Origin of the sequence: Flavobacterium flabelliforme (assembly GCF_017948675.1) — a bacterium.
Classification (GTDB): domain Bacteria; phylum Bacteroidota; class Bacteroidia; order Flavobacteriales; family Flavobacteriaceae; genus Flavobacterium; species Flavobacterium pygoscelis.
On sequence record NZ_JAGFBU010000006.1, the window covers coordinates 1 to 57,671 of the forward strand.

Sequence of the window (57,671 nt, forward strand, 5' to 3'; positions counted from 1 at the left end):
CTTGACGAGGACTTGAAGCGAATAGCCCGACCCATTCTAAAAAAGAGGCTATAACCGAACTCGGATATAGCCTCTTTTTTAGGATGGGAAACGCCAAAAGGAAAATCAATCGAAACGAATGGCTTTTACAGGCGAAATTTTAGTTATTATGTAAGAAGGGATTAGTAATACCAAGAAGCATACACCAATAGTTAAAAAGTTTAGTGCTATTATATATCCCCAATTAAGATATACTGGCGCTTGATCAACATAATAGTTTTCAGGATTTAATTTAATTATTCCAAAATGCTGTTGAATCAATAAAAGTGAAATTCCAATCAAATTCCCCCAAAAAAGCCCTCTTATTATAAGATAAAAAGCATTGTACAAAAATATTTTTCTAACAGACCAATTATCTGCTCCCAGTGCTTTTAATATCCCTATCATTTGGGTTCGCTCGAGTATTAACACCAATAGTGCAACTACCATATTAATGGTGGCCACTAAAATCATAACTACTAAAATAACGATAATATTAAAGTCGAATAATTGAAGCCATTCGAATATATAACTGTATTTTTCGATAATCGTTTTTGTGTCTAATGTAGAGCCTGTTTGTTCATAAACTTGCTCGCCTTTTACTTTTATGTCATTAAAATTATCTAAAAAAACTTCGAATGCTCCAACTTCATCAGCGTTCCATTTATTTATACGTTGAAGATGTCTAATATCTCCAATTATATAAGTAGCATCGAATTCTTGAAACCCAGAATTAAAAATACCTGTAATTTTGAACCTTCTACTGATTGGAAGTTTGTTTTGCTCTTCTTTTATAAAGAAGGTATTAAATGAATCACCAACTTTTAGATTTAATCTATTAGCAAGAAACTGTGATATTACAACTTCTTCATTGAGGTTTTTAGAAAAATCAGGAATTCTACCAGAAACTAAGTATTCTTTTATATTATTCCAATTGTAATCTTTCCCTACTCCTTTAAGAACAATTCCTTCGAAAGCATTCTCAGTTCTAATAATTCCCGCTTTGGTAGCAATAGCTTGTATGTGATTTATCCCACTAACTGAATTAAATTTGGGATAAAAATCCTGTTTTTTAGAAATAGGAACAAGTGTAACTTCGGATAGATTATTATCATAATTTGAAATAATAATATGCCCATTGAAAGCAGAGATTTTCTCTCGAATTTTTTGTTGCAATCCGATTCCAGTTGCTACTGAAATTATCATCATGATCATGCCAATTGCAATTGCTGAAATTGCAATTTTTATAATTGGCGCTGATATACTGCTTTTATAATCTTTGGCAGTAATAAGTCTTTTGGCTATAAAATATTCTAAATTCAAATTGATACTATTTCTAATTATAATTGCTAATTTTTATTTATGGGTTTAATCAAAAATACAGCTAAAACCCGGATTTGGCTATTTGCTGCCAAAAAAACCCATAAGAATAAAACTTAAAAAAAGATTCTTTATAAAGGTAATTTTTTTTTCATGTTTTCGACTATATTAAAAGCGGCTGGACAGATAGCAACATTTTTCAAAGTAAGATCTGTGATTTGCTGAAATTTCTTTCTATCTGTATGTGGAAATTCACGACAGGCTTTCGGTCGTACGTCATAAATAAAGCAAGTATTGTCTTGATCTAAAAAATTACATGGTACACTTTGTAAAACATAATCTTGATCTTCATCAATTCTTAAATATTGCTCAATAAACTGTTGTGGTTTTTGTTTTAAATACTTAGCAACGCGTTCGATATCTGCAGAGGTAAATAAGGGCCCAGTTGTTTTACAGCAGTTAGCACATTTTAAACAGTCTGTTTTTTTGAATTCAGTATCATGTAAATCTTTCATTACATAATCTAAATTTTTTGGTGTCTTTTTTTTGAGCTTATCAAAATACTTTTTGTTTTCGATATGCTTATCTTTGGCTTCTTTAGGAAGTTCGTTTAAAGTAGGTTTCAATATAAAAGTTTAAATTTTCTACAAAAATAACACTTTTTAAATCAGGATAATAGATTAATGAATTTTGAATTAAAAATAATGAAAGACCTTTTTGGCAAAGCCATACTTGATTATCAAACTAATAATTCTCCCGAGGATTTAATTACTGAAACTACCATCTCTGAAGAAGATGAAATGTCTGTTGCATATTTATTTCGTTCTTATAAAGAAATGCCGTTTTTAGAACAAAAAGCGATGCAACTTACTCATGGAAAAACATTAGATGTAGGATGTGGTGCAGGAAGTCACAGTTTGTATTTACAAAATGAAAAAAAACTCAATGTTCACTCGATTGATATTTCTCCAAATGCGATAAAAGCTTGTCAACTTAGAGGTGTAAAAAACGCACTGATTCAAAACGTTCTCGAAATAGACTCTTCCAATCCTGAAAATAAATTTGACACTATATTATTATTAATGAATGGTACTGGTATATTTGGAAGCTTAAAAAATACATCTCAATATTTGCTTGGCCTAAAAAAATTATTAAAACCAAATGGACAAATCCTGATTGACAGTTCTGATATCATTTACATGTTTGATGAGGATGAAGAAGGAGCTTTTGCGATTCCCGCAAATGGTTATTACGGAGAATTGGAATTTAGTGTAACTTATAAAGGCGAAAAAGAAGACACATTCCCTTGGCTATATTTAGATTATAATACGTTACAGAAGGCTGCATTTGCTAATGGATTGCAATGCGAAATGAAATTAGAGGGAGAACATTATGATTACTTAGCGAGATTATTCATTTAATAAAAAAAATAAAATATTTTAATATCTTTAAATACCAAACTTAAAACATACAGCTTGTATGTTTGTATAACCTAAAAAATGTATGTAATTTAAAATAAAAAAGCCCAAATCTTAGATTTGGGCTTTTTTATTTTAAATTATAAATTATTGCATATATTTCATCATTATGGTTTGTAAATCTCCACCCCATTCTTGACCAGCAGCTGTTGATTTTTTATATATTACACCAGATGAACTAGAAATTTTCTTTCCTAAAGGTGACTGATAAAATTTCAACATTTCTTTAACCTCCTCTTGTGTATAGGTCTCCATGTAAATTTTAGCAAGTTTTTCATACAATGAGGGCAAGCTAGCATCAAATTCTTTTGAAAATTCCTCTTTTTTTAATTCTGGAATATTTTGCATTATTTGTTCCTTTGCCATCTGCATTGGACCGGCTGCACCAGACATTTGTATGACTTTTAACGCTTCTGCTTTAAAAGAATCTTGAGCCGAAACTATATTTACTACTAAAACTAATACGGATGTTATAAATATTTTTTTCATATTGTGTGTTTTTTCACACCAAATATAAACTTTTTTATGGAATATTTAAATATTTATGTGTTTGTAATGATACGCGCCATTTAGGATTTTTCATTACATAGTCAACAATTAACGGTGTCATTTTATCATTTTTGCTCCACTCGGGTTGCAGAAATAAAATAGCGTTTGAATTAACCTTTTCAGCTTGTTCTTCTGCAAAAATAAAATCATGTTTGTTATGAATAATGACTTTTAATTCATTTGCATTATCATATACCGTTTCTGTAGGTAATTTATTTTTTTTGGGCGAAAGACAAATCCAGTCCCAAGTGCCAGACAAAGGATAAGCACCAGATGTTTCTATATGAACTTTTAAATCTTGCTCTTTCAGTTTTTGCGTTAGCAAAGTCATATCCCACATTAATGGTTCACCTCCAGTTACTACAACAGTTTTAGAATACTTACTAGCATTAGAAACTATTAGATCAATACTTGTAGGCGGATGCAATTCTGCATTCCAACTTTCTTTAACATCACACCAGTGACAACCAACATCACAACCACCTATCCTAATAAAATATGCTGCAGTCCCTGTATGAAATCCTTCCCCTTGAATTGTGTAAAACTCCTCCATCAAGGGCAACATCATTCCTTTATTTACTTCTAATTGTACTTCTTTTGATAACATTTACTTAATTTAAAACGCAAAGATAGTTAATTTGAGAAGGAGTCAATTTGAAAACAAGTAGTAATGTACCAAAATTTAACAGTACCAAAAATGTTGTTTATAAAATTATAATAGAAGCCTTATAAAAAAACACAGATCTAATTTTTAAAAAAATAAACATAAAAAAACCGATGGCTAAATTACCATCGGTTTAAAATTAAACAGATTAATCGTTTACTATTTTAATATTTTTATAGACTCTGTAGCATAACTATTAGTAGGATCTATTGCAAGCGTTTTCTTAAAATATTCAATCGCTTTTGGTTTATCAGTGTTAGCAAAACTAGCTGCCATATTGTTGTAGCATTCAATAATTTTAGTTTTAACAGCTGGCTTAGCTAACTCATCTGGACCTAATTCAGTAGTTTTAGCAACATAATCTTCATAATTCTTCACCATGACATCATCTTTATCAAGCAATCTATTTGTTCTTGCTCTATAAAGATAAGCTTCTAGGTAAGTTGGAGAAGCTACTAATACTTTTTCAAAAGCTGCGTCGGCTTTTTGTAAAGCAACAGTATCAACTTTTACATCTTTACCTTTATTAATATTAGCATAATAGTTAGCTAAACCATAATAAACGTTGTCATCAAGGAAACTTGCAGATTCTTTAGTATTAGCACCAAATTCAAAAATAGCTGCAGCTTCATTGTAAAGCTTTTGTGTAAACAATTTTTTACCAACTTCAGTTAAGTCCTGAACAGCCAAAGGTTCCATTTCAATAGCTTTTTTGACATCTACTAAACCAGCTTGAAATGCTGCTGGATCTATAGCTGTACCATCAGCACTTGTTCCTTTTTTTATCTTAGTCAACCCTAAATATAAATAATCTAATGCAATTGGTTTATTACCTGGAGCATTAATAAAATTTTCTAATGATTTGATAGCTACATCTACGTTTCCATTTTTATAAGCAGCATATCCTAAATAACGATAAATTCTAGGATTAACTTTATCCAATTCACTCATCTTGTTAGCTTCGGCTTCAAGAGCAACATAATCTTCAACTAATATTAAGAAATCCGCACGACGCATTCTAGAGTGAATAGAATAATCCGTTAATGACATGTATTTATCATAATATCCTATAGCCGTTTTATAATTCGCTGCTGCTTGAGAAGGTTTATTACGAGCAATTTTATAATAAGTTTCTGCTAACTCTCTATAAACTGGTCCGTAATTAGGATTGATAGCAATTACTTCATTGTATGCTTTAAGTGCTTCATCATAAGATTTAGCTCCTTTTAATAAAACACCCAATTGCATTTTAGCTCTCAATAAAGAATTATCAGCTTGAAAAGCACTTCTATATGCTACGTAGGCTTCATTTTGTTTTCCATCACCATAATATGCATCACCTAATGCCAATTGTAATTGTGCATCTTGTGCATTAACAGCAACTGCTTTATTTAAAATAGTTAAAGCATTTTTATAATCAGGCTTATCTGCATTCATATAAGCTCTTGCTATATAAATATATTCCTGAATATCTTTCTTTTTAACATCTTTAGTTGCTAAAGCAAATTTAGCTTGAGCGGCAGAAACATCATTTTTGTCTAAATCTATTTGACCTAAACCAATATTATTAAGTTTACCGTTATCAGATGCGCTTAATCCCTTTTCAAAAAATATTTTAGCAGAATCTTGAACGTTCTGATTTAGATAAATAGTACCTAAAGTAAAGTAAGCATTACCATTAGAAGGTTTATCTTTTATAATAGATTTTAATATAGATTTAGCACTTTCAAATTGCTCTGCATCAACAGCTTTCTTGGCTTGATTGATATCTTGTGCTTGAACTGAATAAGTTGAAGCTAATATGGCAACACTAAACGTTGCAAATTTATTTATGCTCATTGTAGTTAATTTAATTTTCATCATTTTGGCTTTTAGTTATTATAAAGTTCCTCGTAGGAATTCTTATGGGTAGCAACCCTGATTTTAAAATTATTCTTTGTCCAATGTCTCCACCAACAAATGAGGCAAATCCCATTCCTAATCCAGAATATCCTTGACAATTTATAATATACAAATCACGTGCCAAAGGATACTTTTTTTCTGCTATATCGTTTTGGGTTGGTAAATAAGATTGACTTCCTTTAAGATCTTTAACCCTCAAAGTATTTACATTATCAATATATTTTTTCATTGATGGCTTAGGTTGTGAAAGCCAATTTACGCCAATTACTCCAATAATACCATCATTTTCTGAAACATACTTTATCACTTCATCGTTTGTCTTGAAAGAAAAAACTCCTTTCTCCGGAACAGATTTAATACCAGCGATTTCATTAATATATCTGACTGTACTAGAATTCAAATTATCAAAAACCAGACCCTTAATAGATGGTGTAGCCTTACCTTGCATAAAACTTATTACATCTTTTAATTCTACAATTGAATCCTTAGTATTCTTGTTAGAAATAAAAGCAATAGCATCGGTAGCAAAAGGAGTTACTTTTGGATTGATATTGCGCTGTTTAAAAACCTTAAGCTCTTCACTGGTCAAATCTCTTGATAAAATAGCAATACTCCCTTTTTGTTTAAACAATGAATTAACAGTTTCTGACTCCGATTTTGATACAAGTTTAATTTTCGCATCATAATTACTCTCAAAAACTGCTACTTGATCTTCAATAATAGGAGTTAACGTTTCATCAACATAAATTATTGCAGAACCTTTTAAAATTGTTTCTTGGTTCTTCGAACTGTCTTTTTGATTGCATCCTAACACAACTAAAAAAACTATAAAACATAAAAGCTTACTAATATTTCTCATTAACTAGTCTTTATTATCATTAATTATACGAAAAAATCTAAAGGAAGCATATGCAATAAGTATAATTCCAAATGCAATCCTAGCAGTAAGATTCATTGCTAAAGGAAAATTATTCATAAATATAACAAATAGACCTAAAACAAAATAAACCAAAAAAAACAAAATTCCTAAAACAAGAAGAAATCGCTCTTTAAGCGATTTCTTCTTAATATTATTAAATATGTTATCTAACATTATTGTGCAGATTGTATAGTAATAGGTAATGAATAAAGTACTCTTACTTTTTTACCGTTTTGCTCTCCAGGAGTCCATTTAGGACATTTCTTTAAAACACGGATAGCTTCTTTTCCTGTACCATAACCAATATCTCTAATTACTTTGATATCTGTTAATGAACCATCTTTCTCAACTACAAAAGTTACATATACTTTTCCTTTCAAACCTTCTTCTTCTGGAGTTTGATAGTTATTACCAACAAATTTGTAGAACTTATCAATACCACCTGGGAAATCAGGTTTAACCTCAATACCTGCTGTATTATAGATTGAATTATCTACTTCCTCAACAACGGCTGCAGTTCCAGTACCAACTGGTTCTACTGTTAAGATAGCATCAGGATCTCCTTTAATAGTTTCAGCTCCTAATTTTTTTTCTTTTAATTCAACCGTCTTAGGTGGTTCTTCTGTTACTTCGTCTGCTTTTGCTACTATTGGCTTAACAAATTTTACTTGGTCAACCTTAGGTGGCGGTGGCGGTGGCGGAGGAACATTTTCTTTTATTATCTCTTTCTTAGGCGGCAACTTAATACTAACAATTTTAGTATCTAGAGTAACATCTTTATCAGCTGAATTAGGCAACCAACTTAAAATAAGCGGTAAGCTAACCAATATGATAAAAACAATTGCACCAAAGATAAGCGCTCTAACGGCAGTCTTGTTATTTGATTTCCTTAGTTCGTAAGCGCCATAAGCTTTATTACGACCTTCGAAAACAATATCAAGCCATTGGTTTGTGAATATATCTAATTTCATTTTTCTTGATTATTAGGTTATAGAGTAATAAGCAAATCTTATTTATTACCTTCTAACAATTTTAATTCCTCTGGTGAAAAATCATTAACAATTGCGTTTGAAGGTACTCCAACAATTGCCATCTCATCTAATATATCTACTAAATTACGATAATTTGATTTTTTACTTGGTTTAATAATTACAATTAAACCTTTGTCTTTGTTCCCGGTATATTGTACTACTGACTCTTTTCTTTTCAATAATATTTCACGAATACCATCTTTACCATAAGATACATCTGTTGGACCAGCAATTGGAGTTGCAAGAAGACCCATGTAATATACCAATTTATTATTTTCGCCTAACAAAACTGTTAACGTACGATTCTCATCAACTTTGATTGGCTTTTCTTTAGTTTTGTCGTCTTCTTTGTCAGGCAAACCCAAAGGCATCGATTGTGGTTTTGACAACGTGGTAGTAAGCATAAAGAAAGTAATCAACAAGAAAGCTAAATCAACCATTGCAGTTAAATCTACTTTAGAGTTTGACTTTTTACTTCTTACTTTTCCACCTTTTTTGCCTCCACCGTCGCCAGTATTTAATTCAGCCATTTTAGTGTATTTTTTTTAGTTTTTAGTTTTTTGCTCTTAAACCAGTAACTAGATTGAAGCTATTGATTTTTTGATCTTGTAAAATATCCATTACGCTTTTTATTGCAGGATATTGCTCTTTAGCATCTCCTTTAATAGCAATTTGTAATTCTTTATTATTTACTTTGATATTTGCAATACGAGAATTATAAACCCATTCTTTTAATTGATTATCAAGAGAATCTTTAGGTATACCTGGCTGTAAACCTGGTTTACTTCTATCAGCAGTTTTCATACCGATTAGTTGCTTAAGACTTGTGATTGGAACCCCAATATCTTCCATCAAAGCAAACTTTTGAGATTCTTCAGGAGTAAATTCAACACCGTATTTTTGTCCCATCAAATCAAGAGCCATTTTTCTAACTTCTCTTCCTTTAAGATCGTAGAAAATCTTTCCTTTTCCAACGGTAATGGTAGCTAAATTATCTTCTGGCAACTTTGACTGAACTGTTGACGCAGGAGTATCAACTGGCAATGCTTCAGGTATCTTTGCTGTTGCTGTCATTACAAAGAACGACAACAAAAGAAAAGCCACATCACACATAGCAGTCATATCAGTAGACCCTGCTTTCTTTTTCATTTTTATAGCCATTAATATATTTTTTAATATTTACAAAAAAGTAGTGTTAGTTATCTAACTACTACTTTTTTGCAAATTAAATTATTAATTATTTTTTTGTACTTCTGTAATGTCTGTAAGTATTAACGATTGTATTACCTGCCTCATCAATAGAGTAAGTTAAATCATCAATTTTAGAAGTAAAAAAGTTATAAGAGATAATCGCTAAAGCAGAAGTAGAAATACCAGTAGCAGTATTAATCAATGCCTCAGAAATACCATTTGCAAGAGCAGCTTGATCTGGAGTACCAGCAGCAGATAAAGCACTAAATGCTTTAATCATCCCTGTTACTGTTCCTAATAAACCTGCAAGAGTACCTAAAGATACCATAGTTGAAAGCACAGTCATGTGTTTTTCTAACATTGGCATTTCTAATGAAGTAACCTCTTCTATTTCTTTGTGAATAGTTTCAGCAGCAGCTTCACTATCTAATCCTTCATTTTTAACTTCTTGATATTTCAATAAAGCTGATTTTATTGGATTTGCAACAGAACCTTTTTGTTTATCACAAGCAGCGATAGCTGATTCAATATTACCACTTTTAATATCATTTTGTACAGTTTTCATAAAAGTATCAAGGTTTCCTTTTCCTGCAGCTTTAGAAATTACTGCATAACGCTCAAATGAGAAAACGATAACAACTAATAACAAACCTAATAAAACAGGTACAATTGGACCTCCTTTATAAACCATTGCCAACATATTACCTGGTAATGGATGACCAGTATTAACACCACCTTCAAAATTAGCACCATTACCCATTATGAAATTCCAAATCAACCATCCAACAAAAACACATGCTACAATAATGATTCCAGAAATCATTCCTCCACCGTTTGCGCTTTTTTCTTTTTTAACGTTTGCCATTTTTTTTAATTTTAATAGTTTTAAATAAATTATCTTAGTTATATTAAACTTGTAGTGGAGCAAATTTATATTTTTAGTTCAAATAAAAAAACTTTTTTTTATTTTATTGTCATTAAATTTATTTTAAAAACATATCTACACAACTATTTATTGCATTTATATCAGTATATGCAATTAAATTAAATGTTTCATGAGAAATAATTTACGTTTTTATGAATATTTAAAGTAATATTTCAAGATATCACTAGTCAAGCTATAAAGTAATATTTTACGATATTAACAATATAAAAGCAGGAAAACTGCATTATACACTAAAATTGTTACTTCTAGAAAAATATAATATCTTGCGGATGATATTAATTTAAACTATTATGGGTAGAAAAGAGGATTTTGTAAAACATATTTCAGAAGGATACAACTTCAAAGGAGAAAGTATCATATTAGGCGGAGCCATACTTGATGGAGAAGCACTCGCAGATGCACCTATTAAAATTCCATTAAAAACTTTAAATCGTCATGGTTTAATCGCGGGAGCTACAGGAACTGGTAAAACCAAAACAATTCAGGTATTATCAGAACAGTTGTCTAGTTATGGAATCCCAGTTTTAATGATGGACATTAAGGGGGATTTTAGCGGAATAGCAAAAGAAGGCGAAGAGAAATCATTTATTACAGAACGCCACAATAAGATTAATATCCCGTATAGCACAGCAAGCTTCCCTGTTGAATTGCTAACTTTATCTGAGCAAAATGGAGTGCGTTTGCGCGCTACTATTTCTGAGTTTGGACCCGTATTGTTTTCAAGAATTTTAAACTTAAATGATACTCAATCTGGTGTAATCTCTGTTATATTTAAATATTGTGATGATAACAAAATGCCTCTATTAGATTTAAAGGACATTAAAAAAGTAATTAACTATATTACCGAGGAAGGAAAAAGTGAGATCGAACAACATTACGGCAAGATTTCTACATCAACGACAGGAACGATATTAAGAAAAATAATTGAACTTGAACAACAAGGAGCTGATCTTTTTTTTGGTGAAATGTCATTTGATGTAGAAGATTTAATGCGTATTGATAAAAATGGGAAAGGCTACGTCAGTATTTTAAGATTGACTGACATACAAGATAAACCGAAGTTGTTTTCTACATTTATACTAAGTCTTTTAGCTGAAATTTATCAACAAATGCCAGAAAAAGGAGATGCTGATCAATCAGAATTAGTCATTTTTATTGATGAAGCGCATTTGATTTTTAATGAAGCCAGCAAGGTTTTATTAGAACAAATTGAGACTATTGTAAAACTAATTCGTTCTAAAGGGATCGGAATTTATTTTATTACCCAAAACCCAATGGATATTCCCAGTGGAGTTTTGGCACAACTAGGATTGAAAATTCAACATGCTTTAAGAGCCTTTACGGCTAATGACCGAAAAGCAATAAAGCAGACTGCAGATAATTACCCTAGTTCTGCTTATTATAAAACTGACGAAATACTAACTAGCCTTGGAATAGGAGAAGCTCTTGTTACCGCATTGAATGAAAAAGGAATCCCTACACCTCTTGCTGCTACAATGATGCGTGCGCCCATGAGTAGAATGGACATCCTAACAGAAAGTGAAATACAGGAAATCAATATTAATTCAAAATTAGTTAAAAAATATAGCGAGCTCATTGATCGTGAAAGCGCTTATGAAATTCTAAATAAAAAAATCGCTCATGCTGAAGAAGAATTTGCAACAGAAAATCAAAAGGCAGAAAAAAAACAACCTGAAGGTCCTAGTACAGCAACTGTTGTAGGCAAATCAGTTATAAAAGTACTTACAAGCGCCACTTTTATAAGAGGAGTATTTGGAGTACTAAATAAAATGTTTAAAAAATAAAAATTACTAATCCCTTTTTAAAACCTCATTTAAAAAAGGGATTTTTTTATAAAATCTAGTTATGAAAAAATACTTTATCCAAAAATCTCCTTTCGTATTTCCTACTACTGATGGAAAATTAATTGAAGAGCATCATGGGCTAGTAGCAACTAATAATTCCGAAATTTCCATTGCGCACATGGTTGCACCACCACATTGGAAAGAACCTTTTCAAACTCCTGAATTTGAAGAATATACTTATATCATAAAAGGCAAAAAGCAATTTATAATTAGGGATGAGATTATTATTTTAGAAGCTGGACAATCTATCAAAATAGATAAGAACACACGAGTTCAGTATTCTAATCCTTTTGATGAAATATGCGAATATATTGCCATTTGTACTCCAGCATTTTCTATAGAAAAAGTTAATAGAGAAGAATGAATCTTTTAAAAATTATATCTTTATACCTATAACTAAAAAGGCATGAAAATTCAAAAAAAAATTATAATTGTTGGAGCTGGTTTTGCTGGCTTGCGTTTGGCTCAGGATTTACAAAATAGCGACTTTGATGTATTATTAATTGACAAGAATAATTATCATCAATTCCAGCCATTAATGTATCAAGTAGCAACTGCAAGGCTTGAACCTGCAAGCATCTCTTTTCCCTTAAGAAAAGTATTTCAACACTCTAAAAACGTGAGAATTAGAATCGCGAGTGTTTTAGGTGTAGATACACAAAATAAAATATTAAAAACGTCAATAGCTGATTTTGATTACGATCATCTTATCATTTCATTTGGTTGTTCAACCAACTATTTCGGAAACGCTGAAATAGAGAAATTTGCTTACCCAATGAAATCTGTTCCTGAGGCTATCCAATTGCGAAATCATATCTTACAGACATTTGAAGACGCTTTAATGGTAGATGGAGACCAATTACAAGCTTTAATGAATTTTGTAATTGTAGGAGGTGGACCAACAGGTGTAGAACTTGCTGGTGCATTAGCAGAAATGAAAAGAAATATTCTTCCTAAAGATTATCCAGATAAGGATTTCTCTAAATTGACTATTTATTTGCTTGAGGGATCACCTAATGTTTTAAACCCAATGAGTGGTGACTCACAAAAAATGTCACGAAAATATTTAGAGGAATTGGGTGTAATTGTAAAAACAAGTTCAATTGTAAGTAAATATGATGGTAAAATAGTCACTTTGCAAAGTGGAGAAATCATCGAATCTAATAACGTAGTTTGGGCAGCAGGAATAGTTGGAAATGCTCTTGAAGGAATTCCTTCGGAATGTATCACGAGAGGCAATCGATTTCTTGTTAATCGATTTAATGAAGTAGAAAATCTAAACGGTGTTTACGCTTTAGGTGATATTGCTTTTATGTCTACTCCTAAATACCCAAATGGGCATCCACAAGTTGCTAGTGTTGCGATTGAACAAGCTAAAGTATTGGCCGAAAATTTTAAACGAAGTATAAAAAACAAACCTAGAATCGAATATGAATATCACGATAAAGGTTCTATGGCAACTGTTGGCAAAAGAAAAGCTGTAGTCGATTTGCCTAAATTTAGTTTTCAAGGTAGATTAGCTTGGTTCACTTGGATGTTTATTCACTTAATGTTGATTTTAAGTGTAAAAAACAAACTCTCTATTTTTATCAATTGGATGTTTAGTTACTTTAATAACGACAGTACATTACGAGTCATATTAAAATCTGCTTCAAAAAATAAATAAACTAAAAAGGCTCTGAAAAATCAGGGTCTTTTTTATTTATAACCAATATTCATACTTCCTTTTAAAAATAAAAATCAATTGGTTTTGATAATTTTATATTCACAAAGTAATATTATGTAAAAACTAAGATCCGTTTTTATCGTAAACTTGACAATAAGAAACTTAACTATTTCGATAATTTAGAAACTAAATTTCCTTTCCGTTTAAAATGTTTTAAGCCTTTCTAATCAGTTATTTATTATTTATTTGTAAATATTCTTTATTTATTATTAAATGATATGTTTATAAATGGTAAGAAAAAAACTTTCAAAAGCGCAATTAAATTAAAATTCTCATTTCATAACCAAGTAAATTAATGTAAGAAAAAATATCGTTTTTTTTAATTAAACTGACAACCATTCTCCCTTAAATATGTATTTTTGATGACTAAATTTCTCTTTTAAATTTATAACATTAAAAACAAAGTATTTTTTTTATTACTAAAAATTTAAAGAATTTATTAATACTCTATTGAAAAGAGAAGTGAAATATTGACTATCAACAGAATTACAGCTAAATTAAAATGAAAAAAACAATACTTTTATTATGTTTATTATACGCAGGAAACCTATTTTCTCAAGCCTGGGATGAAACTTTTGATGCTAAATATTCCATTGGAGCCACAATTCAAAATAAAGGAATAGGCGCTGAAATTGGTAGTGAGATAGGCATTTCAAATTACTTATCAGTAGCAATCAATGTTGGTTATGTAATAAAGACAGAACCTTTAGAGCCCATTTATGATGGGTGGGGTATAAATATTAATAATAGTAAAAATGCTGATTCATTTGAAAAAATGAATATGGCTGCATCACTTAATCTTCACCTTACGCCTTTTTTCAAAATGGATGGAGAAAAGATAGACATGTCAGTCGGTGGAGTAGTCGGAATTAATGGTATTGGTGGACAAGCAGGATTTAAATATTATTTTTCAGAAAATTTTGGACTCTATTTTAGCGGATATTGTCCCATAGTTAAAAAGAGATTCTTTATAGAAGAATCATCTGCAAGAATTTATTATGATTTTTATACTCAGCCTGTTGCAAGCCTTGGTATTTCTTTTAGTCTATAAATGAAATTTATTGATTCCTTTTTGATTTATCAGAACATAAAGTAGGTTTTCAATGAAGACTAAATTTAGTTTTGAACCATTACAATTGTAATACAACTAGTATTGTGTTACTTACAGATATAAAAAAAGGGTTCTGAATTTTCAGAGCCCTTTTTATTTACTTTAATAATTCTAAAATCTTATTTTCAACTGCTACTGAATCCCAGATTTTATCAATATTGTCCATTTTCAGTACTTGTTCCATTATTTCGTTTTGATAATCACCTATCGCTAATGCTTCAGCATAAGGACGATCACTAAAAGTGACTCTACTGTATAATGGAATCCATTTTTCAGGATGTTTGTCTGAGAACCATTTTTCAATTTTCTTCTGTAAAAGGAAATTTTCATCTGCAGTTTTAGAACTCATTTCTAAAAAATTACGATAAGAAAGTTCCGCAATAGCATCTGCATTTGGTTTGCGTGATTTTTCATATTCTGAAAAAATAGTTACCCAATCATCGTCATATTTTTCGATCATCTCATGAAGCACAGTAATGTCTTCAAAACCAGCATTCATTCCTTGTCCATAAAAAGGAACAATAGCATGGCTTGCATCACCTATTAAGGCCACTTTGTCTTTATATGTCCAAGGAAAACATTTCATGGTAACCAGCGTGCTTGTAGGATTATTGAAAAAATCTTCGGTAAGTTTCGGGATTACATCAATTGTATCTGGCAAATTTTTCTCAAAAAAGGCTTCAACAGATGCTTTGTCTTTTAATGACTCAAAGGAGTTTTCCCCTTTAAAAGGCATAAATAAAGTGCACGTAAAACTACCATCAAGATTTGGCAATGCAATTAACATATACTCGCCTCGTGGCCAGATATGGAAAGAATTTTTATCTAATTTATGTGTTCCATCATGGTTTGCAGGAATGTTTAATTCTTTATAACCAATAGGTAAAAATTCTTGCGAATAATCAAACATACTTTGACGCTGCATGCGGTGACGAATTCTAGAGAACGCACCATCTGCACCAAAAACTATATCATATTTTTTATCCTCCCAAGCACCACGTTCTGTCTCGCCACTGTGAAGTGTTGCATCATCAAGAGAAACATCCCAAATTTTTTGCTCAAAAAAGAATTCTGCTCCTTCGGCTTCCGCCAAATCAATCATTTTTCTATTCAAAACTCCTCTAGATATAGAGTAAATTGATTCTCCTTCTTGACCGTAATTCTGAAAATTTAGTTTGTCTACTAAATGGATAGCCCGTTTATCCATTGGAATTGCTATTTCTCGTATTACGTCACCAATATTCACTGCATCAAGCGCTTTCCAGCCCCGATTAGACATCGCTAAATTAATAGAGCGACCGGAAAATTGTATTTTTCTAATATCTGGACTGCGATCATAAACATGAACTTCATGACCTGCTCTACGTAGATAAATAGCTAATAAAGATCCTACTAATCCAGAACCTACAACAGCTATTTTTTTTGAATTTTGCATTAATTATATTTAAAAAGTTCTACGAAATTACTAATTTAAAACTGGAAGAGCTTTGAACTATTTCTTTTTAACTGGCATAAATACCAATTTTGTTGAAGTTCTAACTATCTCCTCTTTATTTAGCATCATTCGTCTGAATTTACCCGCATTATAAAGTTCTGCTTGATCGCTATAATGTGCGCTTAATGGATTTCCCGATTGACCTGTAGGCAAAATGCTCCAACTATTTTCTATGTCAGAAAAGTCAACAATTCTCCTAGTAGAAGGGCCGCCTTTTACTTTATAATTGCCATCATCAGTAAAATCAAAGAATAAATTATTAATAACCTCTGTAGAACCTGACACTTCGTAAGGTCCGACATTAAAAAATCCTCTAAGAGCGGCAACTTTTCCTAATGGATGCTCATGCTCTACGGTATGAACTTTATTCCAAGTCCAATCTGCAACCGTATTTCCCAGTTGTTTTTCAAGTGCTACAATTGATTCTTTATATGATTTTGATATGATTTGACTTCTTGTTTCCTTACTATTTTTGGTTCTTATATCATCCCACCAAAGCGATTTTTCATTCGTAATTTGTTTGGCTATAATTTGTTTTACAACATGCGTTCCTAAAAATTGCTGAAAATTTTCTGGACCTAATTCATCTTCAAATGTATTTTTTAAATAATTAAAAATCCATTTATTATAAATGGTAGGTGCTACATCATTTAGATTATTAGAACCTTTCCAATCTTTTAAAACAACTAACGCTTGCTTTTCTGTTTCCGAAAGTGATTTCTCCTCTATATTTGAAATTAAATTGACAACTACATCAGGAGCAACGGCTGATGTGTTGTCAAAAATCATAGTTCCTACAGCTGCCATATCCCAGTCTGATTTAGGATCTAGTAATTGCGTAATTCTTTTAGCACGATCTTCTGGTAGATAATAACCAGGATAATTATAACCTTCAATAGCTTCGGGTTGATTGTTAGCCGAATAAACATAATTCCACCTTGGGTTTTCAGCAGATGGATTTTTAGAAAAATCTAAATATTCCTTAATGTCCTCTTTACCACTAGCTCCATCCAAAACAAAATTAGTATTTACACCTTCATTGTGCTTGTACAATTTTCCTGTTGCCCACCAGGCTACATTTCCTTTTGCATCTCCATACATAACATTTAGGCCTGGAGCCGCAATTAATGAAACTCCTTTTTGAAAATCTGCTATGCCCTTAGCATGTGATAATTGATACACTGCTTCTAAAATCTGAATAGGTTGTTGGGTGTAAATCCAAGACATTGCCACAGGTTTGTCTGTTTGCAATCCTTCAATTAAATCATTTACAACAGGACCATGACGCGTTATTTTTACATTTAAAGCAACATCTTCAGCATCTTTTACTTTGATTGTTTTTTTTCGTACCTCATAGGCACTATATCCATTTGGAGTTTTATATAAATTGCCGTCGTTGGGATTGTTCTCTTCCTGATAGAGATCAACATCATCATTTTCAAACATTGTTAATCCATAAGCATATTCTCTATTATGTCCCAATAACGGAAAAGGTGTTCCTGCCAAATACGAACCATATAACTCAAATTCTGGAGTTACAATATGTGCCTCATACCAAGTTCCTGGCTGAGAAAAACCAATATGAGGATCATTTGCAAAAATAACTTTCCCATTTTTTGTTTTCTTAGGTGCAATTACCCAACTGTTACTTCCTATAAAAGGAGAAACGGGTGATTTATCTAAAAGAGCGGCAATTGTTTTTGATATTGCAGCATATTCTTGGGGTCTGTCTTTTACATTTTTTATTTTTGTAGTGTTAAATGAACCATCCAGACCAAAATCCTTTAGATAATCCATGCCAAACTTATTTCTTATGTCCGTCATAAGAGGGTCTGATTTTTGGGCAATTGCAAAACTAAAAGACATATATCCAAAAATATTATAGACATCTTTTAAGGTGAATTTTTCTTTTTTAATACCTAATATACTAAATTCAACTGGAGTTTTTCCCTCCTCTAAATATTGATTTATACCGTCTAAATAGGACATAGTCAATTGATATTCTGGACTGTTTTTATCTAAGGCTTCTATTGCTTTCGCAGACGCCTCTTCAATTCCTAGACCCGCAAAGAATTGATCATTTTTTAAGGTTACAGATCCAAAAATAGCAGACAAACGACCTGAAGCAATTCTACGCATTACTTCCATTTGCCACAATCGATCTTGCGCATGCACGTAACCCAAAGCAACCATTGCATCCTTTGAATTAGCAGCATAAATATGCGGCACACCAAATTCATCAAAATAAACCGTTGTTTCTTTGTTAATATTTTTTAATTGTTGCTCTCCTTCATATTGGGGTTTTAAATAAAAACCATAAATAAATCCTGCAACCACAGTTAGGATAACCAATGAAAGTAAAACGAGAAGAATCTTTTTAAATATTTTCATCTTTAGATATATTGAAAAACAAATATATAGGATTTAAAACTATTTTTTTACGCAGTTTGAAAGAAACAAATTTAAATAATTTAACGATCTATTTTAAATTTTGTTTAATTTATTTTAAAATTAATTAAACAAAAAGTATCTTTGTTTTAAATTATACGACTTATGAAACATATTTCTAGAGATGATATTTCTCAAATGGAGAAAATAGAAAGATTAAATCTGATCAATTCTTGCACAGGATATAAATCAGCTAACCTAATAGCTACAAAATCTCTGGATGGAGATTCAAATGTTGCCATATTCAGCAGTGTAACCCATCTAGGAAGTAATCCTGCAATGATTGGTTTTATTATGCGACCTACAACTGTCCCAAGAGACACCTACAAAAACATCAAGGAAACTGGTTTTTTTACAGTAAATCACATTACATTGGATATGATAAAAGATGCGCATCATACTTCTGCCAATTATGAATGCGGTGTTTCGGAGTTTGACAAAACCAATTTAGAAGAAGAGTATAAAAAAGACATAAAAGTTCCATTTGTGAAAGGGAGTCCTGTTCAGCTATATTGCAAATACATTAATGAATATTATATCAAGGAAAATGATACGATTCATGTAATTGCATCTATTGAAAATCTATTTTTTGAGGAAGAATTAGAACATAAAGACGGCTGGTTACAAATTGACAAAGGAAATGTTGTGGCGCTAAATGGTCTTGATGGGTATTGTTTACCCAAATTAATAGAGCGTTTTCAATACGCACGAAAAGAAATTCCTAGCACGCCTTTTCCAAAAAACTAACATGAGAAAACTGCGATTAATTCTTGGCGATCAGTTAAATTCAGAGCATTCCTGGTTTCAAAAAACAGATGAAAACACACTGTATGTTTTGGCAGAAATGCGTCAAGAAACCGATTATGTAAAACATCACATCCAAAAAGTTGTAGCATTTTTTTTGTCGATGAGAAATTTTTACACATACATAAAAAGTAAAGGACATAAATCCATTTACTTTGAAATTTCGGATATTGAAAACCCACAAAATTTAGAAAAAATCATTTCTAAATGTATTCAAAAATATAAAATTCAAAAATTTGAATATCAATTGCCGGATGAATTTCGATTAGACGAAGAGCTAAAAAAGATTTGCTCTAATTTAACCATACCATCACAGGCTTTTGACACGGAACACTTTTTTACCAATAGAACTGAACTTTCAGAGTTTTTTCAGGGTAAAAAGCTACTATTGATGGAGAACTTTTATCGTTATATGCGCAAAAAGCATCATATTCTTATGGATGGATCAACACCTTTAGGCAATCAGTGGAATTTTGATGCTAGTAATCGTAAGAAATACAAAGGTGAAGTTGCAGTTCCTTCAGAAAAAAAATTCAAAAAAGAGGTCTCAGAAATAGTTCAGCAAATCAGAGAAGCAGAAATTTCGACTATTGGTAATATTGAATTAAACAGTTTCAGTTGGCCCACTTCACGCGAACAAAGTTTAGAGGTAGTAGATTACTTCTGTAAAAATTTATTAAAACATTTTGGCGATTATGAAGATGCGATGCATACCGATGAAAAATTTCTTTTTCATTCTCGCTTGTCCTTTGCGATGAATTCAAAAATGATTTCTCCCAAAGAAGTTATTGAAATCGTAATTTCATATTATCACAAGAACGAATCTAATATTACAATTTCACAAATTGAAGGCTTTGTGCGTCAAATATTGGGTTGGCGAGAATATATTAGAGGTATTTATTGGAAAGAAATGCCAAACTACGCTCAAATGAATGTCTTGAATAATACCAATAAATTACCTGATTTTTTCTGGACAGGAAAAACAAAGATGAATTGTATGAGTCACGCGATTAATCAAAGTTTAGACGACGCTTATGCACACCACATACAACGTTTAATGGTTATTGGTAATTTTACCTTACTCATGCAAATACATCCTGACGAAGTAGACGCTTGGTATCTAGGGGTTTATATTGACGCCATCGAGTGGGTCGAATTACCTAATACACGTGGTATGTCTCAATATGCTGATGGCGGCATTATAGCAACTAAACCCTACGTTTCTTCAGGTAGTTATATCAATAAAATGAGTAATAACTGCGCCAAATGCTATTATAATGTAAAAGATAAATTTGGAGAAAAAGCATGCCCTTTTAATACATTGTATTGGAATTTTCTAGATGAGAAAAAAGAATATTTCAAAGGAAATCAACGAATGGGAATGATGCTAAATATGTTGAATAAAATAAGTCCTGAAGAACTGTATAAAATTAAAATAAAAGCAAATGAAATAATTGAAAATATGGATTCTTACTAAATCATTGAATAAACAAAAAAGAGTGTTTGAATTCTTTATGAATCCAAACACTCCTCTTTGTATTTAATAAAAACTCTAGTTCTTTTTCTTTCCATCTATAATTGCTCCTGTACCAGCACCAACTCCTGCTCCTGCAATACCACCTATTATAGCTCCTTCTCCTTTTCTCTTGCTTATAATTGCTCCTGTTGCAGCTCCTACACCAGCTCCAATAACAGCTCCTTTTGCAGTATTACTCCAACCTTTCTTTTTGGTTGTAGTAGAACTTGTTGTAGTAGTTGTTTGTGCAGGCGCCTGATGATTTACTACAATTACTTCTTTTTTAGTTTCAACTTTAGCTTCTTCCACTTTTGCCATCTCTACTTGCATAGAATCAATCACTCTTTGTTTTTCTAAAACAACTTTCATAGAATCAACGGTTGCTTCTTTAGCCACTTGAACATCATTTTTTCCTTGATTTTGACAAGAAACGATCAATAAAGACGCTAAAAATAAGTATAATGCTTTCATAATTTTAATTTTAATAATATATAACGCAAAGAAACATATTATACATTTAATAAAGGTTATATAATTACAGGGAATGCTTATATAATTATAGTAAATCCTTATATAATTTTAGCTAAAGTTCTATTGGCATTAAAAATAGTTGTTAATTTAGAATATAAAATGAAAAATAGTAGTTTTATATTACTTATAAAAGCTAAGAAATTAAAAATTCATGACTACCTTAAAAAAAATCGTGCTCATTATAGTTAGTCTAATTACTATAATTGTACTTCTAAATTTTGGATTAAATTTTTGGATTGACAGACAACTTCCTCAAATTATTTCTGAAAACAATCCAACTCCATACGCCTTTACTTATAGAGACTTAAAAGTTGATCTTTTATCAAAAAACATCAAAGCATCTCATTTAACTATTAGTCCTAAAAGTAAATCACAAGACAGTTTAAAAAAAATTGGAATTTATGCTAAAATAGAGTCCATAGAAATCATAGATTTTAAAATTTGGGATCTTGTTTTCAGCAAACGCATCAAAGCAAATAGTATAAAAATAAATTCTCCAGAAGCGTTCCTGTATAAAAATACTGAGAACGCCATTAATGATTCTAAAAATATAGGCTCAGAAGTAGTTAAACCATTTGAAGAAATTATAGTTGTTTCAAAAATGGAAGTAAATAAGGGTAGCGTAACTTTTATATATACAAAAACTAAAAAACCCATTTTAAGTCTCAAAAATCTGAATTTACAAATTGATGGGATAGTTATCACAGATGATATATTAAAACAAAAAATTCCTTTTCAGTATAAAACCTATGAATTAACCGCTGACAGCATCTATTATAGAGTAAGTAATGTTTACCATCTTAGAGCTAACAATTTTAAAGCAACTACAGAAAATATAACTTTAAAAAAATTCGAATTAATTCCAGAATACAGCCGTAGCGAATTTGTTAAGAAATTAGACAAAGAGAAAGATCTTTTTACATTGCGATCCGAAAGTATTGCAGTAAATGCTATGGATTGGGGATTTAAGGATGATAAACTTTTTTTCAACGCTAATTCGGTTAAAATTGATCAATTAGCAGCAAACATTTACCGAAATAAATTACCAGCTGATGATTTGAGTAAAAAACCTTTATACAGTAAACTGCTACGGGATTTAAAATTCCCTCTAAAATTAGATACATTAGCCATACGAAATTCTGTTTTAGTCTATGAAGAAGAATTGAACTTTCAGAAAGGTCCAGGAGTATTGAAATTTAATAATTTTAATCTAACCGCAACACATATTCAAAGTGGTTATGGTCAAAAAAAGTTAAAAAATGTCAATATTGACATTGATTGCAAATTCATGAAAAACTCACCTTTTAAAGTGAACTGGACATTTAATGTTCTAGACAAACAAGATCGTTTTATAATGCATGGTGAAGTTTCAAATTTAAACACCAACGATTTATATCAGTTTACTAAACCTTACATTAATGCAACAACTCAAGGAATATTTGACAAATTAAAATTTACTATAAAAGGAAATGATATTAATTCCTATGAAAATGCTTCTCTACAATACCATGATTTAAAAGTGACATTATACAAAAAAGGGAAACCAGAGCAGAAAAATAAAATTAAAAGCGCATTGGCCAATTTAATTCTTAAAAATGATTCTAAAGGAGAAGAAATACAAACTAAAGCAACTGTTGAGCGTGTGCAAGAAAAATCCTTTTTCAATTTTTTATGGATTAATATTGCAGCGGTACTAAAACAAATTTTAATATAAAATTGAACAACGGGTTTAGAAATAATTTATTCCTAAACCCGTTGTTGGTTTAATTAAAAAAATGGAATTTATTTACCTCACTTCTTGAATACCTCTTTTTAATATTTGACCAAAAGAATACATATCAACAAAAGAGCTATATAAAGGTACTGGTGCTAGACGGATAACGTTAGGTTCGCGCCAATCCGTAATCACTCCGTTTTTCATTAGATAATCAAATAAGCTTCGTCCTTCACCATGAAGTAAAACTGACAATTGGGATGCTCTTTCTAATGGGTTTGAGGGAGTAATTATTTCAAAATTTCCATCAAGTTCTTTAGCAATTTCTTTTAGGATAAATTCTAAATAAGAGGTAATTAAATCTCTTTTCTGAATTAAAGCATCCATTCCTATTTCATCAAACATTTCTACCGATGCTAAATAAGGCGCTAGCGAAAGAATTGGAAGATTGCTTATTTGCCAACCATCGGCGCCATGAACCGGATTAAAAACAGGTTCCATTTTAAAACGGCGTTCTTTATTATGTCCCCACCAACCTGCAAATCGTGGTAATTGGTCATTATGATGGTGTTTTTCGTGAACAAAGCATCCTGAAGCATTTCCAGGTCCCGAATTCATGTATTTATAACTGCACCAAGCTGCAAAATCTACATTCCAATCGTGGAGTTCTAATTTCACATTTCCTGCAGCGTGTGCTAAATCCCAGCCAACATAAGCTCCTACTTTATGACCTGCAGCTGTAATCGTTTTCATGTCAAAAACTTGTCCCGTGTAATAATTTACTCCGCCTAATAAAACCAAAGCTAACTCGTCTCCTACTTCTTCAATTTTAGCCAAAATATCTTCTAAACGAATATTATGTTCGCCATCACGACGTTTAATTTCAACAATGGTGTCATCCATTTTATAGCCATGAAAATGAACTTGGCTTTGAAACATATATTGATCTGATGGAAATGCCTTTTCTTCGCAAATAATTTTAAATCTGGTTTTTGTAGGTCTGTAAAAAGAAACCATCATTAAATGAAGATTTACAGTTAACGTATTCATTACCGTAACTTCAGAAGGCAAAGCGCCTACTATTTTGCTCAAAGGATTGGCAAAACGTTCATGATAGTCCCACCAAGGTTTTTCAGCATAAAAGTGTCCTTCAACGGCAAGATTTGCCCAATCGTTCATTACTTCATCAACATATTTTTTTGTACGCTTGGGTTGCAAACCCAGAGAATTTCCTGTAAAATAAATTACTTTTTCTTCATTAACTTTAGGATAAATAAACTCCTGTTGGTATTTGTTTAAATCATCTTTTGCATCTAATTCTTTGGCAAATTCAAGCGTATTTTTGAAAGTCATCTTTTATATTTTGAAATGTAAAAATAACAAAAAAGAAAATAAACGAAAGTTAATTTTAACAGGAATAAAAAACAAATTCTTAAATAGTAATTCAAATCCTACTAACAGTGGCCTAATAATTGATTATATTTGATTAACTATAAATCATAGATCTAATGCTTAAAAACAGTTTAAACGTAATTATTATAGCTCTAGCTGTGGTGATTTCCTCCTATTTATTTTCGAATGCTTTTCAGAATCGAAACAAAAGTAATGATACAATTAGTGTAACAGGATCAGGAAAGAAAGATTTTGTCTCGGACTTAATTGTTTGGAGTGGTTCTTTTTCTAAAAAAAGCATGACTTTGAAAGAAGCCTATGCTGCATTAGATTCTGACAGAGAAAAAATAAAAACTTACTTATCCGGAAAAGGGATTGCAGCTAATGAAATGGTATTTTCGGCAGTGAGTTTTAACAAGGATATCGAAACTACGTACAATGAAAATGGTACAACTCGCCAACAAATTTTTACCGGTTTTACCTTGACACAAAGTGTAAGCATTCAGTCTAAAGAAGTTAATAAAGTTGAAGAGTTATCAAGACAGTCAAGTGAGTTAATTAATTCTGGAGTCGAATTTTATTCTAATGCACCAGAGTATTACTATACTAAACTGGCGGAATTAAAAATAAAAATGATTGCTGAAGCTACTAAAGATGCTAGCGTAAGAGCAAAAAGTATTGCTGAAAATGCCGATGCCAGTCTAGGAAATCTAAAAAAATCAGACATGGGTGTTTTTCAGATAACGGGTCAAAACTCCTCAGAGGACTTTTCATATGGAGGTTCCTTTAACACGCAGTCTAAAAATAAAACTGCTAATATTACTGTTCGTTTAGTGTATCAAGTGAATTAAATAATTCTCATTGAAATACTATTTATCCTTTGTAATATAAACTGTGTGAGTGATGGAAGTGGCATCCTTTGTTTTCTTGATAAAGAAAATAAAGATATAGCGAACAGCACGACCCTTGGGGCACACCAAAAAAAAACTCGCCAATATTGACGAGTTTTTTTTTGAAATCTAAAATATTTTCAGATTATATAATTAACATGGCATCTCCGTAAGAATAGAATTTGTATCCTTCTTCGATTGCTTCTGCGTAAGCTTTCTTCATTAAATCATGTCCGCAAAATGCAGAAACCATCATCAATAATGTTGATTTTGGCGTATGAAAATTAGTAATCATACAAGTTGGAATCGTAAAATCATGCGGAGGGAAAACGAATTTATTAGTCCAACCGTCAAAAGGATTCAACGTATTTTGAGACGAAACTGAACTTTCAACAGCACGCATAGAAGTAGTTCCTACGGTACAAATACGTTTCTTTTTTGACTTAGCTTCATTTACAATGTCACACGCTTCTTGAGTAATTTTTAGTTCCTCAGAATCCATTTTGTGTTTTGATAAATCTTCAACCTCAACTGGATTAAAAGTTCCTAAACCTACGTGAAGTGTAACTTCAGCAAATTTAATTCCTTTAATTTCAAGTTTTTTCAATAAATGTTTAGAGAAGTGCAAACCTGCAGTTGGTGCTGCAACAGCTCCTTCTTCTTTTGCATAAATCGTTTGGTAACGTTCTGCATCTTCTGGCGTTACGTCTCTTGAAATGTATTTTGGTATTGGAGTTTCTCCCAATTCTGTCAATTTATTTCTGAATTCTTCGTAAGAACCGTCGTAAAGAAAACGCAATGTTCTTCCACGAGAAGTAGTATTGTCGATAACCTCAGCAACTAGCGAGTCGTCATCCCCAAAATATAATTTGTTTCCGATTCTTATTTTACGTGCTGGATCAACTAAAACGTCCCAAAGTCTTTGCTCAGAATTTAATTCTCTAAGTAAAAAAACTTCGATTCTTGCTCCCGTTTTTTCTTTATTTCCATACAAACGAGCTGGAAAAACCTTCGTATTATTCAGAATTAAAACATCGCCTTCATCAAAATAATCGATAACATCTTTGAACATTTTGTGTTCTATAGTTTGCTTTTTACGATCAATAACCATTAGACGTGCTTCGTCTCTGTTTTCAGCAGGATACTCTGCAAGTAATTCTTTTGGCAAGTCGAATTGAAAATGTGATAATTTCATTTTTGTTTTTTGTTTAAAAGATTAAATCCCTCGGCAAAAATATTGCCCCAAATTATAAACTTATATAGGACTGCAAATATACGACTGTGAGATAGGCGTTGTCAAGTGTTTTGCTGTTTAATTTAAAAACTAAGTCGCAAAGTCACAAAATATCAGCTATTTAACCCGCAAACATTGACAATTATTGACTAATTTAAGAAATAAAAAAGCCTAAACTTTTCATATCTTCCCAGAAATCAGGATACGATTTTGAAACTACATCAGCGTTTTCAATTATAATAGGCACTTTTAAAGCTAAAGGAGCAAATGCCATTGCCATTCTGTGGTCGTTATAAGTGGCAATTTTTACATTGTGATTAATTGTATTTGATGGTTGTAATGTTAAACTATCATTAGTTACAGAAATAGTTGCCCCTAGTTTAGTAAGCTCTACTCTTAATGCTTCTAGGCGATCTGTTTCTTTTATTTTTAATGTATGAAGTCCTGTTAGATGACAACCTATTCCTAATCCTAAACAAGTTACCACAATGGTTTGTGCAATATCTGGAGTGTTATTAAGATCTAAATTTAAAATTTCAGGTTTAAAGTTTGGCACTTTACTCAAAGACAACGTATTGTTTTCGAAATTCGAAATAACGCCCATTTTCTTGTAAATTTCGACCAAAGCTGAATCGCCTTGTAAACTATTTTCTTTATAGCTCGTTAATGTAATAGAAGCCGTTTCTGATAAAGCAACCAAACTAAAAAAATACGAAGCCGAACTCCAATCGGACTCTACCACCATTTCTTTAGTTTCTACTTCTTGTTTTGGAAAGACTTTGATTATATTCCCTTCAAAACTAGTTTGGATATCAAGATCATTCAGCAAAGCTAATGTCATTTTGATATATGGAACTGAGGTGATTTCACCAACGAGAGTCAATTCAATCCCATTGTCTAATTTTGGCGCAATTAATAAAAGTGCCGAAATATATTGGCTGCTGACATTAGCAGGAATACTAACTTTATTACTTGTGATTTTTTGTCCTTTAATGCGAATAGGAGGAAAACCTTCTTGTTTTTCATAGGTAATTTGGGCACCCAATTGTTTTAGCGCATCAACCAAAACTTTAATGGGGCGTTCTGTCATTCTTTGTGAACCCGTCAAGACGACTTCACGTCCTTCTTGTGTAGCAAAATAAGCAGTTAAAAAACGCATTGCAGTTCCTGCATGATGAATATCTAGATCCCTTGTTTCTCGAAATGACAAATCAGCATTTAATGCTTTTTGCATCACTTCACTATCATCGGAATTAGAAGTATTCGCCAAAGTGATATTAGGGAATAACGCTTGTAATAATAATAATCGGTTGGTTTCGCTTTTCGAGCCAGTAACGGCAATCTGAGCTTTTAAATTAGAATGGATAGTTTGTAACAGTAAATTCATGTTATAATTATGAGTTTTGAATTTCGAATTATGGTTAGCATAATTCAAGTTTGCAATTTAACATTCCTCCTTTATAATTCATAATTTGAAAACTACAAATTACTTCAGTTTATCGTTGTTTTTGTGACGATCTTTATCTCTAATCGACTTTAAATTCAACTTTTTATCAAAAGCAGCTTGTAAATCAATCCCGGTTTGATTGGCTAGACATAAAACAACAAAAACCACATCGGCTAACTCCTCGCCAAGATCTTTATTTTTATCAGTTTCTTTTTCTGATTGTTCTCCATAACGACGCGCAATTATTCTAGCTACTTCACCTACTTCCTCAGTAAGTTGCGCCATATTTGTCAATTCATTAAAATAACGAACGCCGTGTTCTTTTATCCAATTATCTACGTCGAGTTGGGAGTTTTTTAAGTCCATATTTACTGTATTTCAATTTTATTAATTTCTTTAACTATTCTATCTGTTGCCATCAAAGCAACTAATATTTTTTGATACTGCTTGATTTCATTGGATTCTAATAATTTTCCTTTTTTGTCTTCGAGCCACTTTTGTGCTGGTTGAGAATTTCCGATACAAAGCTTCCAAACTGCTTCAGGAATATTTCCAAAATATTGTGTGTCGTTGATAAATACTTTAGCTAGATTTTCATTACTACAATTTCCTTCGATACAATTCCCCTCCTCTGGAGGGGTGTCCGCCGCAGGCGGACGGGGTGGTCTTTCTATTTCATCACAATCAATCTCTCCATAATTTTCAATAATAAACTTTTCTAAATCATTCATCGCTTTACTCATATTCTGTAAAACATCGACAACAGGAATTCGGAATATTTTTAAACCTAACGACTTAAGATAACATTCTCTAACAGTATCATACTTTTCCTTTCCTTCATGACTTACTCCATCTATTTCGACAACTAATCCTAGCTTTTTTACATAAAAATCTACAATGTAATTCCCAATAATTCTTTGTCGGTCAAAATCTATCTTATAAAAATGATTTTTATGTACTTGCATCCAAAACAAAACCTCTGATAAATTTTCTGTAGATCGAAGTGCTTTTGCTCTTTCTTTTAATTTTGGATTATAAGGTAAAGTTGTTATTGTGTTGTGATAAATTTTTATGTTTTTAATAGTAAAATGTGGTGGAGTTATTTTATTTATTAGTTCGCCCGTCCCAGCATAAAAAACCACCCCACCCGCTGGGCACCCCTCCGAAGTAGGGGAATTCGAGATACTAAATTCCCCTCCTTTGAAGGGGTGGCTGTAAGCCGGGGTGGTATTTGCAATTTCAAATCTTATATTATCTACTAAATTATCACCCGCTAAACGAAATTGAGCAATATTATCTTCTACAAATGGACTTAACAGCAAATTTATCTCCCTCAACTCCTTTCCCAATTTTACCAATTTCCAAAAATCATTACTAACTTTTGGAAAAGGGATTTTTGGAAAATCTGCGCTAAAAGATTTCTGAAATTTTTCTTTATAAATAGCTGAAAAAGAAACAGCATAAATATAATCTAGAAAATCTATTGTGCTAAAAACTTGTTTGAAATCGTCTCTTAATTCGTCATTGTTGTTGGCAAAACAGACATTACCATTTTCTTTTTTAGGAAGAAACTCCAAACCTAATTTTTGAGCAAATTCAGCTATGATTTCAGAGTTTAAATCAGGAATAAGCAGGGTAACTTTTTCTGTCGTTAACTCTTTATGTAAAACTGAATTTAAATTTTGAATATACTGTTCTAAAGTCATCTAGGCTGGAATTTAAAAAAGCGTAAAGAATTTATAATAAAGAATTCAACACTAACACTTGACTTATTCTTTATTCTTACTGTCAATTAGTATTGTAACCGGTCCATCATTTAGTAATGAAACTTTCATGTCTGCACCAAAAACTCCGGTTTGCACTTTCTTACCCAATTGTTTTTCCAGGCATTTTACAAAGCTTTCGTACAATGGGATTGCAACATCAGGTTTTGAAGCCTTGATATAAGAAGGACGGTTTCCTTTTTTGGTATTGGCGTGTAACGTAAATTGGCTCACTACAATTACATCACCATTACTCTCTTTTACGGAAAGATTCATTACTCCATTCTCATCACCAAAAATTCTAATATTGGCTATTTTAGCAGCAAGCCAATCAATGTCTTCTTGATTATCGGCATCTTCGATACCAACTAACACCAACAAACCTTTCTGAATATCAGCGACTACTTTTGAATCAATGGTAACTGAGGCAGAAGATACTCTTTGGATTACTGTTTTCAATTTTTGATATTTAAGATTTACGGCAGGATTTACTCTCTTGTTTTATCGCTAATTATTCGATCTTCATTGTGAATATCGGTTCTATAATTTTCATCGTCCCCTTCTAAAATCTTGAGGTAACTATTGTATCGGGACCATGCAATTTCATCTCTTTCTAAAGCTGCTTTAATGGCACAATGCGGTTCTTCTTTATGCAAGCAATTATTGAATTTGCACTGCTCTTTTAATTTGAAAAACTCCGGGAAATAGCCACTAATTTCTTCTTTTTCCATATCAACGATTCCGAAACCTTTGATTCCAGGAGTGTCGATAATTTTAGCATCAAAAGACAAATCATACATTTCTGCAAAAGTCGTCGTATGTTGTCCTTGTTTACTTGCTTCCGAAATCGTTTTTGTTTTTAGATGTAAAGTAGGTTCCATTGCATTTACCAAAGTCGATTTTCCTACGCCAGAGTGTCCTGAAAACATACTTACTTTACCGATCATCATTTCCTTCAGCTCATCAATTCCTTTCATTTCTGTCGATGAAACGCGCAGGCATTTATATCCAATCTCCTGATAAACGTGTTGCATGTACAATTGTTCGTCAAGCGTAGCTTCATCAAAAGTATCTATTTTATTAAAAACTAAGATCGTTTCAATTCCATAAGCTTCCGCCGTTACCAAAAAACGATCAATAAAATTAAAAGTAGTTGGTGGATTATTAATGGTGATTAATAAAAAAACACGATCAATATTAGAGGCAATAATATGCATTTGATGAGATAAATTCACTGACTTACGAACGATATAATTTTTACGTTCATGAATATGGTGAATTGTTCCTGTAATAGTATCTGAGGATTCTTCTAATTCATAATCTACGATATCGCCCACGGCAATAGGATTGGTACTTTTAATTCCTTTGATTCTGAATTTCCCTTTCATACGGCATTCTATAAAATCTCCTTGATCAGATTTTACGGTGTACCAACTTCCTGTAGATTTATATACTAGTCCTGTCATGTAGGCTTTTTGATTGAAGATTAACGATTGCTGATTTCTAATTTAAAATCTATCGATTTGCAAAGGTAAATAATTTAAGATTGAGGAGTAAGGATTTTAGACTTATGATTTTAAAACAATATCTAAATAAAAAATCCCAAAATGTATAATCCTGGGATTTTTCTTTAAGTTCCATTTTATCGGCTCACAAAAGTAAAAATCGTTAACCTAAAACTCTTATTTTTTTAAACGTTTACTATTTTTTCTTGGTGACCAATACTTTCCTGGTGAATTGCTTTGAACATTCTAAGTACAAACTCTTCTGTCAAACCTCTTTTTTCTCCTTCAAGGATCATTTTCCCAAGGATTTCATTCCAACGTGTATTTTGAAGTACCGCAACATTAGCGTCTTTTTTCACCTGTCCAATTTCGTCAGCTACTTTCATACGCTTTCCTAATAAGTCTAGTAAATTAGTATCTAAAACATCAATATTCGCTCTTAGCTTTTTCATTTTCTGAGTGTATTCATCTGATTCATCATCTTGTTTTCTTACTCTCAAATCCTTGAAAATTTGTTTCAAAGCATCAGGTGTTACTTGCTGCGCAGCATCACTCCAAGCATTATCTGGATCCGTATGTGTTTCGATAATCATACCATCATAATTTAAATTTAGCGCTTCCTGTGTTACTTCAAGAATCATTTCTCTGTTCCCAGTAATATGTGATGGATCAATGATTAAAGGTAAATCTGGAAATTTATTTTGCAAGTCAATAGCAATTTGCCATTCTGGAATGTTTCTGTATTTTGTTTTTTCGTAAGTAGAAAAACCTCTGTGAATTACTCCTAATTTTTTGATTCCAGCAGCATGCAAACGTTCTACACCACCCAACCACAAAGCCATATCAGGATTGACTGGATTTTTTATCAAAACAATTTTATCAGTTCCCGCTAATGTATCAGCAATTTCCTGAACAGCAAACGGATTGGCAGTCGTACGAGCACCAACCCATAAAACATCGATATCATATTCTAAAGCTAATTTACAGTGAGCAGCAGTAGCCACCTCAGTTCCCATCAGCAAACCCGTTTCTTTCTTAGCTTTTACTAACCATTTCAATCCAATTTCTCCAACACCTTCAAATCCTCCTGGACGCGTTCTTGGTTTCCAGATTCCAGCTCTAAAAATACTTACATCTGAGTTCTTCAGTTCATGTGCAATTTTCAACACTTGCTCTTCTGTTTCCGCACTACAAGGACCTGCTATTACTAGAGGATGTGTTAAATTAAAATCATTTAACCACGTTCTCATTTCTTTATTATTTTCCATATTTTCTAAATTTATCCCCACCCTAACCCTCCCCGAAGCGGAAGGAGCCAAAATAGGATTGTTGTTAATTATTTTATTATGTTTTGTTTTTAACTTCAGACTATGACTGACTACTTTTTCATTCCGTTCAAAATTTCTTTTATTCTATTCACACTTTCCATTTCCTCAAAAATGGCGTTATAATCTTCGTTTATCAGTAAATCTTTAAACTGAGTCAAATTAGAAATATATTCTTCTAGCGTTTTTATAACTTGCTTTCTGTTTTGTTTAAAAATTGGTGTCCACATGGCTGGTGAACTTTTAGCTAATCTAACAGTACTTTCAAAACCAGAACCCGCCATGTCAAATATATCCTGCTCGTGTTTTTCTTTATTAATTACTGTCTTTCCAAGCATAAACGAACTAATATGCGATAAATGCGAAACGTAAGCAATGTGTTTATCATGCGATTTGGGTTCCATATAACGAATTCTCATTCCCAAATCTCTAAATAATTCCAGTGCCTTTTCCTGAAGTTTAAAAGCTGTTTTCTCTACCTCACAAATAATATTAGTTTTCCCTTCAAACAAACCGTGTATGGCGGCTGATGGTCCAGAAAATTCAGTTCCTGCTATAGGATGTGTAGCAATAAAATTTCTTCTTTTTGGATGATTGGCAACTGCTTCACAAATAGGCATTTTAGTCGAACCAACTTCAAAAACTATTGTATCATCTCCAATTGCGTCTAATACAGTTGGCAAAACTACCATCGCCACATCTACGGGAACAGACACAATTACAAAATCTGCCGATGCTAAATCTTCTATTTTTCCAGCCAAATCTACAACGCCTAAATCAATTGCTTCTTGTAAATGCTTTTCATTAGCATCAATACCAAAAATCGTGGAATTCGGTTGCAACGCTTTGATGCCTAATGCCATCGAACCGCCTATCAGTCCTATTCCTATTACGTATACTTTCATTTTTTGTTTTTTTTGAAGCCAATCCTGCTATCCGCTGTATCTTTTTTTGGCCGAAAAGCCAAAAAAAGGATGCCGCTTCTATCAGGGCTAGGATAACTTTTTTCAATCACAACATTCTTCCTTTCAATAATCTATCTTTATTCCGTTTGAGACGCGATTCATCGCGTCTCTACAGTGTGAATCTTTCTATTGCTTCCTGTACTTTATCCTCTTTCACACACAATGAAAACCGAATATATCCTTCGCCATTACTACCAAAAATAGTTCCTGGTGTGATGAATATCGATTTTTCATATAAGATTTGGTCAATGAACTTCTCTGCTGAAGTTATTCCTTGTGGTAATTTTGCCCAAACAAATAATCCAACTCCTTCCTTATATACTTTGCATCCTAGTTTCTCAGCCAATTGTTCCGTAAGAATTCTTCTTTTTTTATAAATCGCATTCATTTCTTCAAACCAACAAGCATCACTTTTCAAAGCTTCAATGGCTCCTTTTTGAATTCCAAAAAACATTCCGCTGTCCATATTACTTTTTACTTTCAAAATAGCATCAATACATGCGGCATTTCCTAAAACCATTCCGACTCTCCAACCTGCCATATTAAAAGTTTTACTCAAAGAGTTTAGTTCTATAGCCACCTCTTTTGCCCCTTTAACCTGCAACAAACTCATCGGATTGTCATTCAAAACAAAACTATACGGATTGTCATTTACTAGTACTATTTGATGCTTTTTGGCAAAAACTACTAACTTTTCAAACAATTCCAAATTTCCTCTCGCTCCTGTTGGCATGTGTGGATAACCAATCCACATGAGTTTTACTTTCGATAGGTCTAATTTTTCTAAATCTTCAAAATCAGGCTCCCAATTCGTGTTTTCTTTTAGATCATAATAAACAGGAACCGCTCCTACTAAATTGGTCACCGAAGTGTACGTTGGATATCCCGGATTCGGAATCAAAACATGGTCTCCTTCATTCAAGAAAGCCAATGAAATATGCATAATCCCTTCTTTAGAACCCATCAAAGGCAAAATTTCTGTATTTGGATTCAAAGTGACATTATAATTATTTTTATAAAAATCAGCCATTCCCTGACGCAATTCTGGCAAGCCTTGATAACTTTGATATTGATGTGCAGCATCTTCCTGCATTGCTGCAATCATAGCATCAACTACTGCTTTTGACGGCAGTAAATCAGGGCTTCCAATTCCCATATTAATAATTGGTTTCCCCTCTGAAGCCAATTGCCTAACTTCTCTCAATTTTGAGGAAAAATAGTACTCTTCAATTGTGTCTAAACGTTTCGCTGTTTTAATCATGATTTCATTTTAAAATCTTTCTCTCTTCTTAATTTCTTTTCGAACTTATTCTTTTGTGTTTTTATATTCTCCTAAAACTTTAAAATATTCCGCCATAATAATTAATAGCGATTTTGCTTTGGCATAATCTTCATATTTATCAAAAGTGATATCTACAAAAAAGGAATATTTCCAAGGTGTTTCGATTTTTGGTAGCGATTGAATCTTAGTTAAATTCATTTTGCAATCGCTCATTACATTTAAAACTGCCGCTAAACTTCCTCGTTTGTGATCCAATTCAAATTTTAAAGAGGCTCTTTTAATCTCGTTTTCTGGAACAAAAGAATTTTCCTTCTTTAAAATAACAAAACGAGTCATGTTATTTTTTATCGTCTGAATTTTATGTGCTAATATTTCTAATTCATACATCTCTGCTGCCGTTTCACTTGCAATTGCCGCAATGCCTTTTAGTTGTTTTTGCTGAATTCTTCGAGCCGTTTCAGCGGTATCTTTATCTTCTACTAATTTTATATTTGGATATTTTTTTAAGAAATCCATACATTGCAAAATAGCCATAGGATGAGAATGTACTTCAGTAATATCTTCGATTTTTTGACCTTTTAAAGCCATTAAATTTTGATTTATATTTAGGTAATGCTCTCCTATTATGTGTAAATTATTTTTATCTATTAATGCATAATTTGGAATAATAGGTCCTGCAATAGAATTTTCGATGGCCATAACCGCTTGTTCAGAATTGCCTAAAAGTAAACTACTTACCAATTCCTCAAAAGACAAACACTCATCCACTAGTACGTTATCCTGAAAGTATTCTTGCGCCACTTGATGGTGAAAAGAGCCTTTTATTCCTTGTATTGCAATTTTATTATTCATCTTATTTTTTAAAATTTAGGCAAAAAAAAATCCCGATTCACATCGGGATTGTATATTTTATAATTATCAATTTAATTTTTAATTAAATAACCATACAACAATCCCTCTCCTGTTTCCAGAAATAAAAAGAATTGCTAAAATAAAATCGGTTATTGAACATTGTGTTGTGTGGTTTTGTATTAAACTCTTTGCGAATGTATAAATAATTTTGGGGGCACCAAAAAAAAAGCGCTCTTTTTTAGAACAAAAAAAGAATTAGCTGTAAAGTTAGTCCAAAATTATACAATCATTAAAAAAAAGCGAATTAAATGATTTATAAATAACTCGGTTTTTAAATCAAGTAAGTTTTAAAACAAATAGTTATTATTTTTTTACTCGTGTTGGTGTGTCTTTGCCCGTTATAATACTCTGAGAACTAATAGCAATTGCCTCAATAATTTTGGTCATATTATCTAAATCTAATGTTGCTACTTCATCACTCAATTTATGATAATTGGCTTCTACGTCCATTTTAGAAGTTGAAATGGTATGTGCAGGAACACCTTGTGCGGCCAATCTTGCATTATCTGAACGATAAAAAAGTTGCTCTGTAGGATATGGATCTTGATAGAAATTAAAACTTGTACCTTTTAAATTATTTTGCAAAATAGTTCCGAAATCTGTTTTTTCAAAACCAGTAATGTAAGCTGAGTTTTTACCCCACTTGCTTTCGGTACCAATCATTTCGATATTAAACATTGCCACTACTTTTGCTGGATCCATCTTAGCAGAGAAGAATTTTGATCCAAAACCGCCCATTTCCTCTCCTGTAAAGGCAACAAAAATAATCGTACGTTCATTTTGACCTAAATCTTTAAAATATTTTGCCAATGCAATTACAGCTGTCGTTCCAGATGCATCATCATTTGCGCCATTATAAATCTTGTCTTCACCTTCTTTTTCCATTCCTAAATGGTCATAATGTGCAGAAAAGATAACAAATTCTTCTGGTTTAGATTTTCCAGGTAAAACTCCGATTACATTGTTTGCCGGTTTCCCTTTAACATCAAATTCTTGACGGTAATTGGTCAAATTATCATAGTAAGAAAGGTTAATTTTCTTGAATTCGTTTTCAATAAAAGCAGAAGCCAGTTCAATACCTGCTGAGAATGTGGCTCTTCCTTCCATTTTATCAGATGCGAGCTCCGTCTCAATTCGGATTACTTCTTTCTTATCAATTACTACTTTTTTCTGAGCTTGAACTAAAAATCCAAGAAAAAGGAAGACTAAAATAATTTTGTTTTTCATAATGATACTGCTTATTTATTTGATTATACGTTTTAAAAAGTGCTATCGAAAACCATACTTCAGTCTTAAAACGCTCTTTTTAATAATAAATAACTAATTTTTTTTAAAATTACTTATTTGACATTCAAAGAAACAACAAATCCATCTTTTTCTGATTACTTTTGCAACAAATAATATGTCATGTCAATAGAAGTAAATAATATATCCAAAAGTTATGGTGCACAATGCGCCTTAGACAACATCTCCTTTTCTGTAAATAAAGGTGAAATCGTTGGTTTTTTAGGTCCAAACGGAGCTGGTAAATCTACTTTAATGAAAATATTAACTACTTACATCAATGCAGATCAAGGTTCTGCGATGGTAAATGGACATGATGTAAACACGGATCAAAAAGCAGTACAGCTTTCTATTGGTTATTTGCCAGAACACAATCCGCTTTACTTAGATCTTTATGTGAGAGAATATCTGGCTTTTAATGCTGCTGTTTATAAAGTGGCTAAATCCCGAATTGAAGAGGTAATTTTACTTACCGGATTAGCTACGGAAAGTCATAAAAAAATTGGGCAACTCTCTAAAGGTTATCGTCAACGTGTAGGACTTGCAAACGCTTTATTGCACAATCCAGATGTTTTGATTTTGGATGAACCAACGACTGGTTTAGACCCAAATCAATTAATCGAAATTAGAAATGTGATAAAGAATGCGGGGAAAAACAAAACTGTTTTCCTTTCTACTCATATTATGCAAGAAGTAGAAGCTATTTGCGACCGCGTTATCATTATAAATAATGGTAAAATTGTTGCAGATAAAAAATTAGACAAACTTATTTCTGCTGATAAAGAGCAAGTAATTGAAGTTGAATTTGACTATAAAATAGAAGAACAAGCGATCTCTAAAATTGAGAATCTTACTTCCTATAAAAATACGCATGACATGATTTGGGAATTAACTTTCCTTGCCGAAAAAGACATGCGTTCAGTAGTTTTTGATTTTGCTACTGCCAATGGATTAAAAACGCTTCAACTGAATCAAAAAAATAAAAACCTAGAAGCTGTATTTAGAGAAATAACTAAAAAATAACTTCTTATTGCTGTCTGTAGATTTCAACTTTCTCTCTTGAAAGTCGTTGTTCCAACCACAAAATTAGTTTTTGTTTTGAACTTTTTGAAAGCTCACTTTTACTCTTGTAAATCATTACTGGAACTACTTTAGACTTTTCTGTGTTTTCGTCATAGGTATGATTTGAGATTGCAAGATTTTCAATTTCTGGAAAAATGATTTTAGCTTCGGCTAATACTACAGCATTATTATAAGTGTTTTTCTTAATTTGTTTTTCTAATTGCAAAATAGTTAAATCCTTTTTGTTTAAAATTGATTTCTCCAAGTTAATTTGGTTGGAAATATACTTTTTGATGTCAGTTGTATCTTGTCTTATTTTTAATTCTGTATTTTCAATACCGTAATTTTTCAATCTTTTATTCAGGATTTGTAATTCTTCATTCGTTGTTTTTTTGGCAAGAAAAACAAGTTCGATTTTTTTGGGAATCACATTAGTTTTTATTTTTTTATAAAGAATAGTATATCCTTTATTGGTAAATTCATCTGTTATAAAAAGTTCAATTTTTTGATTGTACTTTTTTTCTTGAATTAAGATGTAAGCAAAATAAACGCTAGGAATAATCATCACCAAAATTAATGAAGTCATAGCGTATCGCACCTTTTTTTCGCGACCTTCATCAATTTGTTTCACCGACGGGTATTTCAGGTATTTAACAATCAAAAAAGTTGCAATACATATAAAAACACAATTTATAATGTACAGGTAAATAGCACCAAAAAAGAAACCCATATTGCCTATTGCTAATCCGTAACCTGCAGTACACAAAGGAGGCATCAATGCTGTTGCAATAGCAACACCCGGAATAGGATTTCCTTTTTCGACTCTAGTTATGGCTATAACTCCAACTAATCCTCCAAAAAAGGCAATGAAAATATCATAAATATTAGGTGAAGTTCTGGATAATAATTCAGATTGTGTTTCCTTAAAAGGACTTAAATAAAAATAAATAGTAGAGACTACCAATCCAACAATTGTTGCAATAAGAAGGTTTTTTAATGCTTTTTTCAAAAGATTAAAATCATAAATTCCTAAACCAAATCCAGCCCCAACTATTGGACCCATTAAAGGAGAAATTAGCATCGCACCAATTACTACCGCCGTAGAATTTACATTTAACCCAACTGACGCTACCACAATTGCACAGGCTAAAATCCAAAAATTAGATCCTCTAAAAGAAATATTGGCTTTTACATTTTCTAATACTTTTAACCGGTCTTCTTCACCAGAATGCAGGTTAATAAAATTTATAATTTTATGAATAATGTCTTTCATAAATGTGTGTTTGCTACCGTAAAAGATGAAATTACATATTTATTTTTGATTACACTACGCAATTTATTTTTTATTTCTTTCTTTGGAATAGAGATCAGATATCGTGTAAAATTTCATGTCATTTGACTTGATGTATCTACATATTGCTATCAAAGTTTTGTATTCGGTTTCGTATTGCGCATCCGACTTATAAACTGGCTTATGTGCATAAAAGATCACCACTCTATTATTTTTTTTTGCATACTCTAACAAAGATAGAAAATAGGGAATACTATATTGTGGATAGCTATTATCAATTCCTAATCCATACAAAACTCTGTTATAATTAAAATAACATTTTTGCTGATTAGGTGCTACTTTACCATAAGTAGTTGCTCTGATAATATTAAATTCTTTAAGCAAAAGAGTATCTGTTTTTGCATCTCTAGATCCATAAGGATAAGCAAAAGAGTGAATGGGCATTGCATTTTCATTCATCGATTGCATCATTGGAAAAATTTCTTTATTTAAGTACTGTATGTCACCATTCTTGGTTTGATAAGGTGCCGCTTTAACGTGCATCCAACCATGTCCTCCAATTTCGTTTCCTTTACTTTTTAAAATTTTCAATTTATTTAATTGAGAAACGGGAAGCGTGTTGAATTGAGATATAAAAAAAGTAGCTTTCCAATTGTATCTTTCCAATAATTTATCGGCGTTATACCATTCATCAACATAATTATCATCAAAAGTAATTGCAACACCAGCTTGTAGTTTTTTTTCAATTGGCGAAGCAACATTATCTTCACTTTTACTACAAGAAAATAAAAAAACAATACTCATTAATAGAACGCCAATTTTTAATTTCATTATTTAATATTTATCAGTAATTGAAGCAAAAGAAATATCGAAGTAGAATACTACACTTGTACGTATAATTTGAACAACTGTTCTTATTAAAGACAAAATATTTATTTCTACGGGAAAGATACAAATCAACACGAAAGCCAATTACTTTTTTTAATATTTTTTGATAAAAAAAATAGTGAGAATTATTTTTGAAAGTAAATAAATTCCTCAACATTAAAATACCTGACTTGCTATTTGCCTAATGTTCTCTGATTTTCCCATAGAATAATAATGCAGAACAGGAACCCCAGCAGCTTTTAACTCCAATGATTGTTGAATTGCCCACTCAATTCCAACTTGTCTAATCCCTGCATTATCTTTACATTCCTCTACTGCTTGAATTAAATCCTCCGGTAAATCGATACGAAAAATTTGGGGTAATATTTGTAAATGTCGTTGTACTGCAAGTGGTTTAATCCCCGGTATTATTGGAACCATAATTCCCATTTCTCTTGCTTTGGCAACAAATTGAAAATATTTAGCATTATCAAAAAACATTTGTGTCACTACATAATCTGCACCTGCATCTACTTTTTCTTTCAATCGTTTTAAATCAGAAAGTAAAGAGGGCGATTCTAAATGTTTTTCAGGATAACCAGCAACGCCAATACAAAAATCAGACTTATTATCCGTATGCATTACATCATGAAGATATTTACCTTGATTCAATTGATCAATTTGTTTTACTAGATCAACAGCGTAATTATTCCCACCATATTGCGCTTTAAAAGACTGCTCCTCTTTCATGGCATCACCACGAAGCGCCATTACATTATTGATTCCCAAATAATGGCAATCTACTAGCAAATACTCTGTTTCCTCTTTTGTAAAACCACCACAAAGTACATGAGGAATTGTATCTACATCGTATTTATGTTTTATTGAGGCACAAATCCCTAAGGTTCCAGGGCGCATTCTAGTTAATTTTTTATCCAATAAGCCGTTGTCTTTTTTAACATAAATAAATTCTTCACGAGAAGTAGTTACATCAATAAACGGTGGCTTAAACTCCATTAAAGGATCTATATTGTCATACAAATCTTGAATACTTTTGCCTTTTTGAGGCGGAATAATTTCAAAAGAAAATAATGTCTCTCCTTTTGCGCCTTCTATATGTTGTGTTACTTTCATTTTAAGTCTTAAAGTTTGAATGTCTAAAGTCTAAAGTCATATCCTTTGGACTTTATGACTATTTTTTTAGTCTGCTATATTGGGGTTTAACCATTTCATGGCTACTTCCGTTGGAATACTTCTTCGTTTAGCATAATCAATCACTTGATCTTCCTTTATTTTTCCGAGTCCAAAATACTTGCTTTCTGGATTTCCAAAATAATATCCTGAAACAGCAGAAGCAGGCCACATCGCCATACTCTCGGTTAAAACCACTCCTATTTCATCCTCAACATTTAACAATTTCCATATAGTAGGTTTTTCTAAATGGTCTGGACAAGCAGGATAACCTGGTGCGGGACGAATTCCTTTGTAAGTTTCCGCAATCATATCTTCGGTTGTCAAAGCTTCATCAGCCGAGTATCCCCAAATTTCTTTACGTACTTTTTCATGAAGGTATTCTGCAAAAGCTTCAGCCAAACGATCTGCCATTGCTTTAACCATGATCGCATTATAATCATCTAAATCTTTTACAAATTCTTCTGCCCATTCATCGACACCAAAACCCGTTGTTACACAGAAACAGCCCATATAATCTGTTATACCACTATCTTTAGGCGCAATAAAATCAGATAAAGCTATATTTGGAGCGCCTTTTGTTTTTTGAGATTGCTGGCGCAAAGTCAAGAATTTCTCTAGTACTTTTCCGTTTTCATCACTCAATTCAATATCATCATCATTGACTTGGTTGGCTGGAAAAATACCGTAAATTCCTTTGGCTGTTAGTTTCTTTTCTTTTAAAATGACTTCTAACATCGCTTTGGCATCCGCAAAAACAGCAGTTGCTTGTTCTCCCACTACCTCATCGGTAAGAATGTCTGGATACTTTCCGTGCAATTCCCAAGTTCTAAAAAAAGGTGTCCAGTCAATGTAAGGAACCAAAACATCTATATCGACTTCAATAACTTTTACACCAATAAAATTGGGTTTCACTGGTTTGTAATTTGCCCAATCCAATTGCAATTTATTTTTTCTTGCCTGTTCTATTGTTAAGAAGTTTTTATCGCGAGATCGGCTCAAGAAAGTCTCTCTAAAAGCATCGTATTCTTCGCGAATCGAAGCCATATATATTTTTTTATCACTATTTAGCAAACTTCCCGCAACTGTTACCGCTCTAGAAGCATCGTTGACATGAACTACGGTTTGCCGGTATTGTGGAGCAATTTTTACAGCTGTGTGCGCTCTGGAAGTAGTCGCTCCACCAATCATAATCGGGATTTTGATGTCTTGTTTATCTAATTCTTTAGCCAGATAAACCATTTCGTCAAGCGAAGGGGTAATCAATCCGCTAAGACCAATAATATCTACGTTATGCTCTATCGCAGCTGCAATAATTTTCTCTGGCGCAACCATTACACCTAAATCGACGATTTCATAATTATTACAGGCTAAAACCACCGAAACAATATTTTTTCCGATATCGTGAACGTCTCCTTTTACAGTAGCCATCAATATTTTTCCATTTCCTTGCTTGTCTCCCGCTTGTTTACTGGCTTCAATAAAGGGCAATAAATAAGCAACCGCTTTTTTCATTACACGAGCTGATTTTACCACTTGTGGCAAAAACATTTTTCCTGATCCAAACAAATCACCCACGACATTCATTCCTGTCATTAAATTAATTTCGATCACTTCAATTGGCTTTGCGGCTGCTAATCGCGCTTCCTCAACATCTTCTTCAATATATTGATCGACACCTTTTACAAGAGAATGTGTAATTCTTTCTTGTACGGTTCCCGAACGCCATTCTTGAATTGCTTTCTCATTTCCTTTTACATCGCCTTTTACATTTTCGGCAAAATCCAATAAGCGTTCTGTTGCATCATCACGTCTATTTAAAATAACATCTTCTACATGCTCCAATAAATCTTTTGGAATTTCATCGTAAATAGAAAGCATTTCTGGGTTTACAATCCCCATCGTCATTCCGTTTTGAATGGCATGATATAAAAACACCGAATGCATTGCTTCTCGAACCGTATCATTTCCTCTAAACGAAAACGAAACATTGCTCACTCCGCCACTAATATGGGCATGCGGCAAGTTTTCGCGAACCCATTTTGTTCCTCTAAAAAAATCCAAAGCGTTTAGGCGATGCTCGTCCATTCCTGTTGCTACTGGAAATATATTTAAATCAAAGATGATGTCTTGAGCTGGAAAACCCACTTTATTTACCAAAATATCATACGAACGCTGACAAATTTCTATTCTTCGCTCGTAATTATCAGCTTGCCCTACCTCATCAAAAGCCATCACAATTACTGCGGCTCCATAGCGCTTAATTAATTTAGCATGATGAACAAAAGCTTCTTCACCTTCCTTCAAAGAAATAGAATTCACGACACTTTTTCCTTGAACTACTTTCAATCCCGCTTCTATAATTTCCCATTTCGAGCTATCAATCATGATTGGCACACGCGAAATATCAGGCTCGGCAGCGATTAAATTCAGGAATTTTGTCATTGCATAAACACCATCAAGCATCCCTTCATCCATATTAATATCGATGATTTGGGCGCCACCTTCTACTTGCTCTTTGGCAATACTAAGTGCTTCTTCGTATTTTTCTTCCTTGATTAATCGAAGGAATTTTCTAGAACCTGTAACGTTTGTTCGTTCTCCAACATTGATAAACAAACTCTCTGGAGTTATTGTTAAAGGCTCTAATCCTGATAATACAAGGTTTTTTCTTGTTTCTTTTTCTGCCATTTTATTTATTTTTAATTCTAAATCATTTTCAAAATGAAATAGATTTAATCTTTATTTTTCATGTTTTGGGCGTGACCCAAAAAGGGTCGGGCTATCGTTTCAAGTCCTCGCTTAGTTGCGCTATCGCTGCACTTCACTGTGGGCTTTTCACTGCTATCCCTCACGCGGTTTTGTACTCTGTCATTGAGAGGAGTTGCGAGGCACAAAGCAATTCTATTTGTTGCTCTGGCGATACCATTCCATCGTTCCTCGGAAAGACTCACTTGATGCTTTTATTTCTTGAGCACGTTTATTCTCCTTGTGGACACGAGCGAGACTCGCGCACTCGCAAATGATTTATCCTATTCCAATATTTTTTTTTCTGACAAACACCCAATGTCCATTTTCTTTTGTAAAATAATATCTGTCCTTGGTCATAGCTATTCCAATCACTTTTTTAACATCGATAGTCGCTTTGTACTTGTCAACTTTGAAATTTAAAAAACTCACAAACAAAAAATTGACATCATCATTATTAAGCTTTACTATCTCTATTTTATAGTTTGATTTGAAATTAACTAAATCATTTCTATTAATAATGAAACTTGAATTGTAATCTTTTATATTTTGAACTAAAACAGAATCAATTAACCCTATTTTTATCTGCTCAATTTTAACGTTTTCAAACTCTTCTGGAGTAGGCATTTTACTCGTATCAAAACGCTCAACAGAATCTAACAAAACATTTATATTTTGAATAATCAATTCTCGACCACTATCAACTTTGATTTCTTGTTTACAACTTAAAAAAAACATCAAACTAAAAAGTACAAATAATGGATTGAATTTTTTTAACATAGCTTCTAATTTTTAATTCTTTTCTAAATAAAAAAAGGTTTACATCATAACAGTCAAAACTCTCAATTTATAAGTTTAAAACTGCAACAAATTGTATATCAACATTTTACATCACCGCCGTCGAAACTCTTGGTTTGTAATCCTTAGCGATATCAGCAATCAGTTTGATGTGTGCTGGGGTTGTTCCGCAACAACCGCCTATGATGTTTACTAAATTATCGTCTAAATAGGTTTTGATTTGCGCTTGCATTTCCTCTGGTGTTTCATCGTATTCTCCAAAAGCATTTGGCAATCCTGCATTAGGATGCGCCGAAACATTAAATGAAGTATTGTGTGAAAGGGTTTTTAAATAAGGCTTTAACAAATCGGCACCAAGGGCACAATTAAAACCTACACTTAACAATGGAATGTGTGAAACTGAAACTAAGAAAGCTTCGACCGTTTGCCCAGAAAGTGTTCTTCCGGAAGCATCAGTAATAGTTCCAGAAACCATGATTGGAATATCAATATTGCGTTCGTCTTTCACTTCTTCGATAGCGAAAAGTGCTGCTTTAGCATTTAAGGTATCAAAAATAGTTTCGACTAATAACAGATCGCAACCGCCATCCATCAAAGCTTCTACTTGTTGTTTGTATGCCACGCGCAAATCATCAAAAGTTACGGCTCTATATCCAGGATCATTTACATCTGGTGACATGCTTGCTGTTCTGTTGGTTGGCCCTATAGAACCGGCTACAAAACGCGGTTTTTCTGGATTTTTTGCCGTGAATTCGTCAGCTACTTCTCGAGCAATTTTTGCAGATTGAAAATTCATTTCGTAAACCAAATCTTCGAGATGGTAATCGGCCATTCCGATTGTGGTACTCGAAAAAGTATTGGTTTCAATAATATCGGCTCCTGCTTCAAAGTATTTGGCATGAACTTCTCTAATCGATTTGGGTTGGGTTAGCGACAGTAAATCATTATTTCCTTTTAGTGAATGTGGAAAATCTTTGAAACGCACTCCACGAAAATCTTCTTCGGAGAAATTATAACGTTGCAACATGGTTCCCATGGCTCCATCTAAAATAAGAATTCTCTCTTTTATTGCCGTTTGAATGTTTGACATAATAGTTTCAGTTCTTGAAAATCTCTTTTTAGGAGTTTTTTACTTTTGATTAATATTTACAAAAGTTCACTATAATGGCTTTTTAGCCCTGATGGAAGCGGTATCCTTTTATTCTGGGGTTCAGAATAAAAGATATAGCGTACAGCAGGAAGAATATTGGCAAAAAAAGCACCAATAATCCGCTCAAAAAGGATATTAAAATGTTGTCAAGAAAAGGTTGGGGAAATACTAAGTGTGTATTCGTGTGTTATCTATCCACATATTTTGTGGTAGAATGTAGCACCTTCTTTATAAAATAAAGGGTTGCTAAGGTTTCATTGGGTCTTTCCCTCCGCCTTTCGTGATAACTTTCAATAAATATAGGAACACTGCAAAGTAAAGACATAGCGTTACTACTTGCAAGTAATAACGCTATATTTTTTAACTATTTTTTGGTAAATTGTTAAACTATTGCTTTTACCACAGCTTTTGGCGCTTCCTTACGAGTACCATCAAATCCGTCAACACCGCTAACGGTAGTGTATTTTAGTACATATTTCTTACCTGGATTGATGATTTGGTAAGCAGCTTGACACATTAAAGTAGCTTCATGAAAACCACAAAGGATTAATTTGAGTTTTCCTGGATAGGTATTTACGTCACCAATGGCAAAAATACCAGGAATATTGGTTTGATAATCTAACGCATTATTTACTTTAATCGCATTTTTTTCTATTTCTAATCCCCAATCTCCAATAGGACCTAATTTTGGAGTAAGACCGAAAAGAGGAATAAAATAATCTGTTTCGATGGTTCTTGTAGCGCCATTTTCTTCGAGCACAATTGATTCTATGCGCTCTGCGCCATTGATACCAATAACCTCAGCTGGAGTAATTAATCTAATTTTTCCTGCTGTTTTTAACTCCTGTACTTTATCAACAGAATCTAATGCTCCTCTAAATTCATTTCTTCTGTGCACTAAAGTTACTTCTGAAGCTATATTGGATAAGAAAATACTCCAGTCTAATGCAGAATCTCCACCACCAGCAATTACAACTTTCTTGTCTCTGAATTTTTCTGGATTTTTGATAAAATACTTGATTCCTTTGTCTTCATAAAAATCAATTCCATCAATAAGAGGTTTTCTTGGCTCAAAACTTCCTAATCCGCCTGCAATTGCAATAACAGGAGCATGAAATTGTGTTCCTTTATTAGAGGTAACTATAAAAGTTCCGTCCTCTTGCTTATCTATTGTTTCTGCTCGTTCTCCTAGCGTAAATCCTGGTTCAAATTGCTTGATTTGTTCCATTAAATTATCAACTAAATCTCCCGCTAAAACTTCTGGAAATCCTGGGATATCGTATATTGGTTTTTTAGGGTACAACTCTGAAAGTTGCCCTCCTGCTTGTGGTAAAGCATCTAATATATGGCATTTTAATTTTAATAAACCGGCTTCAAAAACAGCAAATAAACCTGTTGGACCAGCTCCTATTATAAGAATATCAGTTTTAATCATTATGTTACTATTTATAGTCATTTTATGAGTTTACAAAGAAACGAATATTTGTTTCTCCTTTTTATGATTTTTATCATTCCTTTAAATTTAAAAGAACTTTTTATATATTTTTTAACGTTTCGGTAATCTTATTCATTTTTTCGACTTTTTCTTCAAAGTTTCCTTTTAAAGTTTTCCGAAATTCATTTAAGTTCAATACCATTTTATTAATATCATCTGGAAGTACTTCTTCAAAAAACTCACGTAGTCTTTTGGCCGTAGTTGGGGATTTTCCGTTAGTTGATATAGCAATTTTCACGTTCCCTTTTGTAACAATACCACCCAAATAATAATCGCATAAATCAGGCGTATCAGCTATATTACAAATCAAAAATCTTTTTCGAGACAAGTCGTAAATTTTTTTATTTATCTCTAAATCATCCGTACAGGCAATAACCAAATGTCTTTTTTTGAGCATTTTTTTTTTGAATTTCTTCATGGTTAATTTTACAGAATCGTGTTGATGTACTAAATCGACTAGTTCTGGTAAAAATCGTGGAGCAACAACTTCGACAATTGCATTGGGACTGGATTTTAATAAAAAAGATAATTTCTCTAATCCTACATTTCCGCCACCAACAATAAGCACGTTCAGTTGATGCACTTTTAAAAAAATGGGGTAAAGCTGATTCCTCTCTCCCAAATCCTCTTCGAAGGAGATGGAAGCCGAGTCGTGACTATTGGAGTATGATTCTTTTTGTTTCATTATAGTCGTATTTCAGAAGACACAAACTCTTCGTAAAAACCTTTTAGTTTATTACTTTCTTTAACTACTTCACCAATTACAATAATTGCTGGGGAACTTAAATTATTTTTGGCAACTACTTTTTGGATGTTATCTATGGTTCCAATTCCAACCTTTTCTTCTAGAGTTGTTCCGTTTTGAATAATTGCAACCGGAATTTGACCTTTAGATTCTTTTTGGAATAAAGCTACAATTTCATCCAGTTTACTCATTCCCATTAAGATCACTACGGTTGCTGTTGATTGAGCCGCCAAAGCTACATCGGTAGATAATTTTCGGGTAGAAGTGGTTCCCGTAATTACCCAAAAACTCTCAGAAACACCTCTTTTTGTCAACGAAATTCCTTGAGAAGCGGGAACTGCTATTGATGAGGAAATTCCGGGGATTACAAAAGTTGTAATTCCAAAACTTTCTACGAATTCAATTTCTTCGCTTCCTCTTCCAAAAATAAATGGATCGCCACCTTTTAACCGAACCACATGACCGTAAGTCAATGCATTATCAACAATCAATTGGTTAATTTCATCTTGCGTATAAGCATGACAGCCCTTTCTTTTTCCAACAAATATTTTCAGTGCTTTTTTAGGCGCATAAGTCAAAAGTTCGTCGTTTGACAAAGCATCGTACAAAACCACATTGGCTTCCGCCAAAGCTTTTGCTCCTTTGATCGTAAGTAGATCTGGATCTCCTGGACCAGCGCCTACTAAAGTAACTTGAGGTTTTAGTCTATTTTTCATCTTCTAAGTCTTTAGCTCTGAATGCTTCGATTGTATCGAAAAAATGGATTGCTTGTTCTATATATTTTTTAGCGAAAGCCTCAGTAGGTTCGTTTTGATTGATTTGGAAAACTAAATCTCTGAATGAAGTTTCAAAGGAAATTTTATTTGTTTGTACAAAAACACTATCAAATAAATCTATAATTCCGGCCTGATGATTTGTTTTTTGGTTTTCCGAAAGCAATAAAGCTTTGGCACCATTTACAAAACCAGAATACGCATGATAAACAGCATCTGACCATTTATTTTCTTCCAAGGCTTCTTGAGCAAATGTCAATTTATCTTTGGCTTCCAATAAAAGAGTGGCCACTAAATCAATCACAACGCCAGCACATTCTCCTACTCCAACAGCTTTTACGTAATTATCCGCATTTCCCCAATCAACAAAATCAGCTTCTGTAAGGTTGGTTATATCGGCTAAAGGTTTTAATATTTCGTAGAAATATTTCTCTCCTTTTTCTGTATAATAATTCACAAATGAAGTTCCATTCCCATTTTCATCAAAATCATTTAAGATATATCGCAACGCTTCAGGTCCTCTACGGCTTGGAATTTTTATAACTTTATCAGCAAAACGACCACTTCCATTTCCTAGATTTCCACCTCCCAATAAAACTTGCAAGGCTGGAGCAACTAATTTACCAGAGTTGATTGACATTCCTTGAAAACCAATCGCTGACATATTGTGTTGACCGCAAGCGTTCATACATCCACTAATTTTTATTTCAATCTCTTTGTTGTTTTTATATTGTGGATATTCTGCTTCGATTACTTTCTCCAATTCTTCCGCAATTCCGGTACTACTGGCAATTCCGAGGTTACAAGTATCAGTTCCTGGGCAAGCAGTGATATCAGCAGTAGAATTATATCCTAAAGCAACCATATCTAGTTTAGCTAATTCTTGATAAAAGAAAGGCAGATTTTCTTCTTTTACATTGCGAATAACAATATTTTGACGCAATGAAAAACGCAATTCATTAGCTGCATAATTTTTAATCAAGTCTGCTAAAACTCTGGCTTTATCGGTATAAAAATCACCTAAAAGTACTTTGATACCTATAGCAACATATCCTTTTTGTTTTTGCGGAATTACAGATGATGCTTTCCAATTTTCATAAGCGACAATATCAGTAATAGTAATTTCTGGTACTTTTAATAAAGGTTCTGGAATAGTTTCATCAAATCCCGTAATGTCGATTTCGTATGTCTCAAAAGCGATTGCTTTTTTCTCTTTTTCAACCAATTCTAAGAAAGCTTCTTTCCCAATGTCTTTGATTAGAAATTTCATACGCGCTTTCATTCTTTTATTGCGCTCTCCATGTCTATCAAAAACACGAATGATACCTTCAGCCGTTGGCACTATTTCATTTGCGGGAATAAATTCGCTTAATAATTCCGCGTGAATAGGTTGCGAACCTAATCCACCACCAAGCATCACTTTGAATCCTCTTTCTCCATTTACAATTTTTGGAATAAATCCTAAATCGTGTAAATAACTTAGAGCAGTATCCTCATCAGAAGAAGAGAAAGAAATTTTGAATTTACGTCCCATTTCTTGGCAAATAGGATTTCGCAACAAATATTGAAACATTCCGTGAGCATAAGGCGAAACATCAAAAGGTTCGTTTACATCTACGCCTGCTAATTCGCTTGCTGTAATATTACGAACCGTATTTCCACAAGCTTCACGTAGTGTGATATCATCTTTAGCTAAATTTGCCCAAAGTTCCGGTGTTCTATCCAAACTCACATAGTGAATCTGAATATCTTGACGTGTGGTAATATGCAAACGACCTGTAGAATATTCGTCAGAAACTTTTGTAATACGAACTAATTGTTCGCTAGTTACTTTTCCGAAAGGCAATTTAATACGAATCATTTGGACTCCTTGCTGACGTTGCCCGTAAATTCCTCGTGCTAAACGAAGACTGCGAAATCGTTCTCCATCAATTGTTCCCCCACGAAAAGCATGAATTTTTTTTTCTAAATCAATTATTTCTTTTTGTACGATTGGATTTTCTAATTCTGTTCTAAAACTTTGCATTTCCTGAGTATATTCCTCCCCCTGACCCCCTGAAGTAGGGGGAAATTTGATGGGAAATTATTAATGTATATATATATATATTGTTCCCCGCATCGGAGAGTTTGAAGGCGCTACTTTATAAAACCAACTCCAGCAGTGGTATTTGTAGCAACATCAATTAAGATAAAGGCACCGTTGGTTTTATTTTCATTATAAGAATCAAAATACAGTGGTTTGCTTAATTTAATTGTGACTTCACCAATTTCATTAATAGACAATTGAGAAGCTGCTGTTGTTCCAGAATAATCAGTTGCAATTACATTTTTTACATTATCAATTTTTGCTAAAACTCTATTGGTATTATGCTGTACATAATATTTAGCTCCTGCAACTAATTTTTTGCTGTCCATCCAACAAACGGTTGTTGTAATATCTTTTTCTATTCTTGGAATTTCATCTGATTTTACAATCATGTCTCCTCTTGTGACATTGATATCATTTTCTAATTCGATTGTAATAGAAGAACCAGCACTAGCCTCATCAAATTGTTTGTCAAAAAAATGAATGTTTTTTACTTTAGACTCTGTTAAAGAAGGAAGCACTGTTACGGAATCTCCAACTTTGATATTGTTGCCATATAACTTACCCGCATATCCTCTAAAATCATGGTATTCCTCTGTTTTAGGTCTAATTACGGTTTGAACAGGAAAACGTGCTTTCCCTTTTTCGTAAACATCAGCAGGTTGTAATTCTTCAAGATGTTGTAAAACCGTTTGCCCTTTATACCATGGCATATTTTCTGATCGATCAGCTACGTTTCCTCCATTTATAGCACTGAGAGGAATGTAGCTCACATTTTGTTCCTTGAATGAACTCTTCCTGTTTAATTCTTGAAAATCAGTTTTGATTTTATTAAATACTTCCTCAGAATAATCAACTAAATCCATCTTGTTTACTGCAACAATCACCTCTTTTACTCGCAATAAATTATTGATGAAAAAGTGACGATAGGTTTGCTCAATAACGCCTTTTCTGGCATCTATCAAAATAATTGAAACTTGCGAAGTCGAAGCTCCCGTTACCATATTTCTAGTATATTCTACGTGACCTGGCGTATCGGCAATGATGTAACTTTTCTTGGCTGTCGAAAAATAAATATGCGCTACATCAATTGTAATTCCTTGTTCTCTCTCGGCCACTAATCCGTCAGTAGCCAACGAAAAATCAAGATAGTCATATCCTTTTTGCTTGCTGCTTTTCTCAATTGCTTCTAATTTATCTGTAGTTAGTGATTTTGTATCATACAATAATCTCCCGATTAAAGTACTTTTCCCATCATCTACACTTCCTGCTGTTGCTATTTTTAAAACTTCCATATCTTTTTCCCCAACCCGACCTTCCCAAAAGGGGAGGGAGACGAGTCTGGTATGTTTTTATAAATTAATATTTTTTTTATTTTTTGTCCTTTTAAATATCAAAACTCAAAATAATAATTTATCAGTTTTGACTCCCTCTTCTTCGGTAAGGGCTTGAATTGGGATTAAAAATAACCTTGTTGTTTTCTTTTCTCCATCGCGGCTTCTGAACGTTTATCGTCAATTCTGGCTCCTCTCTCAGATATTGTTGATGTTCTGATTTCGCCAACAACCTCAGCAATTGTTACAGCATAAGAATCTACTGCAGCCGTACAACTCATATCTCCAACTGTTCTAAAACGAACAATTCTCTCTTCGATTTCTTCGTCTTCTTCTTGGTAAACAAATGGAGAATGTGACCAAATGAGTCCATCTCGCATAAAAACTTTACGTTTATGTGAAAAGTAAATAGATGGAATTTCAATTTTTTCTTGTTCGATATAACTCCAGACATCTAGTTCTGTCCAGTTTGAAATTGGGAAAACACGAACATTTTGACCGTTTTCAATTTTTCCGTTTAGTAAATCAAATAATTCTGGACGCTGGTTTTTTTCATCCCATTGCCCAAAATCATCCCGTACCGAAAAAATACGTTCTTTAGCTCTTGCTTTTTCTTCATCTCGACGTGCGCCACCAATACAAGCATCAAATTTAAATTCTTCGATGGCATCAAGAAGTGTAGTCGTTTGCAAACTATTTCTGCTTGAATATTTTCCAGATTCCTCTTGTACTTTACCAGAATCGATAGCATCTTGCACATTACGAACGATTAATTCTAAGCCTAATTCTTTAACTAATTTATCTCTAAAAGCAATAGTTTCAGGAAAATTATGTCCTGTGTCTACGTGCAACAATGGAAAAGGAATTTTGGCAGGAAAAAATGCTTTTTGTGCCAAACGTACTAATGTAATAGAATCTTTTCCACCAGAGAAAAGCAAAACTGGTTTGTCAAATTGAGAAATAACTTCTCTGAAAATGTATATCGCTTCGCTTTCTAAAGCATTCGTTTTTAATAATGTGCTCATAACTTATTTTTTATCCCATCTCTGGCTCTACACAAAATGAAGGAAGCCACAACTTGAAATTATTATTTTTACTTTAACTTATTACTTTTGGTGCAAACCACATTCTTTATGACTGGATTCCCACCACCATCTTCCTGCTCTAATATCCTCGCCAGGCAAAATTGCTCTAGTACATGGTGCACAACCAATACTTACAAAACCTTGTTTGTGCAATGCATTTTGTGGTACATTATTTAAGTCTATATAACTTTGAACTTCTTCTAATGTCCATTTTAACAAAGGATTAAATTTGATGATATTAAAGTGCGAATCATATTCAAAAAAAGGTAAATCATTTCTATTCTCAGACTGCTCTGCTCTTAAACCTGTAATCCAAATTTCATTTCCATTTAAGGCCTTCTTTAACGGAGCTACTTTTCGAATAAAACAGCATTCTTTTCTATTTCCTACAGATTCGTAAAAACTATTTGGGCCTTTTTTGTTTAGTAAATCTTCAACAGATGCTGCTTCTGGGAAATGGGTTTTAATTTCTATTTTATACTTTTTAATTGTTTTATGAAAAACATCATAGGTTTCTTGAAACAGCCGACCTGTATCTAAAGTAAAAATGGCAATTGGTAAATCCTTTGAAGCAATGAGCGCTGTAATCACTTGGTCTTCTTGTCCAAAAGAAGTTGAAAAAACTACTTTATTTTGATATTCATTAGCCAAAAAAGCTAAGGTCTCTTCGATTGAGAAGTTTTTTGTCTTTTCTATTAATGCTTGTGCAATTGTTGAACTCATTTTTAATCTTATTTAATTAATCTATTACCCTATAGGATTAGTAGATTGAATTGCAAAAGTACTATTTATTTTTAAATAACAAAATAATTGCATAATTTTTATTTTATTTCAAAACCATCGCTAAGCCTTGTAAATAAGCATTTTATAAATTACGAACGCAATAATTATTGATTTCTTTATCAGTCGGTTCTGTTTTATCATATCTATAAAAAAAGCAATTTAAAATTGATTATAGTTTATTTCTTGACAAATAAAATAATTAACCTACTTTGCCGATAGGATAGTTATAAATAATTATTATTTTTGTCAAAATTTTTTTTATGGATTTCCAATTAGGTTTAGTAATAGCAGGTTTAACGGTAGGTTTTATAGTTGGGATGACAGGTGTAGGAGGCGGATCTTTGATGACACCTATTTTATTATGGTTTGGAATTCCACCTACAACTGCTGTTGGCACAGACTTATTATATGCTGCTTTTACTAAAATGGGAGGAGTTTATGTACATCACAAGAAAAAAAATATCAATTGGTCTATAACAGGATGGCTTTCATTAGGAAGTGTCCCCGCAGCTTTATTAACCTTATGGATATTGCATAGTATAAAAACAGAAGTAGCTTCTCTTAACGCTATTATAAAATATGGCTTAGGCTGGGCGCTTATATTAACTTCGATAGCGGTTTTATTCAAAAAGAAACTGTTAGTAGTTTCTCAGAAAAAGTCTGGAAATAAATTTCATAATGAAAGTAAAACTCAAAACCTACTAACTGTAGCTATTGGTCTTTTATTAGGTGCAACTGTTACCTTAACTTCTATTGGAGCCGGTGCATTGGGAACGGTTACCTTATTTTTCTTGTATCCACTTTTAGCAACTCCAAGATTAGTGGGGACCGAAATTGCGCATGCTGTCCCGTTAACGCTTGTAGCTGGATTAGGACACGCATCAATGGGAAATTTAGATTTAGGATTGTTGGGGCAATTATTACTTGGTTCTTTACCTGGAATTTATATTGGAAGCATGTTGAGCGGAAAAGTTCCCGATTTATTTCTTAGAAATGCTATTGCTATTATGCTATTTATAGTGGGTTATAAATTAATTTTCTAGTATTTTTAGGTATTGCGATGCGGTATTTTAATTATGAAGTAAGTAATTTATTTTCTTAAACCATATAAGATATTTAAGAAAATTAAGTGTGTGGTGTTAATAACCGTCGTCTTTTAAAGATGATGTTAATGATTAGAGATTTTTTAGCTACAGGAGTAATTTTTACCTCTATTTTTGATTATAAATAAGTTGAGTTTGTAATTATAAGTGTAGTTGGGTAAGATTCTACATTCGTAGGAATGAAAAATTGAGCATTACTGCTATTTTATAAAAAAAATTGAATCTTAAGTCGATGTGTGATTTTTTTGCGTGAGGGATTGCAGTGGAGCTCTTTTTTTATTAGGTTTCGTTGGTAGAACGAGACCTAATAAAAAAAAGCGGGAACGGAAAGCCCGACCCGAAGTTGCGATGAGGAACGAATGAGCAATCTGAAGGGGCACGCCCAAATAAATATTGTTGAAAAGATTAATTTAAAAAGCGATATCTGCAAGTGTGTTACTCTCTAATATTTTTAAAGTGTTATCGCGTACTTCTATCATTAATTTTCGAACAGCACAATTTAATTCCTCCTTGCAATCATCACATTTCTCATAGAAATTGTGACTGGCACACGGCAAAAGTGCGATAGGTCCTTCTAGAATGCGATAAACATGCGCCATATTGATTTCTTTAGGATCTTTGATTAAGTAATAACCTCCTCCTTTTCCTTTTTTGGCACCTAAAAAACCAGAATTTCGCAATAACAATAAAATACTTTCTAAAAATTTCAACGAAATATTTTCACTCTTAGCTATTTCAGCAATTTGTACTGGTGTATTGTCTTCTTGGCGAGCCAAAAAAGTCATTGCTTTTATTCCGTATTTTGTTTTTTTAGAGAGCATAATTACCAATTTGGATTTAAGAATGATGATTAACGATTTTTGATTTTAAAAAAATCATCAACTGTTTTAAATTCGAACACCAAATTTACAATCTTTTTTTACGACAATCATCAAATCTAAATTCAAAAAATGCAACCTTAAAATCTAGGATAATGCTTGCTGTAAATCGGCTATTACATCCTTTACGGTTTCTAATCCTACGGAAACGCGGACTAAACCATCCGTGATGCTTACTGCCAAACGTTCCTCTACGGATAATTTACTATGAGTTGTAGAGGCGGGATGCGTAACAATAGTTCTTGTATCGCCTAAATTAGGAGACAAAGAACATAGTTTTATTTTATCCAGAAAAGTTCTTCCTGCTTCTAATCCGCCTTTGATTTCGAATGCTACGATATTTCCACCTAAACTCATTTGTTTTTTAGCAATGTCATATTGTGGATGTGATTTTAAAAACGGGTATTTCACCTGTTTCACTTTAGGATGATTTTCTAGAAACTCGGCGACTTGAAGTGCATTTTGGCAATGTTTCTCGACACGAACGGCCAATGTTTCTAAACTTTTAGACAAAACCCATGCATTAAATGGGGATAATGCAGGACCTGTAAGTCGGGAAAACAAATAAATTTCTTTGATTAAATCAGTATTCCCAACAGTAACTCCTCCTAATACTCTTCCTTGTCCATCAATTAATTTAGTAGCAGAATGCACCACTAAATGTGCACCCCACTTTATAGGTTGCTGAATATAAGGGGTTGCAAAACAGTTGTCGATAATCAAAATCAAATTGTATTTTTTAGCAATTGCTCCCAATAATTCCAAATCAATAATATCAACTGCTGGATTCGTAGGCGATTCCGCAAAAAGAATCTTGGTATTTGGTTTAATAAAACTCTCGATAGTTTCCGGTTTATTGATGTCAAAATACGAAGTTTCGATATTCCATTTAGGAAAGTATTTCATAAAAAGCGAATGTGTAGCGCCAAAAACACTACTGGCTGATACAATATGATCTCCTGATTTTAACAAAGCTGCAAAAGTAGAATACACCGCTGCCATTCCAGATGCAAAAGCAAAACCTGCCTCAGCACCTTCCATTTTACAAATTTTAT

At 32.6% G+C, this 57,671-nt stretch carries 51 protein-coding genes and 1 riboswitch (1 of these 52 running past the window's edge); of the genes, 11 read left to right on the top strand and 40 right to left on the bottom strand.

Going from position 1 to position 57,671, the window contains the following annotated elements; genetic code table 11:
• Positions 1 to 105: 105 nt before the first annotated feature.
• A complete protein-coding gene (locus J3S90_RS13360) occupies positions 106 to 1,341 on the bottom strand; it encodes an ABC transporter permease (RefSeq protein WP_210646617.1) in 1,236 nt (411 codons plus the stop codon).
• Between the two features lie 128 nt (positions 1,342 to 1,469).
• Positions 1,470 to 1,964, bottom strand: a complete 495-nt coding sequence (locus J3S90_RS13365) for a YkgJ family cysteine cluster protein (protein ID WP_210646618.1) — start codon at positions 1,962 to 1,964, stop codon at positions 1,470 to 1,472.
• Between the two features lie 78 nt (positions 1,965 to 2,042).
• Between J3S90_RS13365 and J3S90_RS13370 the strand changes: the two genes are divergently transcribed.
• Positions 2,043 to 2,759 carry a class I SAM-dependent methyltransferase gene (locus tag J3S90_RS13370; RefSeq protein WP_210646619.1) on the top strand — a complete coding sequence of 239 codons (717 nt, stop codon included), beginning with the start codon at positions 2,043 to 2,045 and terminating at the stop codon, positions 2,757 to 2,759.
• Positions 2,760 to 2,903: 144 nt separating this feature from the next.
• On the opposite strand, the gene J3S90_RS13375 is transcribed toward J3S90_RS13370, so the two are convergent.
• The 8 genes from J3S90_RS13375 to J3S90_RS13410 all read right to left on the bottom strand — a co-directional run bounded on the left by J3S90_RS13375 (position 2,904) and on the right by J3S90_RS13410 (position 9,937).
• Positions 2,904 to 3,305 (bottom strand): DUF2059 domain-containing protein, encoded by a 402-nt coding sequence (locus tag J3S90_RS13375; protein ID WP_210646620.1) that lies wholly within the window; start codon positions 3,303 to 3,305, stop codon positions 2,904 to 2,906.
• Between the two features lie 34 nt (positions 3,306 to 3,339).
• The gene (locus J3S90_RS13380) at positions 3,340 to 3,972 is read right to left on the bottom strand and encodes a 7-carboxy-7-deazaguanine synthase QueE (RefSeq protein ID WP_210646621.1); all 633 of its coding nucleotides are present in this window, start codon (positions 3,970 to 3,972) and stop codon (positions 3,340 to 3,342) included.
• Between the two features lie 216 nt (positions 3,973 to 4,188).
• Positions 4,189 to 5,868: a tetratricopeptide repeat protein gene (locus J3S90_RS13385; protein ID WP_236023963.1), complete on the bottom strand. Its 1,680-nt coding sequence runs from the start codon at positions 5,866 to 5,868 to the stop codon at positions 4,189 to 4,191.
• Positions 5,869 to 5,878: 10 nt separating this feature from the next.
• Positions 5,879 to 6,790 carry a PstS family phosphate ABC transporter substrate-binding protein gene (locus J3S90_RS13390; protein WP_210646622.1) on the bottom strand — a complete coding sequence of 304 codons (912 nt, stop codon included), beginning with the start codon at positions 6,788 to 6,790 and terminating at the stop codon, positions 5,879 to 5,881.
• 233 nt (positions 6,791 to 7,023) lie between these two features.
• Positions 7,024 to 7,821, bottom strand: a complete 798-nt coding sequence (locus tag J3S90_RS13395; protein WP_188051288.1) for an energy transducer TonB — start codon at positions 7,819 to 7,821, stop codon at positions 7,024 to 7,026.
• A 38-nt stretch (positions 7,822 to 7,859) separates the two neighbouring features.
• Positions 7,860 to 8,411, bottom strand: coding sequence for an ExbD/TolR family protein (locus J3S90_RS13400; protein WP_188051289.1), 552 nt, complete (start codon positions 8,409 to 8,411; stop codon positions 7,860 to 7,862).
• A gap of 22 nt (positions 8,412 to 8,433) precedes the next feature.
• Positions 8,434 to 9,030: an ExbD/TolR family protein gene (locus tag J3S90_RS13405; RefSeq protein ID WP_236023965.1), complete on the bottom strand. Its 597-nt coding sequence runs from the start codon at positions 9,028 to 9,030 to the stop codon at positions 8,434 to 8,436.
• A gap of 88 nt (positions 9,031 to 9,118) precedes the next feature.
• Positions 9,119 to 9,937, bottom strand: a complete 819-nt coding sequence (locus J3S90_RS13410; protein ID WP_188051291.1) for a MotA/TolQ/ExbB proton channel family protein — start codon at positions 9,935 to 9,937, stop codon at positions 9,119 to 9,121.
• A 371-nt stretch (positions 9,938 to 10,308) separates the two neighbouring features.
• Here J3S90_RS13410 and J3S90_RS13415 point away from each other — a divergent pair, with 371 nt between their 5' ends.
• The 4 genes from J3S90_RS13415 (at position 10,309) to J3S90_RS13430 (ending at position 14,660) form a co-directional block, all read left to right on the top strand.
• A complete protein-coding gene (locus J3S90_RS13415) occupies positions 10,309 to 11,823 on the top strand; it encodes a helicase HerA-like domain-containing protein (protein ID WP_210646623.1) in 1,515 nt (504 codons plus the stop codon).
• Positions 11,824 to 11,884: 61 nt separating this feature from the next.
• The gene (locus J3S90_RS13420; RefSeq protein WP_210646624.1) at positions 11,885 to 12,247 is read left to right on the top strand and encodes a cupin domain-containing protein; all 363 of its coding nucleotides are present in this window, start codon (positions 11,885 to 11,887) and stop codon (positions 12,245 to 12,247) included.
• Between the two features lie 42 nt (positions 12,248 to 12,289).
• A complete protein-coding gene (locus tag J3S90_RS13425) occupies positions 12,290 to 13,549 on the top strand; it encodes an NAD(P)/FAD-dependent oxidoreductase (protein WP_188051294.1) in 1,260 nt (419 codons plus the stop codon).
• A gap of 562 nt (positions 13,550 to 14,111) precedes the next feature.
• On the top strand, positions 14,112 to 14,660 hold the full coding sequence (locus tag J3S90_RS13430) for a DUF6646 family protein (protein WP_210646625.1): 549 nt from the start codon (positions 14,112 to 14,114) through the stop codon (positions 14,658 to 14,660).
• A gap of 157 nt (positions 14,661 to 14,817) precedes the next feature.
• Here the strand turns inward: J3S90_RS13430 and J3S90_RS13435 are convergent, their stop codons facing one another.
• Both J3S90_RS13435 and J3S90_RS13440 read right to left on the bottom strand, forming a co-directional pair.
• Complete coding sequence (locus J3S90_RS13435; protein ID WP_210646626.1) at positions 14,818 to 16,155, bottom strand: FAD-dependent oxidoreductase; 1,338 nt, start codon at positions 16,153 to 16,155, stop codon at positions 14,818 to 14,820.
• Positions 16,156 to 16,212: 57 nt separating this feature from the next.
• Positions 16,213 to 18,606, bottom strand: coding sequence for a penicillin acylase family protein (locus J3S90_RS13440; protein WP_210646627.1), 2,394 nt, complete (start codon positions 18,604 to 18,606; stop codon positions 16,213 to 16,215).
• A gap of 162 nt (positions 18,607 to 18,768) precedes the next feature.
• On the opposite strand from J3S90_RS13440, the gene J3S90_RS13445 reads away from it, so the two are divergent.
• On the top strand, positions 18,769 to 19,410 hold the full coding sequence (locus J3S90_RS13445) for a flavin reductase family protein (RefSeq protein WP_210646628.1): 642 nt from the start codon (positions 18,769 to 18,771) through the stop codon (positions 19,408 to 19,410).
• Between the two features lies 1 nt (position 19,411).
• Positions 19,412 to 20,944 carry a cryptochrome/photolyase family protein gene (locus J3S90_RS13450; protein ID WP_210646629.1) on the top strand — a complete coding sequence of 511 codons (1,533 nt, stop codon included), beginning with the start codon at positions 19,412 to 19,414 and terminating at the stop codon, positions 20,942 to 20,944.
• A 75-nt stretch (positions 20,945 to 21,019) separates the two neighbouring features.
• On the opposite strand, the gene J3S90_RS13455 is transcribed toward J3S90_RS13450, so the two are convergent.
• Positions 21,020 to 21,454 (bottom strand): YMGG-like glycine zipper-containing protein, encoded by a 435-nt coding sequence (locus J3S90_RS13455; RefSeq protein ID WP_188051300.1) that lies wholly within the window; start codon positions 21,452 to 21,454, stop codon positions 21,020 to 21,022.
• Between the two features lie 211 nt (positions 21,455 to 21,665).
• Between J3S90_RS13455 and J3S90_RS13460 the strand changes: the two genes are divergently transcribed.
• Complete coding sequence (locus J3S90_RS13460) at positions 21,666 to 23,228, top strand: AsmA family protein (RefSeq protein ID WP_210646630.1); 1,563 nt, start codon at positions 21,666 to 21,668, stop codon at positions 23,226 to 23,228.
• A 72-nt stretch (positions 23,229 to 23,300) separates the two neighbouring features.
• Here J3S90_RS13460 and kynU read toward each other — a convergent pair whose 3' ends face one another.
• Positions 23,301 to 24,581 (bottom strand): kynureninase, encoded by a 1,281-nt coding sequence (gene kynU / locus J3S90_RS13465; RefSeq protein WP_210646631.1) that lies wholly within the window; start codon positions 24,579 to 24,581, stop codon positions 23,301 to 23,303.
• 155 nt (positions 24,582 to 24,736) lie between these two features.
• Here kynU and J3S90_RS13470 point away from each other — a divergent pair, with 155 nt between their 5' ends.
• Entirely contained in the window at positions 24,737 to 25,471 is a 735-nt protein-coding gene (locus J3S90_RS13470; protein ID WP_188051303.1) for an SIMPL domain-containing protein, read from the top strand.
• A gap of 184 nt (positions 25,472 to 25,655) precedes the next feature.
• Here J3S90_RS13470 and queA read toward each other — a convergent pair whose 3' ends face one another.
• The 11 genes from queA to J3S90_RS13525 all read right to left on the bottom strand — a co-directional run bounded on the left by queA (position 25,656) and on the right by J3S90_RS13525 (position 37,170).
• Entirely contained in the window at positions 25,656 to 26,705 is a 1,050-nt protein-coding gene (gene queA / locus J3S90_RS13475) for a tRNA preQ1(34) S-adenosylmethionine ribosyltransferase-isomerase QueA (RefSeq protein ID WP_188051304.1), read from the bottom strand.
• Positions 26,706 to 26,898: 193 nt separating this feature from the next.
• A complete protein-coding gene (gene aroA / locus J3S90_RS13480; protein ID WP_210646632.1) occupies positions 26,899 to 28,131 on the bottom strand; it encodes a 3-phosphoshikimate 1-carboxyvinyltransferase in 1,233 nt (410 codons plus the stop codon).
• 99 nt (positions 28,132 to 28,230) lie between these two features.
• Positions 28,231 to 28,557 carry a nucleotide pyrophosphohydrolase gene (locus J3S90_RS13485; RefSeq protein WP_210646633.1) on the bottom strand — a complete coding sequence of 109 codons (327 nt, stop codon included), beginning with the start codon at positions 28,555 to 28,557 and terminating at the stop codon, positions 28,231 to 28,233.
• Positions 28,558 to 28,559: 2 nt separating this feature from the next.
• Positions 28,560 to 29,897 carry a type ISP restriction/modification enzyme gene (locus tag J3S90_RS13490; RefSeq protein ID WP_210646634.1) on the bottom strand — a complete coding sequence of 446 codons (1,338 nt, stop codon included), beginning with the start codon at positions 29,895 to 29,897 and terminating at the stop codon, positions 28,560 to 28,562.
• Positions 29,898 to 29,960: 63 nt separating this feature from the next.
• Positions 29,961 to 30,413, bottom strand: a complete 453-nt coding sequence (gene dtd, locus J3S90_RS13495) for a D-aminoacyl-tRNA deacylase (RefSeq protein ID WP_210646635.1) — start codon at positions 30,411 to 30,413, stop codon at positions 29,961 to 29,963.
• Positions 30,414 to 30,442: 29 nt separating this feature from the next.
• Positions 30,443 to 31,420 (bottom strand): ribosome small subunit-dependent GTPase A, encoded by a 978-nt coding sequence (gene rsgA / locus J3S90_RS13500; RefSeq protein WP_188051309.1) that lies wholly within the window; start codon positions 31,418 to 31,420, stop codon positions 30,443 to 30,445.
• Positions 31,421 to 31,644: 224 nt separating this feature from the next.
• A complete protein-coding gene (locus tag J3S90_RS13505; RefSeq protein WP_210646636.1) occupies positions 31,645 to 32,727 on the bottom strand; it encodes a bifunctional 3-deoxy-7-phosphoheptulonate synthase/chorismate mutase type II in 1,083 nt (360 codons plus the stop codon).
• Positions 32,728 to 32,837: 110 nt separating this feature from the next.
• On the bottom strand, positions 32,838 to 33,689 hold the full coding sequence (locus J3S90_RS13510) for a prephenate dehydrogenase (protein WP_210646637.1): 852 nt from the start codon (positions 33,687 to 33,689) through the stop codon (positions 32,838 to 32,840).
• 169 nt (positions 33,690 to 33,858) lie between these two features.
• Complete coding sequence (locus J3S90_RS13515) at positions 33,859 to 35,010, bottom strand: pyridoxal phosphate-dependent aminotransferase (protein WP_210646638.1); 1,152 nt, start codon at positions 35,008 to 35,010, stop codon at positions 33,859 to 33,861.
• Positions 35,011 to 35,055: 45 nt separating this feature from the next.
• Complete coding sequence (locus tag J3S90_RS13520) at positions 35,056 to 35,883, bottom strand: prephenate dehydratase (protein ID WP_210646639.1); 828 nt, start codon at positions 35,881 to 35,883, stop codon at positions 35,056 to 35,058.
• A 363-nt stretch (positions 35,884 to 36,246) separates the two neighbouring features.
• Complete coding sequence (locus tag J3S90_RS13525; protein WP_210646640.1) at positions 36,247 to 37,170, bottom strand: M20/M25/M40 family metallo-hydrolase; 924 nt, start codon at positions 37,168 to 37,170, stop codon at positions 36,247 to 36,249.
• A gap of 180 nt (positions 37,171 to 37,350) precedes the next feature.
• Between J3S90_RS13525 and gldA the strand changes: the two genes are divergently transcribed.
• Positions 37,351 to 38,250 carry a gliding motility-associated ABC transporter ATP-binding subunit GldA gene (gldA, locus tag J3S90_RS13530; RefSeq protein WP_210646641.1) on the top strand — a complete coding sequence of 300 codons (900 nt, stop codon included), beginning with the start codon at positions 37,351 to 37,353 and terminating at the stop codon, positions 38,248 to 38,250.
• Between the two features lie 4 nt (positions 38,251 to 38,254).
• Here gldA and J3S90_RS13535 read toward each other — a convergent pair whose 3' ends face one another.
• The 13 genes from J3S90_RS13535 to J3S90_RS13595 form a co-directional block, all read right to left on the bottom strand.
• Positions 38,255 to 39,562: a TIGR00341 family protein gene (locus J3S90_RS13535; RefSeq protein ID WP_210646642.1), complete on the bottom strand. Its 1,308-nt coding sequence runs from the start codon at positions 39,560 to 39,562 to the stop codon at positions 38,255 to 38,257.
• A 63-nt stretch (positions 39,563 to 39,625) separates the two neighbouring features.
• Positions 39,626 to 40,411 carry a polysaccharide deacetylase family protein gene (locus tag J3S90_RS13540; protein ID WP_210646643.1) on the bottom strand — a complete coding sequence of 262 codons (786 nt, stop codon included), beginning with the start codon at positions 40,409 to 40,411 and terminating at the stop codon, positions 39,626 to 39,628.
• 213 nt (positions 40,412 to 40,624) lie between these two features.
• A complete protein-coding gene (gene metF / locus J3S90_RS13545; RefSeq protein WP_188051318.1) occupies positions 40,625 to 41,581 on the bottom strand; it encodes a methylenetetrahydrofolate reductase [NAD(P)H] in 957 nt (318 codons plus the stop codon).
• Positions 41,582 to 41,647: 66 nt separating this feature from the next.
• Positions 41,648 to 44,329 carry a methionine synthase gene (gene metH, locus J3S90_RS13550; RefSeq protein WP_210646644.1) on the bottom strand — a complete coding sequence of 894 codons (2,682 nt, stop codon included), beginning with the start codon at positions 44,327 to 44,329 and terminating at the stop codon, positions 41,648 to 41,650.
• 336 nt (positions 44,330 to 44,665) lie between these two features.
• Positions 44,666 to 45,166 carry a hypothetical protein gene (locus J3S90_RS13555; protein WP_210646645.1) on the bottom strand — a complete coding sequence of 167 codons (501 nt, stop codon included), beginning with the start codon at positions 45,164 to 45,166 and terminating at the stop codon, positions 44,666 to 44,668.
• 106 nt (positions 45,167 to 45,272) lie between these two features.
• Positions 45,273 to 46,274, bottom strand: a complete 1,002-nt coding sequence (locus tag J3S90_RS13560) for a homocysteine S-methyltransferase family protein (protein ID WP_210646646.1) — start codon at positions 46,272 to 46,274, stop codon at positions 45,273 to 45,275.
• A 244-nt stretch (positions 46,275 to 46,518) separates the two neighbouring features.
• Positions 46,519 to 46,624, bottom strand: a riboswitch (SAM riboswitch).
• 92 nt (positions 46,625 to 46,716) lie between these two features.
• Entirely contained in the window at positions 46,717 to 47,769 is a 1,053-nt protein-coding gene (locus J3S90_RS13565) for an NAD(P)/FAD-dependent oxidoreductase (RefSeq protein WP_210646647.1), read from the bottom strand.
• Positions 47,770 to 47,869: 100 nt separating this feature from the next.
• Entirely contained in the window at positions 47,870 to 48,451 is a 582-nt protein-coding gene (locus tag J3S90_RS13570) for a precorrin-2 dehydrogenase/sirohydrochlorin ferrochelatase family protein (protein WP_236023969.1), read from the bottom strand.
• Positions 48,452 to 48,513: 62 nt separating this feature from the next.
• On the bottom strand, positions 48,514 to 49,290 hold the full coding sequence (cobA, locus tag J3S90_RS13575) for a uroporphyrinogen-III C-methyltransferase (protein ID WP_210646649.1): 777 nt from the start codon (positions 49,288 to 49,290) through the stop codon (positions 48,514 to 48,516).
• Positions 49,280 to 51,373: a HEPN domain-containing protein gene (locus J3S90_RS13580; protein WP_210646650.1), complete on the bottom strand. Its 2,094-nt coding sequence runs from the start codon at positions 51,371 to 51,373 to the stop codon at positions 49,280 to 49,282. Before J3S90_RS13580 ends, cobA begins: the two co-directional genes overlap by 11 nt.
• Positions 51,374 to 51,483: 110 nt before the next feature.
• Positions 51,484 to 52,728 (bottom strand): sulfate adenylyltransferase subunit 1, encoded by a 1,245-nt coding sequence (locus tag J3S90_RS13585; RefSeq protein ID WP_210646651.1) that lies wholly within the window; start codon positions 52,726 to 52,728, stop codon positions 51,484 to 51,486.
• Positions 52,729 to 52,892: 164 nt separating this feature from the next.
• The gene (gene cysD, locus J3S90_RS13590) at positions 52,893 to 53,792 is read right to left on the bottom strand and encodes a sulfate adenylyltransferase subunit CysD (protein ID WP_210646652.1); all 900 of its coding nucleotides are present in this window, start codon (positions 53,790 to 53,792) and stop codon (positions 52,893 to 52,895) included.
• A gap of 81 nt (positions 53,793 to 53,873) precedes the next feature.
• Positions 53,874 to 54,575: a phosphoadenylyl-sulfate reductase gene (locus J3S90_RS13595; RefSeq protein WP_210646653.1), complete on the bottom strand. Its 702-nt coding sequence runs from the start codon at positions 54,573 to 54,575 to the stop codon at positions 53,874 to 53,876.
• Between the two features lie 320 nt (positions 54,576 to 54,895).
• On the opposite strand from J3S90_RS13595, the gene J3S90_RS13600 reads away from it, so the two are divergent.
• Positions 54,896 to 55,678: a sulfite exporter TauE/SafE family protein gene (locus J3S90_RS13600; RefSeq protein WP_210646654.1), complete on the top strand. Its 783-nt coding sequence runs from the start codon at positions 54,896 to 54,898 to the stop codon at positions 55,676 to 55,678.
• A 470-nt stretch (positions 55,679 to 56,148) separates the two neighbouring features.
• On the opposite strand, the gene J3S90_RS13605 is transcribed toward J3S90_RS13600, so the two are convergent.
• Both J3S90_RS13605 and J3S90_RS13610 read right to left on the bottom strand, forming a co-directional pair.
• Positions 56,149 to 56,559, bottom strand: a complete 411-nt coding sequence (locus J3S90_RS13605) for an RrF2 family transcriptional regulator (RefSeq protein ID WP_188051454.1) — start codon at positions 56,557 to 56,559, stop codon at positions 56,149 to 56,151.
• Positions 56,560 to 56,703: 144 nt separating this feature from the next.
• Positions 56,704 to 57,671, bottom strand: the 3' portion of a protein-coding gene (locus J3S90_RS13610) for a trans-sulfuration enzyme family protein (protein ID WP_210646655.1). The gene runs 205 nt beyond the window's last position; only the last 968 of its 1,173 coding nucleotides appear in the window; its start codon lies off the right edge, out of view; it ends in the stop codon at positions 56,704 to 56,706.

Bases quoted from the DNA above. Each gene is read 5' to 3' on its own strand.
- J3S90_RS13415 (WP_210646623.1), top strand. From the start codon at position 10,309: ATGGGTAGAAAAGAGGATTTTGTAAAACATATTTCAGAAGGATACAAC.
- J3S90_RS13450 (WP_210646629.1), top strand. From the start codon at position 19,412: ATGAGAAAACTGCGATTAATTCTTGGCGATCAGTTAAATTCAGAGCAT.
- J3S90_RS13425 (WP_188051294.1), top strand. From the start codon at position 12,290: ATGAAAATTCAAAAAAAAATTATAATTGTTGGAGCTGGTTTTGCTGGC.
- cobA (WP_210646649.1), bottom strand. From the start codon at position 49,290: ATGAAAAATAGACTAAAACCTCAAGTTACTTTAGTAGGCGCTGGTCCA.
- gldA (WP_210646641.1), top strand. From the start codon at position 37,351: ATGTCAATAGAAGTAAATAATATATCCAAAAGTTATGGTGCACAATGC.
- J3S90_RS13555 (WP_210646645.1), bottom strand. From the start codon at position 45,166: ATGTTAAAAAAATTCAATCCATTATTTGTACTTTTTAGTTTGATGTTT.
- J3S90_RS13440 (WP_210646627.1), bottom strand. From the start codon at position 18,606: ATGAAAATATTTAAAAAGATTCTTCTCGTTTTACTTTCATTGGTTATC.
- J3S90_RS13540 (WP_210646643.1), bottom strand. From the start codon at position 40,411: ATGAAATTAAAAATTGGCGTTCTATTAATGAGTATTGTTTTTTTATTT.
- J3S90_RS13580 (WP_210646650.1), bottom strand. From the start codon at position 51,373: ATGCAAAGTTTTAGAACAGAATTAGAAAATCCAATCGTACAAAAAGAA.
- J3S90_RS13525 (WP_210646640.1), bottom strand. From the start codon at position 37,170: ATGAAAAACAAAATTATTTTAGTCTTCCTTTTTCTTGGATTTTTAGTT.
- J3S90_RS13505 (WP_210646636.1), bottom strand. From the start codon at position 32,727: ATGGAAAATAATAAAGAAATGAGAACGTGGTTAAATGATTTTAATTTA.
- J3S90_RS13595 (WP_210646653.1), bottom strand. From the start codon at position 54,575: ATGAGTTCAACAATTGCACAAGCATTAATAGAAAAGACAAAAAACTTC.
- J3S90_RS13375 (WP_210646620.1), bottom strand. From the start codon at position 3,305: ATGAAAAAAATATTTATAACATCCGTATTAGTTTTAGTAGTAAATATA.
- rsgA (WP_188051309.1), bottom strand. From the start codon at position 31,420: ATGACAGGACTAGTATATAAATCTACAGGAAGTTGGTACACCGTAAAA.
- J3S90_RS13410 (WP_188051291.1), bottom strand. From the start codon at position 9,937: ATGGCAAACGTTAAAAAAGAAAAAAGCGCAAACGGTGGAGGAATGATT.
- J3S90_RS13535 (WP_210646642.1), bottom strand. From the start codon at position 39,562: ATGAAAGACATTATTCATAAAATTATAAATTTTATTAACCTGCATTCT.
- J3S90_RS13510 (WP_210646637.1), bottom strand. From the start codon at position 33,689: ATGAAAGTATACGTAATAGGAATAGGACTGATAGGCGGTTCGATGGCA.
- J3S90_RS13485 (WP_210646633.1), bottom strand. From the start codon at position 28,557: ATGGACTTAAAAAACTCCCAACTCGACGTAGATAATTGGATAAAAGAA.
- cysD (WP_210646652.1), bottom strand. From the start codon at position 53,792: ATGAGCACATTATTAAAAACGAATGCTTTAGAAAGCGAAGCGATATAC.
- J3S90_RS13605 (WP_188051454.1), bottom strand. From the start codon at position 56,559: ATGCTCTCTAAAAAAACAAAATACGGAATAAAAGCAATGACTTTTTTG.
- metH (WP_210646644.1), bottom strand. From the start codon at position 44,329: ATGGCAGAAAAAGAAACAAGAAAAAACCTTGTATTATCAGGATTAGAG.
- queA (WP_188051304.1), bottom strand. From the start codon at position 26,705: ATGAAATTATCACATTTTCAATTCGACTTGCCAAAAGAATTACTTGCA.
- J3S90_RS13395 (WP_188051288.1), bottom strand. From the start codon at position 7,821: ATGAAATTAGATATATTCACAAACCAATGGCTTGATATTGTTTTCGAA.
- metF (WP_188051318.1), bottom strand. From the start codon at position 41,581: ATGAAAGTAACACAACATATAGAAGGCGCAAAAGGAGAGACATTATTT.
- J3S90_RS13445 (WP_210646628.1), top strand. From the start codon at position 18,769: ATGAAACATATTTCTAGAGATGATATTTCTCAAATGGAGAAAATAGAA.
- J3S90_RS13490 (WP_210646634.1), bottom strand. From the start codon at position 29,897: ATGACTTTAGAACAGTATATTCAAAATTTAAATTCAGTTTTACATAAA.
- J3S90_RS13405 (WP_236023965.1), bottom strand. From the start codon at position 9,030: ATGAAAAAGAAAGCAGGGTCTACTGATATGACTGCTATGTGTGATGTG.
- J3S90_RS13370 (WP_210646619.1), top strand. From the start codon at position 2,043: ATGAAAGACCTTTTTGGCAAAGCCATACTTGATTATCAAACTAATAAT.
- J3S90_RS13455 (WP_188051300.1), bottom strand. From the start codon at position 21,454: ATGAAAGCATTATACTTATTTTTAGCGTCTTTATTGATCGTTTCTTGT.
- J3S90_RS13435 (WP_210646626.1), bottom strand. From the start codon at position 16,155: ATGCAAAATTCAAAAAAAATAGCTGTTGTAGGTTCTGGATTAGTAGGA.
- J3S90_RS13400 (WP_188051289.1), bottom strand. From the start codon at position 8,411: ATGGCTGAATTAAATACTGGCGACGGTGGAGGCAAAAAAGGTGGAAAA.
- J3S90_RS13390 (WP_210646622.1), bottom strand. From the start codon at position 6,790: ATGAGAAATATTAGTAAGCTTTTATGTTTTATAGTTTTTTTAGTTGTG.
- J3S90_RS13515 (WP_210646638.1), bottom strand. From the start codon at position 35,010: ATGATTAAAACAGCGAAACGTTTAGACACAATTGAAGAGTACTATTTT.
- J3S90_RS13560 (WP_210646646.1), bottom strand. From the start codon at position 46,274: ATGTCAAACATTCAAACGGCAATAAAAGAGAGAATTCTTATTTTAGAT.
- J3S90_RS13565 (WP_210646647.1), bottom strand. From the start codon at position 47,769: ATGATTAAAACTGATATTCTTATAATAGGAGCTGGTCCAACAGGTTTA.
- J3S90_RS13460 (WP_210646630.1), top strand. From the start codon at position 21,666: ATGACTACCTTAAAAAAAATCGTGCTCATTATAGTTAGTCTAATTACT.
- kynU (WP_210646631.1), bottom strand. From the start codon at position 24,581: ATGACTTTCAAAAATACGCTTGAATTTGCCAAAGAATTAGATGCAAAA.
- J3S90_RS13380 (WP_210646621.1), bottom strand. From the start codon at position 3,972: ATGTTATCAAAAGAAGTACAATTAGAAGTAAATAAAGGAATGATGTTG.
- aroA (WP_210646632.1), bottom strand. From the start codon at position 28,131: ATGAATTTACTGTTACAAACTATCCATTCTAATTTAAAAGCTCAGATT.
- J3S90_RS13430 (WP_210646625.1), top strand. From the start codon at position 14,112: ATGAAAAAAACAATACTTTTATTATGTTTATTATACGCAGGAAACCTA.
- J3S90_RS13520 (WP_210646639.1), bottom strand. From the start codon at position 35,883: ATGAATAATAAAATTGCAATACAAGGAATAAAAGGCTCTTTTCACCAT.
- J3S90_RS13470 (WP_188051303.1), top strand. From the start codon at position 24,737: ATGCTTAAAAACAGTTTAAACGTAATTATTATAGCTCTAGCTGTGGTG.
- J3S90_RS13385 (WP_236023963.1), bottom strand. From the start codon at position 5,868: ATGAGCATAAATAAATTTGCAACGTTTAGTGTTGCCATATTAGCTTCA.
- J3S90_RS13585 (WP_210646651.1), bottom strand. From the start codon at position 52,728: ATGGAAGTTTTAAAAATAGCAACAGCAGGAAGTGTAGATGATGGGAAA.
- J3S90_RS13420 (WP_210646624.1), top strand. From the start codon at position 11,885: ATGAAAAAATACTTTATCCAAAAATCTCCTTTCGTATTTCCTACTACT.
- J3S90_RS13600 (WP_210646654.1), top strand. From the start codon at position 54,896: ATGGATTTCCAATTAGGTTTAGTAATAGCAGGTTTAACGGTAGGTTTT.